Source organism: Vibrio sp. 10N.239.312.C11, from assembly GCF_041466065.1.
Classification (GTDB): Bacteria; Pseudomonadota; Gammaproteobacteria; order Enterobacterales; family Vibrionaceae; genus Vibrio; species Vibrio tasmaniensis_A.
The window spans coordinates 1-50,675 of the sequence record NZ_JBFSRZ010000003.1 but is presented as its reverse complement, the minus strand read 5'-3'; the positions used below and the strand labels follow the sequence as shown (position 1 = coordinate 50,675).

Genomic DNA, 50,675 nt, shown 5'->3' with positions numbered 1-50,675 from the left:
CGAAATTATGTAGGGTTGGCGTTTAGCGTCAACCCTTTTTGTTTCTGTGTATCTAAGAAATGTTAAGCACTTAGCTCTTGGATTTGAGCAACAATCGCTTTTAATCCATTGCCGCGAGATGGGCTTAGATGGGTAATTAAACCGATTTGTTCAAAGTATCCATCGATATCGAACGCTTGAATCTGCTCTGATGTTTTTCCATCATACGCAGCCATCACTAATGCAATCAGACCGCGAACGATACGCGCATCAGAATCAGCACAAAAGCGCCAAACACCGTCGATATTTTGAGAAACCAACCACACTTGGCTTTCACAACCAGATACGACAACCTGTTCACTTTTCAGTTCATCAGGCATGCTAGGCAGTTTCTTACCCCACTGAATCACCTGGCGATAACGATCTTCCCAGCCGCTGAAAGTCTGCATTTTTGCGACAATATCATCACTGGTAATTTCTTTGCCGAATGGAGAGCTTGGGAATGTGGTCATTTTAATATCCAGTCGATTATTAATTGAATAGAAGACGTTACTTAGTATGCTTTTGAATGATCTTTTCTACGATACGCGAAACCGCCACAAAACCAAAGGTAGCCGTGACAACCGTTGCTGCACCAAAACCCGTCGCACAATCCATTCGCTTTGGACCTTCTGCGGTTGCTTTCGCAGCACATACACTGCCGTCAGCTTGTGGGTACTTAAGTTGCTCAGTCGAGAACACACAATCGATACCAAACTTACGCGCTGGGTTCTTAGGGAAATTATGATGACGACGCAATGTGTCTTTCAATTTCTTCGCTAACGGATCTTGAATCGTTTTAGTCAGATCAGCCACTTTGATTTGAGTCGGATCGATTTGTCCACCCGCGCCACCGGTAGTGATCACTTTAATTTTGTTGCTACGGCAATACGCCAACAGCGAAGCCTTAGCTTTCATGCTATCAATCGCATCGAGCACAAAGTCGAACTCTTTCGATAGGTATTCAGCCTGATTATCAGGACCAATAAAGTCGTCGATCAGGTTCACTTTACACTCAGGGTTAATCAGCTTAATGCGCTCTGCCATCACTTCGATTTTACTCTTACCAACCGTGCCCGACATTGCGTGGATTTGACGGTTAATGTTCGTCACGCACACATCATCCATATCGATCAATGTCAGCTCACCTAAACCAGTACGAGCAAGCGCTTCAACCGCCCATGAACCGACACCGCCAATACCGATCACACACACGTGTGCTGCTCTAAGTATATCGACTTCACTATTGCCATACAGGCGACGAGTGCCACCAAATCGTTGGTCATAGTTTTCTGAAGCTGGAGTGGTCAATTCACGCATTGTTGCCGCCAATTTATTTCTGAGAAAAAGAAAAGAGTGCGTTTTATACGCACTCTTGAATTAAAAGTCTAGGGGATTAGCGATTCGCTTTCAATGCCCCATTTTATTGTTGTTTACTCGACCTTTTCAGGAGGCAAAGCCCAAGGCGCTTCGGTTGCGCTGCCATCTAGACCCAGCTTCCACACCCGACCAAAATGCTTGTAATGACCAGCTTCAGTTCCTGCTCGTGGGCCCATACCATGGTAGAGGTCCAAATGGTTTTGCTTAACCGCACCACCGGTATCTAAAACCAATAGTAGTCTTAGTTGGTGCGCGCCGCTCCAAGTACCATCAGCATTCAGTAACGGAACCTCAGCCAGGATAGGTGTTCCCATTGGTAAGATAGAGCGATCGCCCGCTACCGCCGCCATCGGTAATAAAGGAATGCCAGCACTTCCCATTACGGATAGATCATCTCTCGCGCTAAAGAAGACGAAAGATGGGTTTTGCTCAAGCAGTTCTTTTACCACTTCAGGATCGTTTGCCAAGACCCACTCTTTGATAGCTTTCAATGACATTTTTTCGCGTGGCACTAAACCTCTTTCGATCAAAACACGGCCAATACTCACGTAAGCTTTATTGTTCTTACCCGCGTATGCAAAATACTGCAGCGTGTCATCATCTCCGAAATGCACAAAGCCGCTGCCCTGTACTTCCATCATAAATGGGTCGATACGGTTTGCTGAATAACCTAACTCAAGACCTTGGCCTTCTAATGCACCGTTGTAGATCTCTTCGCGTGTTGGACACTCTTTATCACACTCTGGAAGCCCATAAACAGGGAATCGGTATTCTTCGTTTGCTTCATGTCGCAGTTCCATTACAGGAGAAAAGTAACCCGTGAATAAAACATTTCCTTGTTTATCACCACCACCTAATTGAGCAGTTTGAACGCCAAAATTCGCTAGCTCGCTTGGCTCTCCACTCAGCACCGCCCATTCATTGAGTTGCTGATAAAGCGGCTCATAGATTTTAGCCATCGAAGGGGATTTAGAAACCACCATCTCAGCTTGCTCTGCAAATGCGGTGAAGTCTCTTGGTTTATTAGATTCAACCAAATCGACCTTATTTAAGGTTCGGGGAAATTCACCGTCAAGGTGTTGTTGGGCAAGATCAGTGGGTTGAGCACAGCCAAATAAGAAAGAGGCAGCAACAAGGGGAAGCCATTTTTTAATCACAAGAGTCATCCTAAATATTCTATGCATCGAGGATGACAAAAACGATCAGATAACACAATCTTAGATTGTAAATGTTTACAATAATACCAATCACAGTAAGTAAGTGTTCAAAAATAGCGTAGGAAAAAATCTTGAGAACAAGGCAGATTTTTTTCGATAAGTAGTTATTCTACAATCAAAAATTCTAACGAAGTTATCGAGGTTTTTAACAAGCTAGGGTGACCAGTTATTTACTACGATTGGTATAAGATAACCTATCGAACTGAGTTATCGATATAACCTTTGAGGCGAAAGACTGGATTATAGTGATTATCCGATACAAGCATCATTTCTGTTTTATCAGAATTCGTTAGGCGAAAGTGATACGTTTTATTACCTGCCTTATATTCGAAGTACTTGCCATCAAAATCAAAATGAGTCGACACAACAGAGCCTCGCACTGACACACCATTTTCACTCAGCACAAACTCGTCCGCAGCATAACGAGCGACATCTTGCTCGACCCAAGTTCCATATATTTGACTATTAGGTGTTATCGCATCTTGCACTCTATAAAACACATCGGCGAACAAGGAAGCGACGGCAAACGAACCCACCAAAGCTAAAACCATTAAACTGCGTTCAATGAGCTTACGTCTCAATTTAGGTTTGTTGCGCTGCTCTGCTCCACTGTAGAGACCTTTTGCGATCTCATCAATCTTACTCTTTCTTACTGGATTTTTTTGCATTCGTTTACGACTCATAAGGATGCTGTACGCATTGTACACTGAGACAGTTTATAAAACGAAGCCTAGATGAGAATAGTTTGCGCTTCATTCCAAAAAGTTGTTGTTCAGATTTGAATTTAAATGCTAAATTATCGAATAAATAAACAAGGAAGACTTATTCTGTGAAATTAAGAAGTACAGCGCTAGTCAAAGGCTTTAGGCAATCGACCCCTTATGTAAATGCTCACCGTGGTAAAACCATGGTGATTATGTTGGGAGGTGAAGCCGTTGCCGATAGAAACTTTGGCAATATTATTAGTGATATAGCCCTGCTTCATAGCCTTGGGGTTAAGATTGTTCTCGTTCATGGGGCAAGACCACAGATCAACCAACTGTTAGAGAAGCAAGACTGCCATACGCCTTACCATAAAAATATTAGAGTCACAGATGAATATTCTTTAGGTGTTGCAATGCAGGCGGCTGGACAACTGCAACTTGCGATCACCGCTCGCCTTTCAATGAGTTTGAACAACACCCCAATGGCAGGAACTCAACTGAATGTTATGAGTGGTAACTTCATTACAGCTCAACCCTTAGGCGTCGATGATGGCACAGATTACTGCCACAGCGGACGCATTCGTCGAATAGACATCGAAGGGATCAATCGCACCCTTGACCAAGGTTCCATCGTCCTTCTTGGGCCTATTGCCAGTTCAGTCACTGGCGAAAGCTTTAATCTGCTTTCTGAAGAGGTCGCAACCCAAGTTGCTATTCGTTTAAAGGCCGACAAGCTGATTGGTTTTTGTTCAGAGCAAGGGGTGACTGACGAAAGCGGTAATGTACTCGCCGAACTCTTCCCTAAAGATGCCAAGCAAATTCTTGAACGCTTAACGGAATCCCAGAACCCCGCCGAAGACATGAGCACCGGAACACTGCGCTTCTTGAAAGGAGCGATCTCCGCTTGCCGAGCAGGCGTGCCTCGTTGTCACTTGATCAGCTACAAAGCCGATGGCGCATTGATCCAAGAGCTATTCTCTTTTGATGGTATTGGAACCCAAGTGGTCATGGCGAGTGCCGAACAAGTCAGACAAGCTCAGATTGATGACATCGGTGGTATCTTTGACCTCATTCGCCCTCTTGAAGAACAAGGCATTCTTGTTCGTCGCTCAAGAGAGCAGTTAGAACAAGAAGTCCATCGTTTTACTATCATCGAAAAAGACGGTCTGATCATTGGTTGCGCTGCGCTGTACGCTTATCCAGAAGATCACATGGCAGAGATGGCCTGCGTGGCAATTCACCCTGACTACCGAGATGGAAACCGTGGGCAGTTACTGCTTGATTACATGCGTCATCAGTCCAAATCTCGTGATATCGACCAAATCTTTGTTCTTACCACACACAGCCTTCATTGGTTCCGTGAACAGGGTTTTTATGAGATTACTGTTGATGAATTACCAATGGAAAAGCAAGGTCTGTACAACTATCAAAGGAATTCCAAGATCTTAGCGTTAAATGTGTAAATTAAATTTGGAGTAAAATCTCACTTTTATGAGGAATTCATTGCAAATGTAATCGTTTCTCATGTGATATTTATTAAATATGCACTTTCATTCACAGCTATAATTGTATAGAATTTGCACGCTTTATGAATATCGACAAGCGTTTTTATTGGAATGCCGCCGAATGTTTAACCTATGACATTTAGGTGGTCACTGCACGGATTGCTATACCCGTTAACGATCAGCATGCTAGTAGTCAGTCTGCTCGTTAATATAAACAGCAAAAGAGCAACATTGATATGAGAACCATTGTTTGTAACTCGCTGCAAAGTTTTTGGGATATGGCTGATAACCAATTCTTAGAAGGGTTAGACGTACACTGCGTGTTCCCTGTGAGCGAGAACCTAAAAGAGTTTATTTTGAATTGCCAAGCAAAGTACAAAATAAACCATATATCGTTTACTCGAGCGTTTTTAGGCACGGATTCCTAATAACGTTCAAAGCAACCACGGATGGTTGCTTTGTGTATACGATTTACCCTGCTATTTCGTAGCTTTACTTCCAGTAACACCTCCACTAAAACTACTGACTGTCAGTTAGTTAATCGACTTCCTAAACCACTCACTCGCTCTGTTTTTACCTTAATACCACGCTTCAAGACATTGGTATCACTGAACATCATCAGTCGTTTCTTAGCACGCGTGATACCCGTATAGATAAGTTCTCGCGTTAAAATAGGGCTGAAGTCTGGCGGTAAGATCATTAAGGTCAGATCAAATTCACTGCCTTGAGATTTGTGTATCGTCATTGCATACGCGGTTTCATGATCAGGCACTCGACTTGGTAGTACAGCTTTTACACTGCCATCGGGCAACTCAAAATACACCTTCAATCGAGGGGCAGAGTTATCTTCAGTTGAAGAAGAACTATTTACATCAGCTTCGAGCATACAGATGCCAATATCACCATTGTATAAACCTAAGCCATGATCATTGCGCGTTACCATTACTGGTCGCCCGTGATACCACAATTCATCGTTGTGCGGATTCACCAAGCGTCTTGCGGCAAGTGCCCTTTCGATTCTGTGGTTGAGGCCTTTAACACCAAAGTCACCTTCACGAATGGAACACAGCAACCGACACTGGCTGAACAAATCGAGTACCGATTTGGCTCTCGCTTCTTGCGTTTCTAACTCTTCCAATGGCACATTCATTCGGTTCAGATACGCACCATACTCATTGACTAAAGTACGTAGCATCAAATTATAGCTGTCACTCGACAGAGGGTGATTTTCAATATCACCAAACCCTTTGCTGAACACTTGATCTACTTGATTCGCAGAGCCGTTATTGATCGCCTTTGCCAACTGTCCGATACCTGAACGTGCATCAAAACGGTAACTCTTCTGCAGCATACACAAACTATCTGCAATCGCAGGAGGGTTAGCCGATCCTGTTTTGACCTGTCTGGGTTTAGCTATCGCATCAAAGCCTGTCATTTCCGCAATCAAGTTACCTTGCGCTGTGCTGTAGCCTGTTGAATTAAACGAGCAGATATCACCCAACACGGCACCAGCTTCTACTGAAGCGAGCTGGTCTTTATCACCAAGCAGAATCAACCTTGCGTGTTCAGGGAGTGCATCCACCAGCTTATACATCATGGATAAGTCGACCATCGATGCTTCATCCACCACCAAGATATCAAGGTGAAGTGGATTACGTCGGTTGTGTCTAAACTCCGCTCGATTAGGAATCGCGCCGAGTAACCTATGTAAAGTACTGGATTCAGTCGGTATGTTGGCCTTTACTTCAGGTGCTAATGGTAGCTGCTCAATCGCTTTACCAATCGACTCAGTTAAACGTGCCGCCGCTTTACCTGTCGGTGCCACTAGCTTGATCGTCGGTGTTTTACCTTGGCTTAGCGATTGCTCGACCATCGCCGACAGTAACTTAGTTACCGTGGTCGTTTTACCGGTGCCCGGTCCGCCAGAAATAACAGCAAAACGTCGACTTAACGCCACCGCTGCCGCCACTTTTTGCCAGTTCAAACATGCCGATAGCGGTACCAAACCGTCTAAAACATCTAAGTCCGTCACTTGCTTAGCTTGGACAATCGCTTGGTCTATCGCGCCCCAATCCAAAATATGTTCGTCGACAATATCTAGATGGTCACACACCAGTTGTTGGCGTAATACCTGAGACGTTTGTTGGTTTGCTTCAGCCTTGGCTAAGGCATTAAACAGAAAATGGTAACTGCGTGCGAATAGTTGATTGAGCGTTTCAGTCAGTGCCTTCTTCTGTTCAGTATTGAACTCTACAGGCTTACTTAAACGGTTTAGAGTTTCAGCCAACACAACTTCGTAGTTCCAATAACGCTGTAAGTAGACACGCTGTCCATCAAACATCAGCGGCTTAACACAGTCATTGGTTGAACCTACTAGGTTTGACGATTGAAGTACCGACACCCAATCAGTACCTAATAACTTTTGATTCAATTGCAGGGCAGTTTCACCATACAACCCAAGTAACTGAGCAAGATCCGCCGTTTGTTCAGGGCCTACCGTATGCTGCTGTATAAGCTGAGTACAAATATGACCCTTGCCCAACTCATGGCTCACCACCCCAGCGAGAAAACCGATCTCTTGAGAGTGACTCGTCGCTTGCTGCGCAATAAAACGGGCAAATTGATAATCCAACTGACGAATTGAGCCCTTTTCTGCAAGAAACTTGAGCACATCCATTAACTGCTCAGGGATAAGTGAAACTGGCTTAACAGAGTTCGCTGTTTCTATGCCGGTATTAGTGGTCGTTGTTGTCATTATAAAAGCCCCATCTGTCCAGTTTCATTGTCATTCAATTGTGCTGAACGCCTGTCTATCACTTTACCGTCAATCAATTGATCCATTTCATCGAGCAAAGCCAATGTAGGTTTCGCCGAGAAAATACCTTGTTGAGATTGGCCGTCCATTCCTCTTAAAAACAAGTAATAAATCCCACCAAAATGTTGTTCATAACTGTAATCTGCAACGCGGCTGCGTAAGAAGCGGTGCAGAGCCAACGCGTAGATTTGATATTGCAGATCATAGCGGTGGTCGGCCATCGCCGATTTCAATGCCTCACCATGGTAGACGGCAACATCATCACCTAAATGATTCGATTTCCAGTCGAGCACATAGTATTTACCTTGGTGCTCAAACACTAAATCGATGAAGCCTTTCAGCATGCCTTGCACGGTTTGGAAACCTAAGTCGCCCGCTTTAGCCGATAACGGATCGTGATACTGAATGGTTTGATTCAGCTCAGATGCGGCCAACACTTCGATCGGCAACAAGAACTCCATTTCGACTAAGCGTTGCGTTGAGTCTTTCTCGCTTAGCTTTAAGTTCTTACCATCCAGCGCGGTGTTCAGCACCGTATCGACCAGTTGTTGAAGCACAGGTAACCACTCTAGTTCGTATTGCTCCGACTCTAATAAGTGAGTGATTACTTGCGTGTTATGTTCGCTGGTTGCTGGCTCAGTAAATTCAACATCCTCAAACAAGGTGTGCAAGAAAGTACCAGGGCGAGCGCCACGAGGGAACGTGAATATAGAACGTTCAGGTTCAATCAATTCCGACTCGTCTTGTTCATCTGCCGAGTCAATATCGAAGCCAGACACCTCAATCGTCGCATCATGGTTTGCGCCGTGACTGCCTTGTTTTACAAGCCCCGAGTAACTGGTGATTCGCCAAGCTCGGTCAATTGAAGCTTTAAGTTCACTAGCCTGTAAGTCGTCACTCACTTGCTCTGTTTGCACAAAAACTTGTTCGTGAGCGGTAGGCGTTTCAGACAGCAATACGCTTGAATTCTTACCCTCAATCGCTGACAGAGCTTGATGTAACTCAGCGATGCCTTGCTCTTGTCCATTTTGAACCAAGTAGCCCATGGCACTTAAGTGAACGCCGGTCGGCTCTTTGGTTGAACGCCCTTTACGTAAAGGAGCCATACCAATGAAACAACCGTAAACGGCACGAGTAAGCGCCACGTAAATCAAACGTAAGTCTTCCGCCAATCGCTCTTTGTCGGCTTGCGCTAAGGCACTGTCGCTACCCGTAATATCAAGCACTGTGGTATCTGATTCATGGTCGTAGAACTTACCTTCACTCGCTTCACGATAACTCGCCACGAACGGCAGGAATACTAGGTCATATTCCAAACCTTTCGATTTATGAATAGTGACGATTTGAACTAAGTTTCTCTCTGATTCAAGGCGTTGAATGTCATCTTCACTGCCACCTAAACCATTTTGCGCATCTGATATCGCTTCTGCTAGCCAACGTAACAAACCATAGTCGCTGTCGAGCTCCTGCCTAGCTTGTTGCAACAGTTCGCCAATGTGCATCAAATCAGTGAGTGAGCGCTCACCATTTTCTTCTTCCAGTAAGCGTTCCGCGAGATGTCGTTTACTGATCACGCTGCGAAGCATTGGTAATACGCCACGTTGCAGCCACAACTTACGATATTCTCTAAACTCGTTAACGACGTTTTCCCACACCACTTCATCGTTGTTGAGTTCATCCAATGATGCGGCATCCAGAGCAAACAATTCCGACGCTAAACTGGCACGTAATGCTCGGTCATTTTCAGGTGTCAGCACCGCCTGCAACAAACGTTGAATATCTTGTGCAACCAAGCTGGTGAACACGCTATCTCGGTTAGACAAATACACACTCGCAATGCCTTGTTCCGACAACGCGTTCTTAATCAGGCGACCTTCACTACCGGTTCGAACCAAGACAGCAATATCACCCGCATTCACGGCATGTTGTTTTTTGCCGTTATCAAAATAGGCTTGTTGGTTTTGAGAAGCGGTCAGAATGGTTTGAATTTGACTCGCTGTCGCCTCGGCCATGGCTTTGTGATATTCGCCTTTCGGTAAGGGCTTATCTTCCGCTTCTTGTAGCCAAAAGGTCAGTGCATGCTGGGTTTCTCCGTTCATCACCCATTGGCGTTTGTCAGCCGATGGACTGGCAGCAACGGGTAAGAATGGAATGTCTTGGTCGTAGATAAACGGGCTGTCCGAATTCATAAACACTTGGTTTACTGCACTGACCATATCGGCACTTGAGCGCCAGTTAGTGCCTAAGGTGTAGTGAGCACTAACTTGGTTTCTCGCCTTGATATAGGTAAATATATCTGCGCCACGGAAGCCATAAATAGCCTGCTTCGGGTCACCGATCATAAACAAGCCGCACTGCGGATTATCGAGATAGATTCGGCTAAAAATACTGTATTGCAGCGGATCGGTATCTTGGAATTCATCGATCATCGCCACTGGGTATAAGGTGCGGATTCTCTCCACAAGCAGTGATTGCTCATCCACATCAATGGACGCGGATAACTGGGTCAGCAAATCATCAAATGATAACCACTGCTTCTGCTGCTTAGCCTTGGCTAGCATAGTTCGACAATGAATAATCGCATGCGCCAGCAATGGAGCTTTTAGATCTGCTGGAGAATTTAAGAAGTCCTCAATCGCTTCGAAAACGGCGTGCTGAGGTGCAGTGCCTTTTGGTGTTTTTTCGCTTAGAGTGGCTTGTGAGAACTTCTCTAATTTATCTGGGAACTGGTAATCATGGGTGTCGCTCTGCGCCCATGCCGTGACCGCTTCTAACCAAGTAGGCAAAGACTTCTTAGTGTAGCTGCGCTTGTTCACATCTGAACCTGAAATCAATGCCAAAAAGTCCGCTTCGGATTCGCACCACAACGCCTTAAGTTGCTTCACTTTATCTAGGTTTTGGTTGTGCAGAGTTTGCAGGTCGCCCGACATTGCTTCGACGGTTAGCTTTAGTGGAGAACCCGTCAGATAACCATTTACGTCAGCCAATAGAGAAGCGGGAGAACCCCAGATATTACGAACCTCACCTGCTAATTGAATTGGCAATGGGTAGAACTGTTTGCGCCAATAATCGGCAACCACTTGAGCTTTTAAGTGGCTTTCATCGGTCACAAATTCATTATCAAAGCGGCTTCCAGACTCGAAGGCATTTTGAGTCAACATTCGCTGACAGAAACCGTGAATGGTGTAGACCGCTGCTTCATCCATTTGTCTTTCAGCGTTAAGCAGAGTTTTAGCTGCGCCAGCATGATCATAGATGGCTTGTAACAAAGGAGCAATCACTGGGTCGTCACTTTGCCCACGTGCAAACGCGATACGTGCATCATGGATTCGAGCACGGATACGATCTCGTAGCTCTGCCGTTGCCGCTTCAGTAAAGGTCACAACCAAGATTTGGTCTACGGTTAGCGGCTCATGGTGTCGAGTGGCTTCAGTCAGATCACCTTGTGGAGCGGCCGTACCGTGCCCGAGCAGTAGGCGCAAATACAAGCCAGCAATGGTAAATGTTTTACCCGTACCCGCCGATGCTTCAATTAAACGCGCGCCATGAAGTGGAAACGTCATGGTATCGAGTGTTTTTGGAGCGATTACCTGAACACTGCTTGTGGTCGTCATGCCTTACTGCCTTTTGATAGATGAGTCTGTTAAAAATGTGACTATTGCTATAAATGTGACCTAGCGTGGAAAACGTCATTCAATTTACGTCCTACGCTGATTTGTTAATAGTTAGTGCGATCTCTCTCACGGATCAATTCAGATCGCCTCGCTACTATGCGCCCACGAGTTCAGGGGCGCGTACGAGTTTTGTACTTTACGGCGTTACTTTGAACCACAGAATAATGGTCCCTCTGACCTGTGGCCGTACAGCGAACGCCCTACACTAATAATGATTTACTGGCGGCCACTTTATTTCCTGTACCTTGCTTTTCTTCACCTTGATTCCCTTCATCTTGAAAGCAGGCATCCCAAATGCTTACCAACGACTCTCTTTCGTCTTTCATTAATTCAGCGCACCCGCTATTGATCTTGTCGATCACAGCCACTTACTCCTGCTCTTCCAGATCGGCAGCAGCCAACCTTGCCGCCTGTAGCACAAGCGTTGAATACATACGCGACTCAGTAGCCAGCTCATCATCCCACTTAGACCAAATACGTGAGATGTAGGTATCTCTGCCCTCGCCCGTGAAAGCGAAGCTATCATTAAAAGTATCGGCCATTTTCTTAAGTGACTTTTCTTCGTCATCGACCCATTTACCACGACTAAAGCCAGCCTCAACGCCAGCCAATGCGGTTTTCGGGAAGTAAGGTAGCGGTGCTGTCATGCCTTGATAAAACAGTCGCACTAATTCAGCCAACAAGCTCTTCGCCTGCTGCGCATCGCCGATAGGCTGTAGCGTTTGGTGAACAACGCCCTCTTTTCTGTCATAGCCAATAATATGGGTCGTTTTTCCGTGCCCCATCACAGCGCAGGATAGATGATCAATCCACGCAGCCAAGTAATCTTGAGAGCGTATTTTTCCGCTACGGAAACGAACTAGACCCGATTGATAGTTTTGAGTTAACCAACCCATCAAGCGAACAGGTTTACCTTCGCCTAACACATCAAATTCGATATTCACTTCGAGATCTTGTTGCGGCGAGCCGCTCACAAATCGAATCTCTTTAGCTAAGTCTTCCGCTTGAACACGGTTGGTTTCAAACTCGATATCACCAAAGGCGCCAACCGGTAATCGGCCCTGTGCTTTTTGCTCAGAGACAAACAGTCGCACTGCTTCGTCTGCGCCTTCAGGGTGGTCTAGCAGCACTTGCAGCAAAGCATCCTTAAGTTGGAAACTCTCTAAACCATTAAGTACAAATGGCTCATCGTCTTCCATCACAGGAAGTGGCGGCTCAAATACCACTTTTAGGCGGCGATTAAAGAAGTACTGCACTGGCAAACGCCAAAAACGCTGTAACTCAACCAAATCGAGTTCTAACGGGTACGTCGCACCCAACAAATAGTCATCCAACGCACGATTGAATTCACCACTGCGTTCACCGGTACGGTTAGCCGCTGGAAGCCACTCTTTGGCGTAACTCAGCACATGGCTCGCATCACCTTGAGTAAACGCAGCAGGGCTGAACGGTGTCATGGTGTGTTCAAAGCTGATCGCTTGAGTCAGCTTGATGCCTGAATCATCACTTGGTAAGGCTTGGTCGTCACTCAAACAGTAGTTCTGTTGGCAGTACTCTATCAATTCAGAAACCAACACCGACGGCACTCGCTCGGTATTATCTTGAATCGAACGGCCGACATAGCTGATGTATAAACACTCTTGTGCTGACAGCATTGCTTCTAGGAATAGATAACGGTCATCATCACGACGAGAACGATCGCCCGGTCGTGTGCGTCCGTTCATTAAGTCAAAACCTTCTGGCGGCATTGAGCGAGGGTAAACACCATCATTCATGCCCAACAGACAAACGGTTTTGAACGGGATGGAACGCATCGGCATCAGAGTACAAAAGTTAACTTGGCCGGCTAAGAAACGCTGGCTAATGCGCGCGCCAGATAACTTATTATTGAGGTACTGGTAGATAATGCTTGGCGACAGTTCTTGTTCGTACAAGGCATCATCAAGCTGTTCGTTCAGTTGCGAAAGTGCATCACGAATCGATTTGAGCACCACCTCGCCTTCTAGCTCCACCGCAAAGAAATCATCAATCATTTGCAGCAAGGTTTCACGCCACATATCGATAGATTGGGTTTCTGTTAAGCGTTGACGGTAATGGGCGATACGATCGATAAAGTGCGCTAACTTACCAGCAAGTTCGGCGTTAATACCCTGAACTTCGTTATAAGCGGCAATCGGAGAGTGTTCAGTTTCAAATAAACCCGCAGAATCCGACATCGCATAGCCTAAGAGCATGCGCTGAATACCGAATAACCAAGTATTTTGCTCGGTCGCAGGTAGATCAAATTCTGTTGCAGTTGAAGCATCAACCCCCCAACGAATGCCCGCCTCTTCAACCCATTGCTTGGCTTGCTCGAATTGAAACTCGTCAATACCAAAGCGTGACATCATCGCAGGAATTTCTAACAGCTCTAGCAACTCAGACGCGAGACAACGCGTATTCGGTAGCGCGACCAACTGCATGAAGGCAGTCAATATTGGGCTCTCTTGGTCGGCGGTTCTATCTGAGATCGAGTAAGGGATATAGCGATCACCCGGGGCATTACCAAATACTGCCTGAATCGCTGGGCTATAAGCATTAATGTCAGACACCATCACGATGATATCGCGTGGTTTCAGGGTCGGGTCGGCATCAAACATCGCCAATAACTGGTCATGAAGAACTTCCACCTCACGCATTGGGCTGTGACACGCATGTACCGTCAACGATCGATCGCCAAGCTCAACCACCTGTTTATGATTGCTGGAGTCTAAGATGTGGTCGTCTTGATGCTCTTCTAGCTGGAGAATATCGGCTTGCAGTTGATGCAGTAGGTTATCCCTCTCAACATCAATAAAGAACTCATGCTCTTCACTGTCTGATTGAGACAGCAAAAACAGGTTATCTCTACCCAGCTTCCCCATAGACGCAAGTAAACTATTACCCACGGCTTGGCTGGTGTGTAGTTCATCTTCAACGTTGGCTTCAATACCATCTTTCAGTGGTGAAGCTTCACCTTCCAATTCAGGTAAACCATCAACCAGAGCAAACTGTTTACGGCGCTGCGCTTCGACTCTTGCCAAGTATTTACGATCGCGAATATCGCCCCAGTAATGTTGGCAAGGATTGGTAAACATCAAGTGCACATCAATCTGCTCGCCAAGCGCTTTCAATGCATCCATGTAGCGAGGAGGCAGCGAAGAAATACCAAACACAAATAAGCGTTTAGGCAGATGTTGCAGTTGACCTTGTTGCTTGGCTAGCGCTTCAATGAAGTCGTGATACAAGTTGCCACGGTGATATTTAGATTGGCCTTGAGACAAGGTTTTCTCATAGAGTGCTTGCCACAAAATCGGTTGCCAAGGGTGCTCTTGTTGTCCCTCATCATCGATAAGTTCTGCAACGGGCTCTCCCGCTTCCCACATCGCCATCCATTCAGGTCGATACACCAAGTAACCATCGAAGATATCGGCAATTTTCTCTGCCAATTGATACAACTTCGAATCATCTTCGTCGTTTTCAAGGTAGCGTTGTAGAGGTAAAAAATCAGGGTGGTCAAGCTTAGCGGGTAGTAAACTCATCAACTTCCATGTCATCGCTTCCTTGTTAAAAGCACTGCGTTTAGGTACATCAGGAAGCACTTGGGTAAACATATCCCAAATGAAGGTTGCTGGAAGTGGGAAATCGATATTTGCTGCTACGCCAAACTCTTTGGCGAGTTCCATCTTAAGCCATTGAGACATACCTGGGCTCTGAACCAAGATCTGCTCTTTTTCGAAAGGATTGGCTAAAGGATCACTTTTGATTAAGTGAACGAGAAGGATTTTTAAAGTATCGACTTTATTGGAATGGTAAACAGTAAACAAAGTGCACTCACGCTAATCTTGCCACAATATAAAGCCAGATTAGCATAAGTGCCGTGTTTGGATTAGGAATATAAGCTTATGAAATACTGAAAACTTAAGGTCCGTTTATCTTTTGAACTATTGCTTCTTACAATCTACTGCCTACCGCACTTAGAACACGGTGAGGTTTGTAATTCATGTAATAACGAACCGCCACATAACCCACTACAAACGTTGCCACAATCAATTCTAGATACGCTAGGTTGAACACTTGATCCACATAGTGAGTTTCCACACCAACAGTTTGCATCCAAGCCGCCAATTTGAATAACGCCGTTGCACCAATCACGATTGGGAATGTAAACGCCGCATAGCCAGGGCTGAATGGCAGACGAAGTAGTTTGAAAAACGCGATATAGATAATAAACGTCATCAACACTGCGATACCAAATAGTAAACCAATAATCACTGGTGAAGGGCTAGCAGTAACGGTTAGGTAGCCGGCTAAAGATAGACTTGCTGGTGCCGCCATAATCGCAATGGTTGGTTTTGCTGCGTCAGGAACTTCATGAGAGAAGATCAAACGGTAAATCATTAGAGGTAGCATTACCGCATAAACCAATAAGCCAAAGACTAAAGTCGCGTGAGCAACGGGCTCTAAGATCGGGTTACCTGAAAAAGAAACGTCTGCCACGATAATACCGATTGGTGGCACAAACCAGCTTGGCACCATGTGGTGAATCTCAAAGTTTTTAGCTCTGTGGTATAAGAAGCTCACCAAGAATACGACATGTAACGCTACCGAAGCGAGCCACACAGCTTCTTGTAAGAATTGAGAGATTGGAGCCAACGAAGCAGACACCACCATACAACCCATCGCGAATGTGGGTACAACACTGCCGACAACAGGGTGAGCAAGGTCTTCACGTAATAAGTGGCCATGAATCAAAAATTTCACAGCTAAAACAAGAAGTAATACCGCCGCAATGCCAGCACTGATCCACTGCACCAAACCCGGTGTGTGTAAAGTACCTTGTGCGACTAAAACGCCATCCCAACACCAACCTAAGCTTGCAATTGCGAGTGCTAACCCTGCCATGGGTGTTGGAGCTCCTGTTAATCTATATTTAATACGTTGAATCATGTCAGCCTCTCTTAAACTTAATTCACTAAACTTGTGAACTCATCAGCTTGTTGAAGCCATAATACGCTTGCGCTTCGTTAAACAATATCCAATTATATATAACAAGTGTTCATTAATACTGAACGATATCTTTCCACCAGCAGCGCAAAACTAGGAACCTGATGGCTAATATTTCAATCAAACAACTCAAAGTGTTTGTCACCATTACCCAACATTCGACGCTTACCGCCGCATCGGAAGCACTGTTTTTGTCTAAGGCTGCTGTCAGCATGGCGCTGGGCGAAATGGAGAAACAATTGGGCCACTCTCTATTTGACCGGGTCAACAACCGATTAATTCTCAATCAAGAAGGACAAAAACTACTTCCTTTGGCTGACGAGATTCTTCATAGAGCCGCAGGTATCGATGTTTTGTTCCGAGATGACCAACCATTAAGTGGCAATTTAAAGGTTGGCGCGAGTGACACGATTGGTAATCAGGTCGCACCGTTTATTCTCTCTGGCTTTCGCGAACTAACTCAGCATCAAGATCAGAGCTTATTCATTTCAAACAGTGCGCTGATCTGCCAAAAGTTGGTGGATTATGAACTGGATATCGCGTTAATTGAAGGAAAAACACTCCATCCGGAGTTGATCTCTAGCCAGTTCAGTAGCGATGAAATGTGTATTATTGTTAGTAATCAACACCCTCTCAATTCAAAAGAAAAAGTGATTTTAAGCGATTTAGAAGATAGTCATTGGATTTTACGTGAGTCTGGTTCAGGCACTCGCGAGTTTTTCCTGCGTGCCGTCGCACCACGCATCGAACATTGGTATGAATCCTTTGAGCTCAACACGACTGAGGCGATCATCAATTCTGTTTCTGCCAATCTTGGATTCGCGTGTTTATCACGGCTGGCTGCGCAACGAGCAATTGACTCAGGCCGAGTGAAAGCACTCGATGTCCCACTCGACATGAAACGACGTTTCTGGATGCTAGTTCACAAAGACAAATACCAGAGCCCACTGCTGAAATCTTTCATGAGTTATTGTGAAGACTGGGCTACACATCAAGATTGAGGGCGCATTGTTAGGGCTCCAACTGGACTTTCAACATCAGAAACTGTATAAAAAGCCAGTAAAATTTTATCAAACTTAGAGGATTAACCATGGCTGTTATCGTCAAGTACGTGGTCGAACGCAACGGAGAAGAGAAAATGACTTTTACCTCTAAAGCCGAAGCTGACGCATACGACAAAATGCTGGATATGGCTGATGAGCTTTTTGAACTATTAAGCAAAAGCGATTTAGTTGAAGATGAAGGCAAGCAAGAAGAGCTTGCTATGTACCTAGCGAAGAACAAAGAAGAAGTTCTTTACGCATTAGGTGCTAAGCGTAAACCAGCTCCGAAAAAAGAAAAGAAGCTTGAAGCTGTTGAAGACGCAGAAGAAGATGCCGCTTAATTAGCTGAAGTTTTCTAAAAAACGTCAATAATGTCTCTAATCAGAGCTCGTTATTGGCGTTTTTTTTATACTTATCGAAATATAATGAACTCTGTTTATAGTCGAAATCGCTCTAAACATTCGCTTGCACAAAAGTGTGATTAAGATCTAATCTATAGCCATCAGGTGATGGGGTTCCACCTAAGCTTTTGCTTCAACCGCCCGTTCTTTTGAACCGTGCTAATGACTCCTACAGAATCGAAAACAGGTAATACTGTTGGATGTATCGCTACTCCTCCATTTTGGAATGGACTTAGTCTATTAAGACTGAGCTTCATGTCACCTTTGGATGATCGATACTCAAGATCTGTAGTGAATTAGCCGCACCTCTTCCAACACGTCCTGTTTTCTCAACGCCCTAGGTCTTAAATGGCTCTATCAGTGAGAAAACATTATGCACTACTCTTCAGAAATTCAATCAATGTGCCCTATTCAAAGGGGTGATCTTCACACTTCAGCGCCAATTCCAGTTGAAGGCGCCATGGTTAGCCCAAAAGATGTCATCGCTATTTCTGGTTTAAGCCATGGCGTAGGCACTTGTGCACCACAACAAGGTGCAGCAAAACTAACGCTGAACGTAAAAAACGGCATCATCGAAGAAGCGCTAATCGAAACGATTGGTTGTTCAGGCATGACTCAATCAGCCGCGATGGCAGCTGAAATCCTCACAGGAAGAACCATTCTTGAAGCTCTGAATACTGACTTGGTGTGTGATGCAATCAACGTAGCGATGCGTGAAATCTTTCTGCAATTCGTTTACGGTCGAACTCAATCCGCATTCTCTGAAGGCGGCCTAGAAATTGGCGCAGCATTGGAAGACTTAGGTCAAACACAACGTAGCCAAGTAGGCACCAGCTATTCAACTTCAGCGAAAGGCGTTCGTTACCTAGAGCTTGCAGAAGGCTACGTGACCAAGCTTGCACTTGATGACCATAGCGAAGTGATTGGCTACGAATATCTCAACCTCGGCAAAATGATGAAGGCGATTAATCAAGGCGTGTCAGCCAATGAAGCAGCAGACCTTGCTATGGGAACCTACGGTCGCTTCGATGAAGCCGTTACCACCATTAACCCACGCCAACACTAATTTTGCCAATTTAGAGGAAAGATATGATGAACACTCAATTTAATGAATCGGTAACTCGCGTATTGGCAGAAATGAACTTCGACTCTTTAGAGCAAGCGAACCAATACTGCAAAGCCCACAACGTTGATCCAAAAGCCTTGGTGATGGACACCCAGCCTATCGCTTTTGAAAGCGCTGCCGATGCTTATATCCTTGGTTCAGCACTGGCGCTATTTCGCAAAGCCACCAGCGCAGAACAAGCAGCGAATATCATTGGTGAAGGCCTTCAAGCATTCACCAAACCCGGCAGTGTTGCTGAGCAACGCCAGGTCGGTATTGGCCACGGTGCATTGGCTGCACGTCTTCTCAATGAAGAGAGTCACTGCTTTGCTTTCCTTGCGGGCCATGAATCTTTTGCTGCTGCAGAAGGTGCGATTAAAATCGCACTCAACGTCAACAAATCACGTCACAACCCATTGAAGGTAATACTCAATGGTCTAGGTAAAGATGCAGCTTACTTAATTTCTCGCATCAATGGTTTTACCTATGTTCGCACTCAATATGATTACCAAACAGGTGAGCTTGTTGAAACCGAACGTCGCCGCTTCTCACAAGGCCCTCGCGGAGAGATCTTGTGTTACGGCGCTGATGATGTACGTGAAGGCGTGGCAATCATGCACCGAGAAGAAGTGGATGTAAGTATTACGGGTAACTCAACGAACCCAACGCGCTTCCAACACCCTGTAGCAGGTATCTACAAAGCAGAACGTACTCGCCAAGGTTTGCCTTACTTCTCAGTTGCTTCAGGCGGCGGTACAGGTAGAACATTGCACCCAGATAACGTGGCAGCAGGCCCTGCGTCTTACGGCATGACAGATACTATGGGTAGAATGCACGCTGATGCTCAGTTCGCAGGTAGCTCTTCTGTTCCGGCTCACGTTGCAATGATGGGCTTCATCGGTATGGGTAACAATCCAATGGTCGGTGCGACGGTTGCATTGGCTGTAGCAGTAAGCGAATCTCAAAACGCATAACGACAACGTTGAGCGCCACGATCTATCCATAGAATAGAGTCAGTTAACTGAGAAACAAGCAATAACAGACGACCAAAACTCTACACCTATCACTAAAACCAAACAGCCAGCCTTATGCTGGCTGTTTTTTATTCACACTTGCTCTACTATCTATTTCTAATAATTATTTGTATCTAAGATTAAATACACAAACTATTTGTATTTAACTGCATCTTTTCAAAGGAATAATATGAAAGAGCTCATCATTCATACCATTACCGTGTTCATGGGCTTTTTTGCCATCATGAACCCAATCGCTAATACGCCAATTTTTCTTGGATTAACCGGTGACAATGACAGGGAAACCGTCAAATCGATCGCTTTCCGTTCAGTGTTTATCGCATTCATCATCGTCAGTACTTTTGCACTCTCTGGCAAACTTATCTTTGACCTCTTTGGTATCACACTTTACGCACTTCGCATCACAGGCGGCATTTTGGTCTTTTTGATTGGCTTCCACATGCTGCAAGGCGATTCAACACACGCCAAAGCAAAAGAGAAAGTGAACTCAGACGCCCAGAAAGACGCTGCTCTAAGTATCGCCGTCTCACCACTTGCAATGCCAATTCTCGCTGGCCCCGGCACCATTGCCACTGCGATGAACTTTGCCAGTACCGAGGGGGTCTATGAAACCATCATAACCATCGTCGCTTTCGGCCTACTATGTACCTTAACCTATATCTTATTTGTATTCGGCGAACGCTTCGTTAAAGCTGTCGGACCAAGTGCATTGAACGTGATAACCCGAATGATGGGTTTAATACTCGCCGTTATCGGTATGCAGATGTTGATTGAAGGGATTGAGCAGGCTTATAAAGCGCTATTTATTTAAAGAGTGTTGTTCATTTAAAGAACGTTGGTTATCTAACTTTGATATCAAATTTTGTTGAATTGCATCATTTTCTCATTGCAGAAAACTATCTCCAGAAAGACAAGCAATATCATTTTACAGACTTTATCCCGATGCGCCCTTTCATAACGAGGGCGCTCTCTTTATGATGAACGCAATTAAATTAACTTTGCTAACGGCAGCGCTTGTTATTCGAGCCGCTGCTATGAAATAGCAAAATCAAGACTCAACACATGGAGATTCAACATGGCTTACTTTTCACTAGCCTTCGGTACGGCAACCAAAAACCGCGACAATAAAATCATTGAAGCGTTCTTCCCTAACCCACTTCTAAACCCAAGCGACGCTCTTGTTGCGGCTGTTGGTGAAGTTGCAGGTTACACTGAAGGCAACCAAGCTATCGAAATCTCTGCTGCACAAAGCGCAGAACTAGCGAAAGCATTCGCAGCAAACGACGATGCAGCAAACGCATCTTTCGCAGAAAAAGCAGCAGCATCTGAGCAACCTCTTGTTCTTGTTGTTCTTGCGACTGACGAGAAGCCAGCATCAGTTGCTGAAGGCTTCCTTAAGCTGCAACTTATCTCTAACCGCCTAGTTCAACCACACGGTACGGTATTAGACGGTATCTTCGGTCTACTGCACAACATCGCATGGACTAACGAAGGCCCTATCGATCTTCCTGAGCTGGCTGAGCGTCAAATCGAAGCTCGCCTAGCGGGTCGCGCTCTGTCTGTAGATTGCGTAGACAAGTTCCCTAAAATGGTAGATTACGTGGTACCAACAGGTATTCGTATTGCTGACACTTCTCGTGTTCGTCTTGGCGCACACGTAGGCGAAGGCACAACAGTAATGCACGAAGGTTTCATCAACTTCAATGCGGGTACTACTGGCGTAAGCATGGTTGAAGGTCGTATCTCTGCGGGTGTTGTTGTGGGTAACGGTTCAGACATCGGCGGCGGCGCTTCTATCATGGGTACTCTGTCGGGTGGCGGTACTATGGTTATCTCTATCGGCGAAAACTGCCTACTAGGCGCAAATGCGGGTCTTGGCTTCCCAATGGGCGATCGTTGTACGGTTGAGTCTGGTCTTTACGTGACTGCGGGTACTAAGGTTCGCATGTTAGATAAAGAAGGCAACGAAGTAGAAATCATTAAAGCTCGTGACCTTGCTGGCGTTTCTGATCTTCTGTTCCGTCGTAACTCGATTACTGGCCAAATTGAATGTCTAGCGAACAAGTCAGCTGTTGAACTGAACAGCGAGCTACACAGCAACAACTAATCTACGCACTAGATGCTAAATTACTAGATACTAAAAAACACGAAGCCGCTGGAGGTAAATCCAGCGGCTTTTCTTTTATCTATATAAAACGGAAAGCGTTACACTTTCTCGGCAGCTAACTGCTCAAGCGCTTGAATAGAGGTTTCTGATACTAACGTACCATCCATGTAGTAACTGACCTTGTCGCCATCACGAACCCCCGTCAAAACGGCTTTCTGACCATCATTGTAGGTGATGTCCATACGAATCGTATTCTCATCGATTTGTTTCATCTCACCCCATTCGATCTGACGATTATTAAAGCCAAGTGGTGCATCTTTCAGTGAATCATCGAGGCTATCGTTCACATCAATCATAGTATCGACTTTACTATCGAATATATGAGGCGCGCCAGTCAGTGGGTTTTTTCCTGCCCAGAATTCGATCGAGTTAAATACGATGTAATCGGCTGCGAATGTTAAAGCGTAAACTGGAGCAAGCAAGAAGTTGACCCCAGCACGAGCGTAACGGTTATCTACAACCTCGACGTTGAACTTCATTAATTTCCCAGTAACGGCATTACTACCGACACACCCAGCTAACGACATGACAATCGCTGCCACTGCAACTGCTTTTGTGATTGTTGTTTTCATAGATCCCTCTTGTGCCACGATGATTGATTCGGTTTTTGCATAGCCAAACAGCAGTCTTCCTGTTCACGTACAGAAATTCATGGCCTAACAAATTGATTCCATAACATTTAGCGTAGTGGAGTTTTTTAGAACAGCAAACTGCAAACGTTAATTGTTTCGCTCTGGTTCCTAAAGAGTTGCCAATAAAAAAGCGCAGACCTTTCAGTCTGCGCTTTTATTAGTTTTTAAAACTATTCGGTTTTGTGAACCAGATTAACCCACATTCTTACGTGCGTTTTGGAACATACGCATCCAAGCGCCATTCTCGCCCCAACCTTCTGGAGACCAAGAGTTAGCAACCGTACGGAATACACGCTCTGGGTGAGGCATCATGATAGTCACACGGCCATCCGTCGTTGTTAAACCAGTGATAGCATTTGGCGAACCGTTCGGGTTGTTCGGGTATTGCTGCGTTTGGTTACCGTTGTTGTCAACGTAACGTAGGGCAACTGTACCTGAGTTTTCAATCGCGTTTAGGTGGTCGTTGTCACGCACTTCTACGCGACCTTCACCGTGAGAAACAGCGATTGGCATACGAGAGCCTTCCATGCCATTGAAGAATACAGAATCAGACTTCTGAACTTCAACTAGGCTGAAACGTGCTTCAAAACGCTCAGATTCGTTGCGAACGAAACGTGGCCAGTACTCAGCACCAGGGATTAGCTCGCGCAGGTTAGACAGCATCTGACAACCGTTACACACACCTAGAGAGAAGGTATCTTCACGCTTGAAGAAGTTTTCAAACTGGTCACGTGTAGAGTCGTTAAACAGAACCGACTTAGCCCAACCTTCACCAGCGCCTAGTACGTCACCGTAAGAGAAACCACCACAAGCCACAAGGCCGTTGTACTCTTCTAGTACCGCTTGACCCGTTAGGATGTCGCTCATGTGAATATCAGTTGCTTCGAAGCCTGCACGGTCAAATGCTGCTGCCATTTCAACGTGAGAGTTAACACCCTGCTCACGCAGAATCGCCATCTTAGGCTTAGCGCCCGTGTTGATGTAAGGAGCAGCAATGTCTTCGTTTACGTCAAAGCTTAGTTTCACGTTCAGACCTGGGTCTGAGTTGTCTTTCTTCGCTTCGTGCTCTTGGTCTGCACAGATTGGGTTATCACGTAGACCTTGCATCTTGTGCGTAGTTTCAGCCCAGATAGTACGTAGTTCAGTACGGTTACGTTGGATTACAACGTCTGCGCCTGACTTAATCACTACTTCGTCTGATGCTTCAACAGAACCAATTACGTGTGAACACGCTTCTAGGCCGTTTGCAGCAAGTGTAGAAAGTACTGCGTCTAGGTCATCGTTACGAACTTGGATTACCGCACCTAGCTCTTCGTTAAATAGTGCAGCTAGTGTGTCTTCACCTAAAGCTTCAATGTTTGCATTAACACCACAGTGACCTGCGAACGCCATTTCAGCAAGTGTTACGAATAGACCGCCATCGCCTTTATCGTGGTAAGCGACAACTTGGTCGTTTGCTACAAGTGCTTGAACGCCTTCGTAGAAACCTTTTAGTTGTGCTGCATTGTCTACGTCTGCTGGCTTGTCACCAAGCTGCTTGTAAACTTGCGCTAATGCCGTTGCGCCCATGCGGTTTTGGCCGTTACCTAGGTCGATAAGAACTAGGCTTGTATTACCCTTGTCAGTACGAAGCTGAGGAGTAATCGTCTTACGAACGTCTTCAACACGTGCAAACGCAGTGATAACAAGAGATAGCGGAGACGTTACTTCTTTCTGCTCGCCGTTCTCTTCCCACTTAGTCTTCATCGACATTGAGTCTTTACCCACAGGGATAGTAAGACCCAGTGCCGGACATAGCTCTTCACCCACGGCTTTAACCGCTTCGTAAAGACCTGCATCTTCACCAGGGTGACCTGCTGGAGACATCCAGTTAGCTGACAATTTAATGTGTTTGATATCGCCGATGTTGGTCGCTGCGATGTTAGTGATTGCTTCACCAACCGCTAGACGAGCTGACGCGCCAAAGTCTAGAAGTGCTACTGGCGTACGCTCACCAAGAGACATAGCCTCACCGTGGTAAGAGTCGTAACTTGCTGCAGTTACTGCGCAGTTAGCAACTGGAACCTGCCATGGGCCAACCATTTGGTCACGAGCTACAAGGCCTGTTACCGAGCGGTCACCGATGGTGATAAGGAATGTTTTCTCTGCCACTGTTGGTAGGCGAAGAATACGGTCAACCGCTTCGTTTAGTTCGATACCAGAACGGTCAATCGCAGGATTGTTTGCTTTTAGCGTCTTCGCGTCACGGTGCATCTTAGGTGTTTTACCTAATAGGATGTCCATTGGCATGTCGATTGGCGTATTGTCGAAGTGTGAATCTTCTAGTTTCAGATCACGTTCTTCTGTTGCTTTACCAACCACTGCGTAAGGTGCGCGTTCACGTTTACAAATCGCGTCGAATGTTGCCATGTCTTTATCAGCAACCGCCATTACGTAACGCTCTTGAGATTCGTTACACCAGATCTCAAGTGGGCTCATGCCCGGCTCATCGTTTGGCACGTCACGTAGGTTAAAGATACCGCCACGCTCACCGTCGTCGACTAGCTCAGGAAGTGCATTCGAGATACCGCCCGCGCCTACATCGTGGATGAATGCGATTGGGTTCGCATCACCAAGCTGCCAACAACGGTCGATAACTTCCTGACAACGACGCTCCATCTCTGGGTTTTCACGTTGTACAGAAGCAAAATCTAAGTCTTCAGAAGAAGAACCAGAATCCATTGAAGATGCAGCACCGCCGCCAAGGCCGATGTTCATTGCTGGACCGCCAAGAACAATTAGGCTTGCACCTACTGGGATCTCTTTCTTCTGAACATGATCATCACGGATGTTACCAAGGCCACCAGCCAGCATGATTGGCTTGTGGTAACCACGTACTTCTTCACCTGCGTGAGAGTTTACTTTCTCTTCGTAAGTACGGAAGTAACCTAATAGGTTTGGACGACCAAATTCGTTGTTGAATGCTGCGCCACCAAGAGGGCCTTCAAGCATGATATCCAAAGCAGTAACGATACGGCTCGGCTTACCAAAGTCAGTTTCCCAAGGTTGAACGAAGTTCGGAATCTTCAGGTTAGATACAGAGAAAGCAACCAGACCCGCTTTTGGCTTACCGCCAATACCAGTTGCGCCTTCATCGCGGATTTCACCGCCTGAACCTGTTGATGCACCCGGCCATGGAGAGATTGCCGTTGGGTGGTTGTGCGTTTCAACTTTCATCAAGATATGTGTTTTTTCTTGGTGGTAGTTGTACTGGCGAGTTTCTGGATCTGGGAAGAAACGACCCACTTCAGAACCTGTCATTACCGCTGCGTTATCTTTATAAGCAGACAGAACGTGCTCTGGTGTCGTTTCAAAGGTGTTCTTAATCATCTTGAACAATGATTTTTCTTGCTTAACGCCATCGATAGTCCAATCAGCGTTAAAGATCTTGTGACGACAATGCTCTGAGTTCGCTTGTGCAAACATCATTAGTTCGATGTCAGTCGGGTTACGACCTAACTTCTCGGTGAAGCTTTCAAGAAGGTAATCGATCTCATCTTCTGCAAGTGCAAGACCTAGGGTAACGTTTGCTTTTTCAAGCGCTTTACCTCCGCCAGTTAATAGGTCAACTTCCGCATAAGGAGCAGGCTCAGCCACGGTAAATAGTGCCGCCGCTGATTCGAAGTCAGTGAAAACCACTTCCATCATACGGTCGTGCAGGATTGCTTTCAGCTCAACAAGTTGAAGCTCAGAAAGTTCGGCAGAGGTTTCAATGTAGAAAGCAGTACCGCGCTCTAGACGTGACACTTTAGCCAGTCCACAGTTGTGTGCGATATCTGTTGATTTTGAAGACCAAGGCGAGATAGTGCCCGGGCGTGGCGTTGCAAGCAGCAGTAAACCTTCAGGTTCATGCTCTTCAATCGTTGGACCGTAAGTCAGTAGCTTTTCTAGCTTCTCAACTTCAGACTCATCTAGGTCTGCCGTTAGATCAGCAAAGTGGGCAAACTCAGCGTAAATACCTGTTACAGGTAAGCTTAATTCACGACAAAGCTCTAAAAGCTTGTTAACACGAAACTCAGATAGAGCTGGGGAGCCACGCAAAATTCTCATGTGCTTAGGTCTCTTATGCAGTTGATTAAGGTAGTATTGGAATAAATTCAGTGGGTTACAGGAACAACCTAACTGTTTTCTTCGAAGCTATTCCCGAAGGTTGCCAAACCTATGCCGATTCCACCTCTTCAATGCGAGCGCATTATAAAGCATTTCTTTTTGTGACGTAACACCAAAAGCAACCGTTTGCGTGATTTTTTTTATCTTTATGCGTAAATGGTACTTTTGCTGCATTTATCAGCACTTTTACAACTGTTTAAATAAACCTGCTTTGCCAGCCTTGCGGGGTTTGGTATAAAGGGGCTTCCACTTTTCGAGATTTCATTTTGATGCCTAAATTTACGCTCATCTTTTCGTCTAAGTTCCTTCTGCTTGCCATTGCCCTAGTTGGGTTGGCTGGATGCCAGATTGAGTCAGAACCTAAAAGTGTCCTTGAGCAGATACGAGAGCGAGGCGTTCTTCGCGTCGGCACCCTAAATAACCAACTCTCTTATTACATTGGTCCCGATGGCCCTGCTGGTTTGGATTACGAGTTAGCTCGTGAATTTGCGCAGGAGCTTGGTGTACAGCTTGAGATTAAACCCGCTTACCGTTTATCCGGCCTCTTTCCAGCCTTAAAGAAAGGCGAGATCGATCTTATCGCGACAGGGTTAACGCAAAACAATAACCTGACACGCGCTTATCGCGCTGCGCCCGCCTATTACTATGTAAGCCAGCAAGTGGTGTATAAAAAAGGACAGTGGCGCCCAAGAAACCTTCAACAACTGATCAAGTTCGAGAATAAGCGTCAAGCTGATTTCGTAAAAGCACAAACTGAATCAGAAGAAACGGCATCTACCGAAACATTGACGCCATCTTTGGTGGTAGTGAAGGACTCACATTTTGAGCCAACACTAAAACAGATCCAGAACAAGCACGATGACTTTATCTACGATGCAATAGGTAATGCTGACATCAATGACCTGCTAAAAGAAGTGTCGACTGGTGAACGCTTGTTTACTGTTGCGGACTCGATTGAGCTGTCACTCGCACAACGTTTATACCCAGACGTAGCCTTAGCTTTTGAACTGACAGAAGATCAACCTATCTCTTGGTATTTACAGAAATCTGAAGATGAAAGCCTTTATGCATTACTGATTGAGTTCTTTGGTAACCTAAAACAGTCTGGTGAACTGGCTTCACTAGAAGAAAAATACATCGGCCATATCGGCACTTTTGATTACGTTGATACTCGTGCATTTATCCGTGCATTGGATAGCAAGCTGCCAAAATGGTCGCCACTATTTCAGAAATATTCTCAAGAATTTGACTGGCGCTTGATTGCCGCTTTAGCATACCAAGAGTCACACTGGAATCCTGTTGCACGCTCTCCAACCGGTGTTCGAGGCATGATGATGCTGACACTGCCTACTGCGAAGAGCGTTGGTGTAACCAATCGTCTCGACCCGAAACAGTCGGTACAAGGCGGTGTTGAATATTTACGTCGTATCGTGAATCGAGTGCCCGACTCAATCACTCAGCATGAAAAGATCTGGTTTGCGCTTGCCTCATATAACGTAGGTTACGGGCACATGATGGATGCTCGTCGCTTAACCAAAGCACAAGGCGGTGATCCTGATGCTTGGGGTGATGTGAAAGACAGGCTTCCTCTGCTAAGACAGAAGAAGTACTACAGCAAAACTCGTTACGGGTATGCGCGTGGTGATGAAGCAAGGAATTACGTTGAGAACATTCGCCGTTATTATCAGAGCATTATTGGCCATGTAAATAAGCGTAATAAAGAGGAAGAAGCGAGCCTTGAAGGTTTGGTCGTTATCCCACCTCTAGAGGTATCAGATGCTGAATCAACAATCAGTGAAACTGAATCCGCAGTGAACGACGCTGAGTCTTCCAAATAAAAGAAAAAGAGCAATGCCATTTAGCATTGCTCTTTTTTATTGCATCACGATAAATGACCAAAACAAACAAAACGCCTGCGATATCCAGTGTGTCATATTGCAGTAACAATCGAACTTTATAACGTCACACCATAAGCGACATAATGCTCGGTGCATTCAGCTCTTAGCCATCACGATGGTGGTTCAGAAAGCTAGCGCTAAGTTCGTGGCGGAGCTTATAAACAAATAACCACTATAATTAAAACTGAAGTCATAATTACAAAGCCAGACGACAAATAGGAAATCGTTGAAATGATGAAGAACAAACTGAAATCGAAACGCCTTGATAAGACCGTTGCTGCCAACCGTCGTAAGCGTATGCTTTCAAATAATAAGAAGAAGATCATTTGGCGCAACCGTGCTTTCATGCAGATGATTGCTGAGTAAAAGTAATGACCAACTAAGTTTGCTTGGCACTCTTATGATTGAGAGTGCCGAAAGATCGCTGCTATTTTTTGTTACAGACCTTGTTCTTGTTACTGACCTTATTCTTATTACTTGCCTTGTCAGATTCTAAACGCTGCTCTTCCTGCAAACGCTCAAGCTTTCGCTTCTCTTTGATCTCTTTTCTACGGCGCTTAAAAAACGCCTGTAATTGTTCACGACACTCTTCCTCTAACAAACCATGCTCAACATCGGCATAGTGGTATGAGGCTTGGCTTTCAAAGAGATTCAATACCGTACCCGCCGCACCCGCTTTTAAGTCTGGAGCACCAAACACAATACGCTTTACTCGGCTGTGTAATAAGGCACCCGCGCACATTGGGCAAGGTTCTAAGGTGACATACAAGGTGGTATCAAGTAAGCGATAGTTTTCCAAGGCTTGACCTGCTTTACGCAAGGTTTCGATTTCTGCATGTGCGGTTGCATCGTGGCAGCCAATCGAGCGGTTCCATCCTTCAGAGATAACCTCCCCATCTTTCACTAGAACAGCACCAACGGGAACCTCTCCCTCTTTTTCTGCTTGCTTAGCTACCTCGATGGCGCGTCGCATGAAGATTTCATCTTGAGGGCTGAATTGATGGTCTGACAAAGGGAGCTCCAGAAAACAAAGGATAAAAACGAAAATAGGTATGCGGTGAAGCATACCTAATCTTCGTGATAATGAACAATAAAGAGAGAAGAGGCAATGAACAATCGCCGCTTACTGATTAGGCGGATCGCTAGCTATTGGCGCCTTCTATGTCATCGGCTATTTGCGTCGCTTTGATACTCACAATTCGATTGTTCTCAACAGAGATAACTTCAAACTGCCACTGCTGGTATTGAACAACTTCACCGGCATCAGGTAAGCGCCCTATTAACCAAGTCACTAGGCCATTCAACGTTTGGAAGCTCTCGCTTTCACCCTCAAAATCCGACAGCTCTAAGCGGTTTTTCAGTTCACTGATAGGAATCAATCCATCCACCAGCAATCCATCTTCCACTTGCTCTGTCCAAAGATCTTTAGGGTTGTTCGATAACTCACCAGCAATCGCCTCTAGGATATCGTAATGAGTCACAAGGCCTTGAACATCGCCATATTCATCAACAATGAATGCCATCTCTGTACCCGACTCTTTAAAATAGCCAAGCAGACGTAAAGCCTTCATCGATTCTGGAACATAGATCGGAGAGCGAGATAGCCCCATGATCACTTGAATATTTAAATTGCCCGCCTGATTCAATAAGGCTTTGGCTGACACCGTACCGACCACTTTATTGAGGTGATCTTGGCACAATGGAAACACACTATGCTTTGAACTACGCAGTTTTTTAAATATCTGCTCAACCGGTTGGCTAATATCCAGAAAGTCGACGTCTCGACGTGGCGTCATCAACGAGCTCACAAGGCGGTCATCAAGCTGCAAGATATTACGAATCATCTCTTGCTCACCACGTTCAATCACACCAGATTCCGAGCCTTCTTTCACGAGTGCATGAATATCATCTTCCGTCACACTGTCTTCTTCGCCACCACGTCCCATTAACTTGAGAATACCTTCCGTAGAAGCCGACAACGCAAACACAAACGGCGTCGCAATTTTAGATAACCAGAAGATAGGCAGCGCGACTAGCACAGCAATGTTTTCAGCTTGAGATTGAGCAAAACGTTTTGGCACTAGCTCACCTACAACAATCGCGAAGTAAGTAATACCCACAACGACTACCGTGGTAGACAGGATATTCGCTTGTGTTGGATCGAGTCCCCACAGTTCAAGTTGAACGGCCAGTGGAGCAGAAAGCGTCGCCTCCCCCACAATACCGCTGAGTAGGCCGATTACCGTAATACCGATTTGAATGGTTGAAAGGAAGCGGGTTGGATTTTCTTTGAGCTCAAGAGCAACCTGAGCGGAGCGATGTTTTTCGGCTAAGCGTTTCAGCCGACTATTCTTTGCTGCTACCAGTGCAATCTCTGACATGGCAAACAGACCATTTAAAACAATTAACCCTACTAAAAGCAGAATTTTCATGTGGCTTGGATTTCCTAAATTTACCGGCCAACAATTAGCCGTAATCCGGAGTATAAGCTGAGTGCCTTTCTTTTGGATATAGAAAGTTTTGAATATAAAAAGTTTTGGATATAGAAAGTTTGGGATATAAAAAGTCTTTGCTATAAAAATCTTGGATAAAAAAAACAGAAAAAAATAGCAAAAAAAAGCCCGCACATTTCGGTGCGGGCTTAGCAATGAATAAAGCTTAATTTTGCTTAGTTCAATCTTACATTGTGTAAGTGTAAGGAGCTTGGATACCTAGCGGGATACCAAGAGCCCAGTAACCTAGCAAGAAGATAGACCAACCGATTAGCATAGCAATCGAGAATGGCATCATTAGAGAAGCTAGAGTACCGATACCTGTCGACTTAACGTAACGTTGACAGTAAACAACAACCAGTGGGAAGAACACCATCAGTGGAGAGATGATGTTAGACACTGAATCACCTACACGGTAAGCCGCTTGAGATAGCTCAGGAGAGATACCTACAACCATTAACATAGGAACTAAGATAGGACCAATCAGTGCCCACTTAGCTGAAGCTGAACCTACAAGAAGGTTAACTGAAGCCGTTAGTAGAATCATACCAACAACCGTTGCTTCACCAGGAAGATCCATTGCTTTCAAGCCTTCAGCACCGTAAAGCGCCAGCATAGTACCGATGTTTGATTGAGCAAATGCTGATAGGAACTGAGCACAGAAGAACGACATTACAATGTATGCGCCCATCGTTGCCATCGTCTCAGACATTGCTTTGATAACATCATTACTATTCTTGAAGGTACCCGCTACACGGCCGTAGACGATACCCGGAATAATAAACAGGATGAAGATCAGAGGAACGATAGACTTCATTACTGGTGCTGAGAACGCCGTTAGTTCGCCTTCTGGTGAACGAAGTGCTGAGTTTTCAGGCATTAGAGCCGCGATAAGCAGACCAATACCGGCAACCATTGCCCAACCAGCGAATTTGAATGCTTTAGATTCAATGGCTGTAAATGTACCTAGATCAGGTGCTTGTTCTGCATCTTCATCGACAGGCGTATTAGCAAGACGAGGCTCGATGATTTTCTCTGTAACATACCAACCAATTGCCACAATTAGAATTGAAGACAAACCAGTAAAGAAGATGTTCGCTAGAGGGTTGATCACGTATGCAGGGTCAAGAACGTTTGCCGCTGTTTGAGTGAAACCTGCGAGTAGCGGATCAATACCTGAAGGAATGAAGTTCGCTGAGAAACCACCTGATACACCAGCAAACGCTGCTGCAATACCCGCTAGAGGGTGACGACCCGCTGCGTGGAAGATGATACCGCCAAGAGGGATTACTAGAACGTAACCTGCATCTGCTGCTGTGTGAGACACGATAGCAACAAGAATTAGCATTGGCGTTAGTAGCTTAGCTGGCGTGAAGTTAAGCATCTTCTTAAGGCCAGTCGTAATGAAGCCTGAAGAGTCAGCAACGCCAACACCTAGCATAGCAACAAGTACGATGCCTAGCGGTGCGAAGCCTGTGAACGTGGTAACCATATTCGCTAGGAAGCTAGCAAGCGCTTCACCAGTAAGTAGGTTGTTTACTTCAAGAGCAGCACCCGTTTGAGGGTTGATTAAGTCGAATGAAAGATTCGATAAAAGTGCAGATGCTACCCATACAATAACTAGAGCCCAGAAGAACAGAATTGCTGGATCTGGAATTTTGTTGCCGGCGCGTTCAATGAAGTTTAGAAAGCGGTCCATACCACTGATCTTCTCAGTCGATGGTGCTTTTTTTACGGCTTGGTTACTCATTGTAACTCCATATGTGATGTTGTTTGTTTAGGCCTAATATAAGTTTTGACCATGGCCTATTGGTACAGCACATATTCTATTAAAGTCGCTGTTAAAAAGCACAAGGTTCCACATCATTTTCCATAAATGGAGACATATTTTGCAAAAATACTGTACAACAGCAACAATATAAAAACACAAAAAACACCATTCCATATACAGAGTTTTAACTGGCACGTAAACAATGTCCGAGGAGTGAAAACTATCAGTAAAGGAGAAGCGTAGGGCTTGGCATGCAGTAAACGTTTGCTTAATAGATCAATCAAACTCACTGTATTTGGAGAGCATAGTTTCGAGGCGAATGCTTTGCGCACGGTTCATGCGATCTCGCCATGCAACAGTCACCGTAATGTTTTTCAAAGCGTGAGACAAGGCACCACTGGCATTTGTCACCTCACAGCTCATCGTATACCCAGAGCCCGACAAACCAGATAAAGGATCCGAACTTGTCGCATTGCGACAGTAGTCCGCTTGATTGAGATCCGTAAAAAGGATTAACCCTACAGCTCCCCCCACATCCGATACACGAGTTCGATAATACTCCATCTGCCTTTCAGCAAAATGAAGCGCTTCTACACTGTGCAACGCGTAATCCGATTTTTGTTCTGCATAGACCTGTAGCTTAACCAACCCTAGCGAAGCGATACCGATCAATAGAAAAGAGATCAGGACCTCTATCAAGCTAAAACCGGAATGTTTATAAGTCATTCCATGATCCCTTTTTCCATTTGGCTTTCAAAGGAACACTATGGGGGTTGTATTCGCCTGTGTAATCTAAGTTAATCGAACCTTGAATTGTCGATAACCCGCCAACTGAATCAAAGAACATCCCTCCCTTGGGAAAAAAAGAAGCAAATCCAATATAAACCGAATTGTTCTGCACTAAGCCGGCGATAGGTATCGTATTTGGAACTTTGGCCCATAAGCCGCTCAATAGGTCCGTATCAACATCAGGGGAGGCTGGTTCGTCGTATATGCTCATATCATTTAGGTGATAAAAGGAACCATCAAACACACTTGCATTACCGTTCGCAACGATGCCATCTTGAATCACTAATGAACGTGGAGTAATAACACCGGGGATAGGTTCTACCACATTAATTGGTGGGTGATAGACCACGCAATCACCGATCACCCACACCTTATCTTTGCCACTAGTAAAGGCGTTATTAATCGCTTGGCTACACTTATTACCTTGATACTTCCCGTTGAATAAATCAATGTGCTTGGGGGGAGATACAGTCCTGTCAATGAGGTCAATCACATGATAATCACGCTTAATCTGGTCAATATTTTCTGGCGTTTTAGATACCCCAAAGTAATTAGAGAAAGTATCGATGGCTGGGTCAAATTTGAAATCTGATTGAAAAGCATTTGAAGGCAATGACCCAACTGAATCAATGGTTGCATTGCGGTTAATATCGGTTGTCGGTTGGCAAGACTCAAAGGTAGGAAAAGGAGGGATACCGCCCGTAGGTGTGATTGTCTTCAAACGCCCGCCGCCTTGGTTTTTATAGATCACACTATCTAAGAACCGAACAGACACACATTCGTTAATACCACCGACCGCAGTAAGACTAATATCTGGGGTAATATCGATATTGTGATCAGAAATAAACTCCAAACTCGAATTGGTTTGCATCGCCCCTAGCCCCGACGAATTGTTAAAACTTATCTCTTTGTTCAGAGATAAATAGTGAGCACTCGACACCAATATATTCGGTGTTAGGTTATCTGATTTCAACGTAAGGACTTTCGACTGCTGACAGTGATTCATTAAATCATTGGGAATTGCCGTGAGATCATTTTCAGCTATATAGGTAAAACCACACTCCAACCCAGCCTCGGCGTTCCAATGAGCTTTGCGGACTTGAACTTCATTCTGCGCGACCTTAATTTGATGAAAAACGCTGCGATAGGTGCCCAAAGTAACAATTAAAGCACTCAACACTAAAACAGATGTGATTAACAACGTAGCCACTCCAGCTTGCTGCTTTACCGAGGTCATTGCCAATTCCTTTGCTTAACGGTTATAGCGACGCCTTTAGAGATCCCAGCACTCGGAATTGACGCAACAATATTCAAATCAGTGAGCGTAGTGCTCACCCCATTTTTGCTCAACACTTGTGAGGATATTGATAAATCGTCGACGGAAATAATGCTATCGTCGAAAAGTGAGTAGCATGAGGTAACTTGATCATGGGCTAAAATGTTCCCTGGAGTAAGAACGCCCTTTTCACAAACTTTCAATCGAGTCCCCTCCTTTTTATACACGATATTCCTGTAATTTTTTCCGTCAGTTGATCTCTCTTTCAAATAGACGAACCCCACCTCAACACCACCGCTAACATGAATCGTATTAACGGCATCTAATAGCTTCAGGGATTCACCATTTGAACCATCGTAGCCTGCTCGTTGAATATCTTCTTTCATTACCTGCATCGTGCTCGTAAGGTTTTGCAGCAGCAATAGCTCAATGCCTTTATCTTTGGCTATTCTGTGCCCCGTCATAAATACGCTGCCGATAATAGCAATCGCGAATACACCAATAACGGAGGTGACCATCAGTTCAATGAGAGATGCGCCCTTTTGCTTTCGCAAGCTTCTACTGCGGGCCTTAGCAAGCATAGTAACCATACTGATCGCCTGATTCGCCGCACACTTTAATTCGCCCCGGAGGGCTAGATAGTTTAATCAAAAGCCGGTCGGTTGAAGCACTTTTAGGAGCCAAGTAAATCGTACCTCTGGCAGGCCTTCCTCTTACACTTTCAAAGCTGATTTTTGAGCCTGTATAGTTATGAGAAAACGATAAATCTCGAAACGGTTCTCCCGACAACATCAGCAATGTATCACCAGACAGATCTTCCGTAGGCTTCAACCATACTGTCCACTCCCCCGTAGATTGCTCTTCATTTTTAGCCGTCGAGAAATGTACCCAGAGTTTTTGATTTCTTTTCACAGACTCAGACTTTGCCTGTACTAAGAAACCATTCAACTCCCCAGCAACGCGCTGTATCTTGACTGTTTGGGTGACTGAACTAAAACTCGGAGCAGCCGTCGCTACCAATATCGACAGTATCGACACCGTTATTAACAGCTCTAATAAAGTAAACCCGCGAGTCATTTCCCAAATTCCTATGTAATCAGGTGCGTAAGCATATTTAATCTTGCACCGATGCTACCACCCGAGAAAAATGGACAGGGTTATGAAAGGAAACTACTCGTGAAGATTCGAATAAAAAGATGTAACAACAACAATTTAAGTATGAAAGGAATGACACTGATCGAAGTATTGATCGCTGTTGCCATTGTAGGAGTACTCAGTGCAATAGCTTATCCAAGCTACACAAACCATGTTTTAAAATCGCATCGAATGACAGCGATAGGAGATATGGCAAAAATTCAACTTGAACTTGAGAGTGCTTACGCCGGAAATTATGCCACGGCTGCTGGAAACATAGTTTCTGGAGGAACCTGCTCGTTTTGCGATACCGATACAAGCAGGTACACACTAACAATTTCGGCTAGCAGTACCTCATACTCCATTCAAGCAGAACCACACGCACCACAGACAAATGATGACTGCTTAGACTCACCGACTGATATTCTGGAGTTACATCACTCAGGTGTTTCAGAGCCTCAAGCGTGTTGGAAGTAACAAGAGGAGACACTAAAGCCTCTAGGGGGTGATCTGAAAAATTTCGATTATTTTTGCTATGAGCTTCTTTTATACCAATCAAAAAACACAAATCTATAGACACAAAAAAACCTGCTACATGAGCAGGCTTTTCTACTTTTATCATTAAATTGAAGTATCAATAATTTAAAGATCAACAACTTAACGTGTCAATAACCTATTTATCTAATCAGTTGATTACTTAGTTAGGTCATCAAAGAAGTTTTTCACGCCGCTGAAGAAACCTTCAGATTTTGGCTTGTGCTTGCTTGCAGCTTCACCACAACATGTTTCTTCAAATTCACGCAGTAGTTCTTTTTGACGAGAGCTTAGCTTAACCGGTGTTTCAACCACTAGCTTAACGATTAGGTCACCCACACCGCCGCCACGAACGCCTTTCACACCTTTGCCACGCATACGGAACATACGGCCCGTTTGTGTCTCTTCAGGTACTTTAAGGTTTACACGGCCATCTAATGTAGGAACTTCAACTTCACCGCCTAGCGCTGCCATTGTGAAGCTAACTGGCACTTCACAGTAAAGGTTGTTGCCGTCACGCTCAAAGATGTTGTGCTCTTTTACGTGTACTTGTACGTACAAGTCGCCAGCTGGAGCGCCGTGCTCTCCTGCTTCGCCTTCGCCAGATAGACGAATGCGATCACCAGTATCAACACCTGCTGGGATCTTAACGTTAAGCGTTTTCGTCTTCTGTTTGCGACCTTGACCATGACATGAGTTACATGGGTCTTTGATGATCTTGCCTTTACCGTTACAAGTAGGACAAGTCTGTTGAACCGCAAAGAAACCTTGGCGCATTTGTACCTGGCCGTGGCCATGACAAGTACCACACGTTTGTGCAGAAGAACCCGCTTTCGCGCCGCTACCATCACAAATGTCACATTCAACAAGTGTTGGTACTTCAATCTCTTTAGATACACCACGAACGGCTTCTTCTAGAGAAAGCTCCATGTTGTAACGCAAATCAGAACCACGTTGAGCACGCGCTTGACCGCCGCCACGACGACCGCCGCCGAAGATATCGCCAAATACGTCACCGAAGATATCGCCGAAGTCACCTTGGCCACCGCCGCCGTAACCGCCGCCACCCATGCCACCTTGTTCAAAAGCTGCGTGGCCGTATTGGTCGTAAGCTGCTTTCTTTTGAGCATCGGTTAGGATCTCGTACGCTACTTTTACTTCTTTAAATTTATCTGCTGCGCTTTCATCACCCTGATTACGGTCCGGGTGGAATTTCATCGCTAAGCGTTTGTACGCTTTTTTAATATCGCGCTCTGATGCATCGCGGCTTACGCCTAATACTTCGTAAAAATCACGTTTTGACATGTTCTAGGTCACCAAAATAATTGCTACTGCCGAATGATCACTTCAGCAGTCTGTGTATCAATCTAGATAAAAGTTCTGTCGGCTGAAACGCCGAATAAAGCTATTATCTAGATCGACAAGTCTAAATACAAATTTACGGGCGTGAGAGTTACCTCTGACGCCCGCAATAATAAGTCTTTGAGACAATGAATTTCTAAGCAAGTAGCTTGAGTTCTAGGAGGAAGCGCGGAGCCTACGCTAGTAGGTGAGCACTTCCGACAACGAAATCAGGCTACTCTGCGACGAAATTATTTTTTGTCTTCTTTTACTTCTTCGAACTCAGCGTCTACCACATCGTCGTCTTGCTTAGGTTGTTCACCAGCGTCAGCACCAGCTTGTTCAGCTTGAGCTTTCTGTTGAGCAATTTCCATTAGCTTTTGAGCTGCTTGCATAAGTTCTTGAACTTTAGCGTCGATAGCTTCTTTGTCGTCACCAGACTTAACTGATTCTAGAGCTTCGATAGCTGCTTCAATTTTAGCTTTCTCGTCTGAAGGTAGAGCTTCACCAGCTTCTTCTACTTGCTTCTTAGTGCCGTGAATCATTTGGTCAGCTTGGTTACGTGCAGTTACTAGCTCTTCGAACTTCTTGTCAGCTTCTTTGTTAGCTTCTGCTTCTTGAACCATTGCTTCGATCTCTTCCTCAGACAAACCGCCTGATGCTTGGATAGTGATCTTCTGCTCTTTACCTGTCGCTTTATCTTTAGCAGATACGTTCAGGATACCATCAGCATCTAGGTCGAATGTTACTTCAACTTGTGGCATGCCACGTGGTGCTGGTTGGATACCTTCTAGGTTGAACTGACCAAGAGACTTGTTGTAAGTCGCTTGCTTACGCTCACCTTGAAGAACGTGGATAGTTACTGCGCTTTGGTTGTCTTCAGCTGTAGAGAACACTTGATCCGCTTTAGTAGGGATAGTTGTGTTTTTCTCGATAAGCTTAGTCATTACGCCGCCCATCGTTTCGATACCGAAAGATAGAGGAGTAACGTCTAGAAGAAGAACGTCTTTAACTTCACCAGCTAGTACACCACCTTGAACAGCAGCACCCATTGCAACAGCTTCGTCAGGGTTCACGTCTTTACGTGGCTCTTTACCGAAGAATTCAGTTACTTTAGCTTGAACCATAGGCATACGAGTCTGACCACCAACTAGGATAACGTCAGTGATTTCGCCTACAGATAGGTCAGCATCTGCTAGAGCAACTTTTAGTGGCTCAAGAGAACGTTGAACTAGGTCTTCAACTAGAGACTCAAGCTTCGCGCGAGTCACTTTGATGTTCATGTGCTTAGGACCAGTCGCATCTGCAGTAACGTAAGGTAGGTTTACGTCAGTTTGAGTAGTAGAAGAAAGCTCGATTTTCGCTTTTTCTGCTGCTTCTTTAACACGCTGCATTGCTAGTGGATCAGCTTTAAGGTCGATACCTTGCTCTTTCTTGAACTCATCTACTAGGTAGTTGATCATGCGGTTATCGAAATCTTCACCACCAAGGTGAGTATCACCGTTAGTTGAAAGAACTTCGAAAGTCTTCTCGCCTTCTACTTCATCGATTTCGATGATAGAGATATCGAATGTACCACCACCAAGGTCGTATACAGCGATAGTGCGGTCACCACCTTGCTTGTCTAGGCCGTAAGCCAGAGCAGCAGCAGTAGGTTCGTTGATAATACGTTTAACATCTAGACCAGCGATACGGCCAGCATCTTTCGTTGCTTGACGTTGAGCATCGTTGAAGTAAGCAGGAACAGTTACTACTGCGCCAGTTACTTCTTCGCCTAGGAAGTCTTCAGCTGTTTTCTTCATTTTCTTAAGAACTTCAGCAGATACTTGAGGAGCAGCCATTTTTTGGCCTTGCGCTTCAACCCATGCATCACCGTTATCAGCTTTAACAATGTTAAAAGGCATGATTTCGATATCGCGTTGAACTTCTTCATCTTCAAAACGACGGCCGATTAGACGCTTAATCGCGTATAGCGTGTTTTGAGGGTTAGTAACAGCTTGACGTTTCGCAGGTTGACCAACTAGCGTCTCGCCTTCAGTGTATGCGATTACCGATGCTGTTGTGCGTTCGCCTTCAGCATTTTCTAATACGCGTGGTTTGTCACCGTCAAGAACAGCAACACAAGAGTTAGTAGTACCTAAATCAATACCAATGATTCGACCCATCAGGCTTTCTCCGAATAAATTCTATTTAGTTTTTTGCTATACCCACTATGTGGGGGGTAGTAATCAGGGATTCAACCCTAATACACAAATTTAAGTGCAAATGTAATTTGCTTTCGTATGCACCATAGATAAGGGCTCACGAATCCTTTTCAAGGGGGATACTGGATTTTTTCACATTTATTTTGATAAAAGGAATGGTTAGACACGAATACATATCATTACCTTCACATAAGCCTAGTAACTGGGTTTATCACCCAATAAAAAACGGAGCCACTTAGGCTCCGTTTGTCTATTCAGGCTTTCCACTTAGATTTCATCTATTAGATAGAGGAAAATCTCTGATTACGCTTCTGCTTTCTTTAGCTCAGCTTCTTCGTTTGTTTCAACGCCGATTTCGCCTTCAGACTTAGCAACGATAGTGTTAACCGCTGTATCACCTACTACGTTAGAAGAAGTACAGAACATATCGTTGATACGGTCTACCGCAGCAATGATAGCTAGACCTTCTGGTGGTAAACCTAGTTGGTGCAATAGAACACCTACCATTACAACACCACCACCAGGAACACCACCAGCACCGATAGACAGTAGCAAGATAGTTAGACCCAGAGTAAAGATGTCAGCCGTGTTGATTGGTTGACCGAATGCGTTTGCTACGAACATTGTCGCTAGTGCGATGTAGATAGAAACACCAGACATGTTCATTGTCGCACCCAGTGGTACACCGAAGCCTGCCACAGATCTTGATACACCAAGCTTTTCAGTTAGAGTGCGCATTGTTACTGGGATAGTCGCATTCGAACTTGCCGTCGATAGTGAGAAAAGGATTTGCTCGCGAGTTGCACGTAGGAATTGCTTAGGCGTAATACCTGTCGCGATACCAACCATCATTGGGTAGAAGAAGAAAATCCAGAACACTAGCATCGCAACAACAAGCGCTACATAGCCAGCTACAGACATAAGTGTCTCAGCGTTCAGTGTCGCACCTAGTTGAATCATCAGAGCGAATACACCAAATGGCGCCAAGCTCATTACTAGGCCGATAAGCTTCATCATGATTTCGTTAGCCATCTTGAACGTTTTGATCGCTGGACCGCCACGTGAATCAAGAGCCTGAATAGCAAGACCAGTCAAAATTGCCATGAAGATGATCTGTAGCATGTCGCCGCTTGCAAACGCCTGAACTGGGTTGCTAGGAACGATGTTCACAACAAGAGAGAAGATATCTGGAGTTTCAGTTGTTGTTAGTTGAACTGTCTCAGAGATCGTTCCGGCTAAATCTGCACCAGCACCCGGTTGGAAAATAAGGCCAACAGTTAGGGCTGCAGAAATCGCGATGATGGTGTTGATAATGTAAAGAGCAAAAGTTTTACCACCTAGGCGACCGAAAGAACGGATGTCTTTCAATTCAACAATTCCGCAAACGATAGATACGTATACCAGTGGAACAACCAATAGTTTGATCAAAGAGACAAACATACCACCGACACCTTCTGCTAGACCTAGCAGGTAAGTATCAAATACTGCAATACCGTTGAATAGGTACTGAATAGCAGTACCAATAAGTAGGCCGGCAAACAAGCCTACAAAAATCTTACTTGAGAGCGATTTATCCATCGTTCTTCTCCAGTTTGTTGTGTTTGAAATTTGTACTTTTATAGTTATATATGCGAGTTAAATCGCTATATCGCAGTGGATTTTACATACAAAGATAACAATTAAAAGCATTTATTTACAAAAACATTACAAGTGTGACGTCAAAACATTTCTTCATTAACAACTGGTTTCATAATATAAAACTCTAAATCATTGTTCTGGGTAATATAAAAGGAACAACATTCTTAATGCGTTTTTGGTGACTATTTACGTGGGGTCTCAAGTTATAGGCACAAAAAAAGAGAGGCATATGCCTCTCTTTCCATTTTACGTAAACCAGTGATTTATTTTGTCGCCGCGACTACTCAGTCAATGCGCGACTCAATCACTTGGCAGCGTAACACGTCATTACTTAGCAACCATAACCATCGCAGGGCGAACCACACGACCGTTTAACTCGTAACCTTTTTGCATTACGAACATAACCGTGTTTGATTCGTGATCTGGACTTTCTTGGATAGACATCGCTTGGTGGAATTCAGGGTTGAACACTTCACCTTCAGGGTTGATCTCTTTAAGACCAAACTTAGCAACTGTGTCTACGAACGTTTTGTGCGTTAGCTCAACACCTTCAAACAGTGGCTTAACCACTTCGTTTTCAGCATCTGCCGCTTGCATTGCACGCTCTAGGTTGTCGATGACAGGAAGTAGACCTTCAGCAAACTTGTTCAAAGCGAATTTACGCGCCTTATCAATTTCTTGCTCGCTACGGCGACGCATGTTTTCAACTTCAGCTTTTGCGCGAAGAACAGAATCTTGCTGCTCTTTCACTTTAGATTCGCTAGAAAGTAGTGCAGCTTCTAGTTGAGCGATTTTTGCTTCTTGCTCATCAACAGACTCTTCATTTAGCTCAGCTTCTTCAACTTTCTCAGCTTCAGCAATGATTTGATCTAGCTCTTCTTCCGTTACTTTGTTTTCTTCGTTGCTCATGATCTCTCCAGAATTCGTTTTCAATGCAAGTGACAGGTGTGTTTGCACCCCAAATTGATATAAAACACTCGCATAGACGTTCAACTTGCCTTTATTATGGGGATGAAGAATTTTGATTCAAGCCTAATTCGTTTGGAAACGTTATGAAAAAGCCATTTGAAGTCATCGCCATTATTGGTAAACCTCGAGATCAGCAAGCAATTCAGACTCATAGAGAGCTCTATCAGTGGTTAAGTACTGAGGGTTATCAAGTGTTTGTGGATGACAGACTCGCTACAATTTTAGACGATATCCCACAAGAACATTTTTCTAGCCTAATTGAATTAGGTAAACGCGCCGATCTCGCCATTGTGGTGGGTGGTGACGGAAATATGCTCGGTGCCGCTAGAATCTTGTCACGTTTCGATATTTCAGTGATTGGCGTAAACCGAGGTAACCTAGGTTTCCTTACCGATCTTAATCCTGAAAACTTCCAGAGTGCGCTTACTGATGTACTCAAGGGTGAATTCATGGAAGAAGAGCGCTTCTTACTTGAAACTGAAATTCATCGTCATGGCCAAATAAAAAGCCACAACGCCGCACTCAACGAAGCAGTACTTCACCCCGGTCAAGTCGCACATATGATCGAGTTCGAAGTGTATATCGATGACAGCTTCGCCTTCTCACAGCGTTCTGATGGCTTGATCGTCTCAACACCGACAGGTTCTACCGCTTATTCGCTTTCTGGCGGTGGTCCTATCCTGTCATCAAGCTTAAATGCAATTTCATTAGTACCAATGTTCCCACACACCCTTTCAAGCCGACCACTTGTGGTGGATGGAAAGCGTCGTATCAAGCTGATCGTATCGCCAGATAACCGCGGTACACAGGAAGTGAGCTGCGATGGTCAAATCTCGCTACCAGTTTCTCCTGGCGATGAGATCCACATTTACCAAAGTCCGAATGTGCTCAAGCTGATCCACCCTAAAGACTACAACTACTACCATGTTCTGCGTAACAAACTAGGCTGGTCGAGTAAGTTGTTCTAAAAGAATAAAAGCTCCAGAAGTAACCGAATTATGAAAGGCTGACGACGTTCGTCAGCCTTTTTTATTGCCCATAGAAAGCCCGTCGGCTCTCGCTTCTCTGCAATTCCTTATACCTCCACTCCCGACAGGGAGGAACAACTGAATTGGGAATCTACTGCGGTTTCAGTGATCTACGGACGCGCTCAATTCTGAGATCGGTCACAAAAAATTTTTACCTGTCGACTTTACTGTATAAAGAAACAGTATATACTGAGCTTATATACAGTATTGTTCAGTTATACAGGTAAATAAAAATGCTGGCTCATCTAAGTGTTAATAATTTCGCTATTGTTAAGTCTTTACAGCTAGAACTCTCTAAAGGCATGACAACAATCACCGGAGAAACTGGTGCGGGTAAATCTATCGCTATCGACGCTTTAGGCTTGTGTCTTGGAGGAAGATCTGATGCAGGAATGGTTCGACAAGGTGAAGAAAAAACCGAAGTCAGTGCCGCTTTTTTACTTGAGAACAATCTGCATGCTACCCGCTGGTTAGAAGACAATGAACTGCTTGATGGCGGTGAATGCATCCTACGCAGAACCATCTCTAAAGAAGGTCGTTCTCGCGCATTCATCAACGGCAGTCCCGTGCCTCTTTCACAATTAAAATCGCTTGGACAGCTGTTGATCAACATTCATGGTCAACACGCGCACCATCAGTTGATGAAAAGCGATTACCAAATGGCCATGCTTGATCAATACGCAGGTCACTTGAACCTATTGAAATCGACACGTAATGCTTACCAAGCCTGGCGACAAGCCGATAACCACTTGAAAGAGTTACGTGAAAATAGCCAGCAAAACCAAGCTCAAAAACAACTTCTTGAATACCAAATCAAAGAGTTAAATGAGCTGTCTATTGGGGAGGAAGAATATGAAGACCTCGAACAAGAGCATAAGCGCCTCTCCAATAGCGGAGAACTGGCCACAACCTGCCAACAAGCTATCGAGCTTATTTATGAAGGTGAAGAAGTTAATGCGCTTGGTATTCTGCAATCGGCCAATAACTCCTTAATTCAGTTAGCGGAGCTAGATGAAAGATTGGCTGAGTTACCAAACTTATTGTCTGAAGCCATTATTCAGATTGAAGAAACCAACAACGAGTTAAGAACATACCTAGACAGCATTGATGTTGATCCCGGTCGTATGGCTTACGTTGAGGAGCGTTTCTCTAAAGTGATGTCGATGTCTCGTAAACACCACGTATTACCTGAAGAACTGTATAAGCACCATCAAGACTTACTACAACAAGTTGAAGCGCTTGATTGCTCTGATGAAAAATTGGAAGAATTGGCAAACGAGGTAGAAAACCAATACCAGTCGTTCGTGGCTAAATCAGAGAAGCTTCATAAATCTCGAACTCGTTACGCAAAAGAACTCAACAAGCTGATCACGCAAAGCATGCATGAACTGAGCATGGAAAAAGCGCAGTTTGCCATTGAAGTAAACAACACCAACACACACCCTTCTCCATTAGGTATGGATAACGTGACCTTCATTGTTTCGACCAACCCAGGTCAACCAATGCAGCCCATTGCTAAAGTGGCTTCTGGGGGCGAGTTATCACGAATCTCACTAGCGATTCAGGTGATCACAGCGCAAAAAGTGGATACACCAAGCCTGATTTTCGATGAAGTCGATGTGGGTATCAGTGGACCAACCGCTGCGGTTGTCGGAAAAATGCTACGTAAGCTGGGCGAATCTACGCAAGTTATGTGTGTAACGCACTTACCTCAAGTGGCAGGTTGTGGACATCAACAACTGTTCGTTGCAAAGAACACGAAATCAGGTAAAACCGAGACTCAAATGCACACGCTTGATGAACAACAACGCGTTTCAGAGCTTGCTCGACTGCTTGGTGGCAGCCAAATTACCGAATCGACGCTTGCCAATGCAAAAGAGTTATTAATCGCAGCATAGGTTACATATTCAGCAACTTTCTGATAATTTACCGAAAATTCTTGGCAATTTTGCAACTTAATTCAAAATTGCCAGTCATAACAAGCTCAAAGCGCAAGGAGCTTTTTACTTCTTGCTGGAGCTTGTTTATTATCAGGCAGTATTTTAGCGAAGAAAGATCTCAAACTATGCGAATTAAAAAGTGGTTAGTTGCAGTTCCACTTGCACTAACAATGTTGACCGGTTGCTCTCTACTAGAGAAGTTGGTTTATCGAATTGACATCAATCAGGGTAACTATGTTGAACAAGAAGCTGTCGATCAGCTCAAGTTTGGCATGACAAAAACACAAGTTCGTTACGTTATGGGCTCACCTATGCTTATCGAAAATGGCTACCCAGATACGTGGTACTACATTTACCACCACCAAAAAGGCCATAACGACCCTATCCAGAAAAACCTTGTCGTGAACTTTGATGCCACTGGCACTCTAGTAACGATCAATGGTGATTTTGAAGCCAGTGATGAGTTCTTCGAAAGCCTTCGCTAGCTTTCAGTCAACAAAGCTCTCAGCTGATAAAGCTTTCCGGTCGACAAAACTATCAGTCGACAAGGTATGAATCGCAAAAGCCTGCTCACATGAGCAGGCTTTTTAATATCTGCTAACAAATTAGCTGCGTGTCTAACCAACAGGCACAAAAAAGCTCGCCAACATTGCGAGCTCTCTTCTTAGTCGAATTTTTTTAGCACTACGATTTAGCTGCGGCTGCTTTCGCTTGCTCAGCACGCTTACGGCGGATCTCTTTTGGATCGGCTAACAGTGCTCGGTAGATTTCGATACGATCTTTATCGCGAACCGTCGCATCTAGCTTAACGTTGCGGCTGAATACGCCAACCTTGTTTTTTGCTAAGTCGATCTCTGGGTACAATTCCAAAACGCCAGACTGCGCAATGATCTCTTCAACGGTCGCGTGCTTGTTTACTACTAAAGTAAACACACGCTGTTCATGCGGAAGTGCAAACACAACCTCTACGTGGATCATATCCGATTCAATAGTCATGGCTTAGTAGACCTGTTTCGCGCGTTGAGTAAAAGCACTGACCATATTACTCGTCAGCTCATTGAAAACCTTACCAAATGCCATTTCAATCATTCGGCTAGAGAATTCAAACTCTAACTTAAGCTCAACCTTACACGCTTGCTCATCGAGCGGAGTAAAATACCAACCACCCTGCAGCTTTTTAAACGGGCCGTCCACCAGCTCCATCAAGATCTCAGCGCCATCCGCTAAGCGGTTCGATGTGGTAAATGTTTTGCTGATACCCGCTTTAGAGACATCAACTGAAGCTACCATCGTTGAATCTGAAGATTCGATCACACGTGAACCAGAACACCCTGGCAAAAACTCGTGATAACGAGCAACATCATTGACCAAGCTGAACATCTGGTCGGCACTAAACGACACTAATGCTGAACGAGTAACCTTTGGCATATAGACTCCTGTTAAAGACAGCGTTACATTAACACAAACTGCAATTTTAATTGTATTGGGCCAGAGCGCAAATAAAAAGGATTCCCCAACTAGGGTGCAATCCGTATAATGAGGCCATTATGGCAAAGAATAAATCAAAATCAAAAGCCGGTAGTAATACCATTGCGCTTAATAAGAAAGCTCGCCACGAATATTTCATCGATGATGAGATAGAAGCGGGGCTTGAGCTACAAGGCTGGGAAGTAAAATCCCTACGTGAAGGCAAAACCAATATCGCAGAAAGCTACGTCTACATCAGAGACGGCGAAGCATTCATCAGTGGTATGACGATCACTCCGCTCACTCAAGCGAGTACTCATATCGTGGCGAACCCAACACGCATCCGTAAACTACTAATGTCGAGAAAAGAACTCGACAACCTTATCGGTCGTATTAACCGTGAAGGCATGACACTTGTCGCAACCGCGCTTTACTGGTCTCGCTCTTGGGCGAAGATTAAAGTTGGCGTAGCTAAAGGTAAAAAGCTGCACGATAAACGTACTGATATGAAAGAAAAAGATTGGGCGAGAGATAAAGCACGAATTATGAAGAGTAATTTGCGTTAATTTTAAGCACTTAAACGCACAGTGCTAGACAGGCAAAGCTTTTCTGGTACTATGCAAATAACACTTGGGGCTGATTTAGGATTCGACAGGAATTTTGAAGTCTGAGGTGCATGCCGTGGGGCGGTTGGCCACGTTAAAAGCCGCAAAAAAATAGTCGCAAACGACGAAAACTACGCACTAGCAGCTTAATAACCTGCTCAGAGCTCTCTTACCCTAGCTTCCGCTCGTAAGACGGGGACCAATAAGAGATCAAACCCAAACTAGCTAGCGCGGATTCTCCCACCTGAGAGGAAAAGCGCGAATAACAATTCAGGTTAGCCTTTAACTAGCGTGTCGGTTCGCAGGTTGCTGGTGAAATTAAAGATCGACTAAGCATGTAGTACCAATGATGAATGATTTTTGGACGCGGGTTCAACTCCCGCCAGCTCCACCAAACGTTTGGAACGGGACATCTCAGGATGTCCCGTTTTTATTTTTAAAGCCTTATATATCAACGCATTAGCTGTATCGTAGCATTTCATTACATATCAACACCTCTCATACCTTTAGTATTCCAGTTAGTATTCCAAGTAAGAACTCGTATTTTTGGAATACTAAACAGCGTATCTGAGGGGATAACATGGCTCGCAAGACTACTCGTTTAACAGATAAAGAACTTAAAGCAGCAAAACCAAAAGACAAAGACTATGTGCTGTCTGATGGTGAAGGCTTGCAATTCCGAGTCAGAAAAAATGGGACGACTCAATGGAATCTCAATTACTACCACCCCATCACCAAGAAACGCATTAACCTTGGTTTAGGCACATACCCTAACCTTACCCTAGCCAACGCCCGAAAATTGGCTCTACAAGCTAAAGAGCAACTTGCACTAGGCAAAGACCCTAAAGAATCACGCGAGCAATCAAATAAAGAACAAGCAGCCATCATCGAGCACACACTTTTCAACGTAGCTTCTGAATGGTTTGAAGTGAAGCGTAACGACGTTACTGAAAACTACGCTAAAGATATTTGGCGATCTCTAGAACTGTATGTATTTCCTGCCCTATCCAATACTCCAATATCTAAAATCACCGCACCAATGGTTATTGAGCTCCTTCGACCCGTAGAAGCTAAAGGTAGCCTAGAAACGGTTAAACGAGTGACTCAACGTTTAAATGAAGTTATGGATCACTCGGTAAACTGCGGACTAGCACCAGCTAATCCTCTCTCAGGTATTAGAGCCGCTTTTAAGAAGCCAAAAAAAGAGAACATGAAAGCTTTAGCACCAGCCGAGCTACCTGAACTTATGGCCGCGATTGCTAACGCCAGCATTAAACGCACTACGCGATCACTTATCGAATGGCAATTACATACCATGACCCGCCCCAATGAAGCCGCTGGTGCTAAGTGGAACGAAATTGACCTTGAAAACAACCAGTGGTTGATTCCAGCTGAACGAATGAAAAAACGAAAAGAACACTCTATTCCACTTACCCCTCAAATGATCGCTATCTTGGAATCAATGAAGCCAATAAGCGGACACCGTGAATTTGTATTCCCTGCTGATCGTGACCCAAAGAAACCGACCAATAGCCAAACTGCAAATGCAGCTCTTAAGCGAATGGGCTTTGCTGGTCGTTTAGTTAGTCATGGTTTGCGTTCGATTGCTAGTACCACTCTAAATGAACAAGGCTTCGATTCTGACTTAATTGAAGCCGCACTCGCTCACGTAGATAAAAACGAAGTAAGACGAGCATACAACCGTACAGACTACCTAGAACGTAGACGCCCAATGATGAAATGGTGGAGCGAACATATTGAACAAGCTTCTCAAGGCTCGCTATCTGTAACTGGTTACAAGACTTTAAGAGTTGTTGGCGATGAGTAAAGAAAGCGTAGACCTTAGAGAAGTATCTTTAGCTGAGCTAGAAATTAACGCTGGTTTAAGAGCGAATAAAGCAGGCGCTAAGCAAAAGAACATGAGTTTTAGCTTATACCTAGCTGGATTATGTATTCTTCTAGGCAGTAAATCCCAAGTGCATATTTTTACGGGTATGGGTAGAAAAGAGATTTCAGATCATATTGAGCGTTTAGATAAATACGAACTCGCTATTGAAGGCGCTGAACAGTTACCAATAAATGGAAAGTTCAGTGAGTATGTTGCCGCCCCTCAGGAATGCCCATTAACTATTAAGTTCTGGCTTTCACAAATAGTGACTAGTTTTGAAAACCAGCTTACAGGAAGTGGGAAGTATAGAATAACTTCCAATGAAGTTGGGACGACGCTACACGAAGAGGTAGCAATTGAATCATGCATACTGGGTGAACCAGAGACACTATCGTTAACTGAATTGAGAAAAAAACACAAAACCACGCCCCGAACAAACGGTCTAGAAAGAGCAAAAAGCGACCAATGTTCAAACCGTTACAGTGAGTTACTTAGAAGCCTAGTGAAAGTAAAAAAACAATCGCACTCTTTATAACCAATTACCCCCCACCCTAAAAAATAGCTCCTGCATTAACTTAAAAGCTCAAGAAGTTAATAAGCACTAAAGGAGCTCTTAATGTCTCAGCAACTAATACCAATCAGCATCATTCGTTTACCTGAAGTGATGCGTATTACTGGTCTTTCACGCCCAACAATCTATCGTCGAATCGCAGAAGGAACATTCCCAAAAAGAGTGTCACTCGGAGAACGTGCCGTTGGATTTGATCCGCACCAGCAGTTTTGGACACTGAGTTAAGTGAGTACAATCACTAATGAGGTGAACCATGACAAG

General features: G+C 44.8%; 42 protein-coding genes, 1 other RNA gene and 1 riboswitch. Of the genes, 19 read left to right on the top strand and 24 right to left on the bottom strand.

Annotation, left to right across the window (positions count from 1 at the left end; all coding sequences use genetic code 11):
- Positions 1–62 precede the first annotated feature (62 nt).
- From csdE to AB6D07_RS02240, 4 genes are all read right to left on the bottom strand, one after another.
- Positions 63–491 carry a cysteine desulfurase sulfur acceptor subunit CsdE gene (csdE, locus tag AB6D07_RS02255; RefSeq protein ID WP_017103943.1) on the bottom strand — a complete coding sequence of 143 codons (429 nt, stop codon included), beginning with the start codon at positions 489–491 and terminating at the stop codon, positions 63–65.
- 37 nt (positions 492–528) lie between these two features.
- Complete coding sequence (tcdA, locus tag AB6D07_RS02250) at positions 529–1,338, bottom strand: tRNA cyclic N6-threonylcarbamoyladenosine(37) synthase TcdA (protein WP_017103942.1); 810 nt, start codon at positions 1,336–1,338, stop codon at positions 529–531.
- Between the two features lie 113 nt (positions 1,339–1,451).
- Entirely contained in the window at positions 1,452–2,564 is a 1,113-nt protein-coding gene (gene mltA / locus AB6D07_RS02245) for a murein transglycosylase A (RefSeq protein ID WP_009848359.1), read from the bottom strand.
- A 245-nt stretch (positions 2,565–2,809) separates the two neighbouring features.
- On the bottom strand, positions 2,810–3,283 hold the full coding sequence (locus AB6D07_RS02240; protein ID WP_009848358.1) for a DUF2850 domain-containing protein: 474 nt from the start codon (positions 3,281–3,283) through the stop codon (positions 2,810–2,812).
- A 161-nt stretch (positions 3,284–3,444) separates the two neighbouring features.
- Between AB6D07_RS02240 and argA the strand changes: the two genes are divergently transcribed.
- A complete protein-coding gene (argA, locus tag AB6D07_RS02235; protein ID WP_009848357.1) occupies positions 3,445–4,782 on the top strand; it encodes an amino-acid N-acetyltransferase in 1,338 nt (445 codons plus the stop codon).
- Between the two features lie 278 nt (positions 4,783–5,060).
- On the top strand, positions 5,061–5,252 hold the full coding sequence (locus tag AB6D07_RS02230) for a hypothetical protein (RefSeq protein ID WP_008223046.1): 192 nt from the start codon (positions 5,061–5,063) through the stop codon (positions 5,250–5,252).
- 101 nt (positions 5,253–5,353) lie between these two features.
- On the opposite strand, the gene recD is transcribed toward AB6D07_RS02230, so the two are convergent.
- From recD to AB6D07_RS02205, 5 genes are all read right to left on the bottom strand, one after another.
- Complete coding sequence (gene recD, locus AB6D07_RS02225) at positions 5,354–7,579, bottom strand: exodeoxyribonuclease V subunit alpha (protein WP_017103941.1); 2,226 nt, start codon at positions 7,577–7,579, stop codon at positions 5,354–5,356.
- Complete coding sequence (recB, locus tag AB6D07_RS02220; protein ID WP_017103940.1) at positions 7,579–11,253, bottom strand: exodeoxyribonuclease V subunit beta; 3,675 nt, start codon at positions 11,251–11,253, stop codon at positions 7,579–7,581. Before recB ends, recD begins: the two co-directional genes overlap by 1 nt.
- A gap of 260 nt (positions 11,254–11,513) precedes the next feature.
- The gene (locus tag AB6D07_RS02215) at positions 11,514–11,675 is read right to left on the bottom strand and encodes a hypothetical protein (RefSeq protein ID WP_198926214.1); all 162 of its coding nucleotides are present in this window, start codon (positions 11,673–11,675) and stop codon (positions 11,514–11,516) included.
- Between the two features lie 6 nt (positions 11,676–11,681).
- Positions 11,682–15,158: an exodeoxyribonuclease V subunit gamma gene (gene recC / locus AB6D07_RS02210; protein WP_017103939.1), complete on the bottom strand. Its 3,477-nt coding sequence runs from the start codon at positions 15,156–15,158 to the stop codon at positions 11,682–11,684.
- Positions 15,159–15,285: 127 nt separating this feature from the next.
- Positions 15,286–16,281 carry a TDT family transporter gene (locus tag AB6D07_RS02205; protein WP_017103938.1) on the bottom strand — a complete coding sequence of 332 codons (996 nt, stop codon included), beginning with the start codon at positions 16,279–16,281 and terminating at the stop codon, positions 15,286–15,288.
- A gap of 161 nt (positions 16,282–16,442) precedes the next feature.
- On the opposite strand from AB6D07_RS02205, the gene AB6D07_RS02200 reads away from it, so the two are divergent.
- The 6 genes from AB6D07_RS02200 (at position 16,443) to dapD (ending at position 22,028) form a co-directional block, all read left to right on the top strand.
- Positions 16,443–17,339, top strand: a complete 897-nt coding sequence (locus AB6D07_RS02200) for a LysR family transcriptional regulator (protein WP_009848350.1) — start codon at positions 16,443–16,445, stop codon at positions 17,337–17,339.
- 89 nt (positions 17,340–17,428) lie between these two features.
- A complete protein-coding gene (locus AB6D07_RS02195) occupies positions 17,429–17,722 on the top strand; it encodes a YebG family protein (protein WP_004735185.1) in 294 nt (97 codons plus the stop codon).
- Between the two features lie 155 nt (positions 17,723–17,877).
- A riboswitch (Fluoride riboswitch) is annotated at positions 17,878–17,961 on the top strand.
- A 194-nt stretch (positions 17,962–18,155) separates the two neighbouring features.
- Positions 18,156–18,848 (top strand): iron-sulfur cluster assembly scaffold protein, encoded by a 693-nt coding sequence (locus tag AB6D07_RS02190; RefSeq protein ID WP_017103937.1) that lies wholly within the window; start codon positions 18,156–18,158, stop codon positions 18,846–18,848.
- 23 nt (positions 18,849–18,871) lie between these two features.
- Entirely contained in the window at positions 18,872–19,861 is a 990-nt protein-coding gene (locus tag AB6D07_RS02185; protein WP_017098031.1) for a GGGtGRT protein, read from the top strand.
- 229 nt (positions 19,862–20,090) lie between these two features.
- The gene (locus tag AB6D07_RS02180) at positions 20,091–20,732 is read left to right on the top strand and encodes a MarC family protein (RefSeq protein WP_017101891.1); all 642 of its coding nucleotides are present in this window, start codon (positions 20,091–20,093) and stop codon (positions 20,730–20,732) included.
- A 264-nt stretch (positions 20,733–20,996) separates the two neighbouring features.
- On the top strand, positions 20,997–22,028 hold the full coding sequence (gene dapD, locus AB6D07_RS02175; protein WP_009848346.1) for a 2,3,4,5-tetrahydropyridine-2,6-dicarboxylate N-succinyltransferase: 1,032 nt from the start codon (positions 20,997–20,999) through the stop codon (positions 22,026–22,028).
- Between the two features lie 98 nt (positions 22,029–22,126).
- Here dapD and AB6D07_RS02170 read toward each other — a convergent pair whose 3' ends face one another.
- Together AB6D07_RS02170 and purL are read right to left on the bottom strand one after the other, a co-directional pair.
- A complete protein-coding gene (locus AB6D07_RS02170; protein WP_009848345.1) occupies positions 22,127–22,660 on the bottom strand; it encodes a DUF3332 domain-containing protein in 534 nt (177 codons plus the stop codon).
- Positions 22,661–22,912: 252 nt separating this feature from the next.
- A complete protein-coding gene (gene purL, locus AB6D07_RS02165; protein ID WP_372091416.1) occupies positions 22,913–26,809 on the bottom strand; it encodes a phosphoribosylformylglycinamidine synthase in 3,897 nt (1,298 codons plus the stop codon).
- 329 nt (positions 26,810–27,138) lie between these two features.
- Between purL and mltF the strand changes: the two genes are divergently transcribed.
- Both mltF and AB6D07_RS02155 read left to right on the top strand, forming a co-directional pair.
- A complete protein-coding gene (gene mltF / locus AB6D07_RS02160) occupies positions 27,139–28,707 on the top strand; it encodes a membrane-bound lytic murein transglycosylase MltF (RefSeq protein WP_032499857.1) in 1,569 nt (522 codons plus the stop codon).
- A 291-nt stretch (positions 28,708–28,998) separates the two neighbouring features.
- Positions 28,999–29,133, top strand: a complete 135-nt coding sequence (locus tag AB6D07_RS02155) for a hypothetical protein (RefSeq protein WP_010438952.1) — start codon at positions 28,999–29,001, stop codon at positions 29,131–29,133.
- Between the two features lie 61 nt (positions 29,134–29,194).
- Here the strand turns inward: AB6D07_RS02155 and tadA are convergent, their stop codons facing one another.
- The 7 genes from tadA to AB6D07_RS02120 all read right to left on the bottom strand — a co-directional run bounded on the left by tadA (position 29,195) and on the right by AB6D07_RS02120 (position 36,172).
- Entirely contained in the window at positions 29,195–29,833 is a 639-nt protein-coding gene (gene tadA / locus AB6D07_RS02150) for a tRNA adenosine(34) deaminase TadA (protein WP_017103935.1), read from the bottom strand.
- 76 nt (positions 29,834–29,909) lie between these two features.
- Positions 29,910–31,199 (bottom strand): hemolysin family protein, encoded by a 1,290-nt coding sequence (locus tag AB6D07_RS02145; protein ID WP_012603343.1) that lies wholly within the window; start codon positions 31,197–31,199, stop codon positions 29,910–29,912.
- A 247-nt stretch (positions 31,200–31,446) separates the two neighbouring features.
- Positions 31,447–33,009, bottom strand: a complete 1,563-nt coding sequence (locus tag AB6D07_RS02140; RefSeq protein ID WP_012603342.1) for an AbgT family transporter — start codon at positions 33,007–33,009, stop codon at positions 31,447–31,449.
- 297 nt (positions 33,010–33,306) lie between these two features.
- Positions 33,307–33,756: a prepilin-type N-terminal cleavage/methylation domain-containing protein gene (locus tag AB6D07_RS02135; RefSeq protein ID WP_017101927.1), complete on the bottom strand. Its 450-nt coding sequence runs from the start codon at positions 33,754–33,756 to the stop codon at positions 33,307–33,309.
- Positions 33,746–35,056 carry a hypothetical protein gene (locus AB6D07_RS02130; protein ID WP_017103934.1) on the bottom strand — a complete coding sequence of 437 codons (1,311 nt, stop codon included), beginning with the start codon at positions 35,054–35,056 and terminating at the stop codon, positions 33,746–33,748. The genes AB6D07_RS02135 and AB6D07_RS02130 overlap by 11 nt, the downstream gene beginning before the upstream one ends.
- Positions 35,053–35,685, bottom strand: a complete 633-nt coding sequence (locus tag AB6D07_RS02125; RefSeq protein ID WP_017103933.1) for a PilW family protein — start codon at positions 35,683–35,685, stop codon at positions 35,053–35,055. Before AB6D07_RS02125 ends, AB6D07_RS02130 begins: the two co-directional genes overlap by 4 nt.
- Positions 35,666–36,172 (bottom strand): GspH/FimT family pseudopilin, encoded by a 507-nt coding sequence (locus AB6D07_RS02120; protein ID WP_017103932.1) that lies wholly within the window; start codon positions 36,170–36,172, stop codon positions 35,666–35,668. Before AB6D07_RS02120 ends, AB6D07_RS02125 begins: the two co-directional genes overlap by 20 nt.
- Before the next feature lie 51 nt (positions 36,173–36,223).
- Here AB6D07_RS02120 and AB6D07_RS02115 point away from each other — a divergent pair, with 51 nt between their 5' ends.
- On the top strand, positions 36,224–36,706 hold the full coding sequence (locus AB6D07_RS02115) for a type IV pilin protein (RefSeq protein WP_017103931.1): 483 nt from the start codon (positions 36,224–36,226) through the stop codon (positions 36,704–36,706).
- Between the two features lie 216 nt (positions 36,707–36,922).
- On the opposite strand, the gene dnaJ is transcribed toward AB6D07_RS02115, so the two are convergent.
- The 4 genes from dnaJ to grpE all read right to left on the bottom strand — a co-directional run bounded on the left by dnaJ (position 36,923) and on the right by grpE (position 42,855).
- Positions 36,923–38,068: a molecular chaperone DnaJ gene (gene dnaJ, locus AB6D07_RS02110; protein WP_017103930.1), complete on the bottom strand. Its 1,146-nt coding sequence runs from the start codon at positions 38,066–38,068 to the stop codon at positions 36,923–36,925.
- Between the two features lie 287 nt (positions 38,069–38,355).
- Positions 38,356–40,269 carry a molecular chaperone DnaK gene (dnaK, locus tag AB6D07_RS02105; RefSeq protein ID WP_372091414.1) on the bottom strand — a complete coding sequence of 638 codons (1,914 nt, stop codon included), beginning with the start codon at positions 40,267–40,269 and terminating at the stop codon, positions 38,356–38,358.
- Between the two features lie 342 nt (positions 40,270–40,611).
- On the bottom strand, positions 40,612–41,886 hold the full coding sequence (locus AB6D07_RS02100) for a dicarboxylate/amino acid:cation symporter (protein ID WP_009848330.1): 1,275 nt from the start codon (positions 41,884–41,886) through the stop codon (positions 40,612–40,614).
- Positions 41,887–42,273: 387 nt separating this feature from the next.
- The gene (gene grpE, locus AB6D07_RS02095; protein ID WP_009848329.1) at positions 42,274–42,855 is read right to left on the bottom strand and encodes a nucleotide exchange factor GrpE; all 582 of its coding nucleotides are present in this window, start codon (positions 42,853–42,855) and stop codon (positions 42,274–42,276) included.
- Between the two features lie 143 nt (positions 42,856–42,998).
- On the opposite strand from grpE, the gene nadK reads away from it, so the two are divergent.
- The 3 genes from nadK (at position 42,999) to bamE (ending at position 46,368) form a co-directional block, all read left to right on the top strand.
- On the top strand, positions 42,999–43,883 hold the full coding sequence (gene nadK / locus AB6D07_RS02090; RefSeq protein ID WP_009848328.1) for an NAD(+) kinase: 885 nt from the start codon (positions 42,999–43,001) through the stop codon (positions 43,881–43,883).
- A gap of 293 nt (positions 43,884–44,176) precedes the next feature.
- The gene (recN, locus tag AB6D07_RS02085; protein ID WP_017098044.1) at positions 44,177–45,841 is read left to right on the top strand and encodes a DNA repair protein RecN; all 1,665 of its coding nucleotides are present in this window, start codon (positions 44,177–44,179) and stop codon (positions 45,839–45,841) included.
- Between the two features lie 167 nt (positions 45,842–46,008).
- Positions 46,009–46,368, top strand: coding sequence for an outer membrane protein assembly factor BamE (gene bamE / locus AB6D07_RS02080; RefSeq protein ID WP_009848326.1), 360 nt, complete (start codon positions 46,009–46,011; stop codon positions 46,366–46,368).
- Between the two features lie 199 nt (positions 46,369–46,567).
- Here the strand turns inward: bamE and AB6D07_RS02075 are convergent, their stop codons facing one another.
- On the bottom strand, positions 46,568–46,879 hold the full coding sequence (locus tag AB6D07_RS02075; RefSeq protein ID WP_009848325.1) for an RnfH family protein: 312 nt from the start codon (positions 46,877–46,879) through the stop codon (positions 46,568–46,570).
- 3 nt (positions 46,880–46,882) lie between these two features.
- Positions 46,883–47,311: an SRPBCC family protein gene (locus AB6D07_RS02070; protein ID WP_004735157.1), complete on the bottom strand. Its 429-nt coding sequence runs from the start codon at positions 47,309–47,311 to the stop codon at positions 46,883–46,885.
- Positions 47,312–47,430: 119 nt separating this feature from the next.
- Here AB6D07_RS02070 and smpB point away from each other — a divergent pair, with 119 nt between their 5' ends.
- From smpB to AB6D07_RS02045, 5 genes are all read left to right on the top strand, one after another.
- Positions 47,431–47,916, top strand: coding sequence for an SsrA-binding protein SmpB (smpB, locus tag AB6D07_RS02065; RefSeq protein ID WP_004735156.1), 486 nt, complete (start codon positions 47,431–47,433; stop codon positions 47,914–47,916).
- Between the two features lie 66 nt (positions 47,917–47,982).
- Positions 47,983–48,349, top strand: a transfer-messenger RNA (tmRNA) gene (gene ssrA / locus AB6D07_RS02060).
- Positions 48,350–48,535: 186 nt separating this feature from the next.
- On the top strand, positions 48,536–49,783 hold the full coding sequence (locus AB6D07_RS02055) for an integrase domain-containing protein (protein ID WP_017103928.1): 1,248 nt from the start codon (positions 48,536–48,538) through the stop codon (positions 49,781–49,783).
- On the top strand, positions 49,776–50,378 hold the full coding sequence (locus AB6D07_RS02050; RefSeq protein WP_017103927.1) for a hypothetical protein: 603 nt from the start codon (positions 49,776–49,778) through the stop codon (positions 50,376–50,378). Before AB6D07_RS02055 ends, AB6D07_RS02050 begins: the two co-directional genes overlap by 8 nt.
- A gap of 81 nt (positions 50,379–50,459) precedes the next feature.
- Entirely contained in the window at positions 50,460–50,639 is a 180-nt protein-coding gene (locus tag AB6D07_RS02045) for a helix-turn-helix transcriptional regulator (RefSeq protein ID WP_372124990.1), read from the top strand.
- The last annotated feature ends 36 nt before the right edge of the window (positions 50,640–50,675 follow it).

What these genes read in the sequence shown, in the direction of transcription:
- csdE (WP_017103943.1), bottom strand. Translation starts at nt 491, where the DNA reads ATGACCACATTCCCAAGCTCTCCATTCGGCAAAGAAATTACCAGTGAT.
- tcdA (WP_017103942.1), bottom strand. Translation starts at nt 1,338, where the DNA reads ATGCGTGAATTGACCACTCCAGCTTCAGAAAACTATGACCAACGATTT.
- mltA (WP_009848359.1), bottom strand. Translation starts at nt 2,564, where the DNA reads ATGACTCTTGTGATTAAAAAATGGCTTCCCCTTGTTGCTGCCTCTTTC.
- AB6D07_RS02240 (WP_009848358.1), bottom strand. Translation starts at nt 3,283, where the DNA reads ATGCAAAAAAATCCAGTAAGAAAGAGTAAGATTGATGAGATCGCAAAA.
- AB6D07_RS02230 (WP_008223046.1), top strand. Translation starts at nt 5,061, where the DNA reads ATGAGAACCATTGTTTGTAACTCGCTGCAAAGTTTTTGGGATATGGCT.
- recD (WP_017103941.1), bottom strand. Translation starts at nt 7,579, where the DNA reads ATGACAACAACGACCACTAATACCGGCATAGAAACAGCGAACTCTGTT.
- recB (WP_017103940.1), bottom strand. Translation starts at nt 11,253, where the DNA reads ATGACGACCACAAGCAGTGTTCAGGTAATCGCTCCAAAAACACTCGAT.
- AB6D07_RS02205 (WP_017103938.1), bottom strand. Translation starts at nt 16,281, where the DNA reads ATGATTCAACGTATTAAATATAGATTAACAGGAGCTCCAACACCCATG.
- AB6D07_RS02200 (WP_009848350.1), top strand. Translation starts at nt 16,443, where the DNA reads ATGGCTAATATTTCAATCAAACAACTCAAAGTGTTTGTCACCATTACC.
- AB6D07_RS02195 (WP_004735185.1), top strand. Translation starts at nt 17,429, where the DNA reads ATGGCTGTTATCGTCAAGTACGTGGTCGAACGCAACGGAGAAGAGAAA.
- AB6D07_RS02190 (WP_017103937.1), top strand. Translation starts at nt 18,156, where the DNA reads ATGCACTACTCTTCAGAAATTCAATCAATGTGCCCTATTCAAAGGGGT.
- AB6D07_RS02185 (WP_017098031.1), top strand. Translation starts at nt 18,872, where the DNA reads ATGATGAACACTCAATTTAATGAATCGGTAACTCGCGTATTGGCAGAA.
- AB6D07_RS02180 (WP_017101891.1), top strand. Translation starts at nt 20,091, where the DNA reads ATGAAAGAGCTCATCATTCATACCATTACCGTGTTCATGGGCTTTTTT.
- dapD (WP_009848346.1), top strand. Translation starts at nt 20,997, where the DNA reads ATGGCTTACTTTTCACTAGCCTTCGGTACGGCAACCAAAAACCGCGAC.
- AB6D07_RS02170 (WP_009848345.1), bottom strand. Translation starts at nt 22,660, where the DNA reads ATGAAAACAACAATCACAAAAGCAGTTGCAGTGGCAGCGATTGTCATG.
- purL (WP_372091416.1), bottom strand. Translation starts at nt 26,809, where the DNA reads ATGAGAATTTTGCGTGGCTCCCCAGCTCTATCTGAGTTTCGTGTTAAC.
- mltF (WP_032499857.1), top strand. Translation starts at nt 27,139, where the DNA reads ATGCCTAAATTTACGCTCATCTTTTCGTCTAAGTTCCTTCTGCTTGCC.
- AB6D07_RS02155 (WP_010438952.1), top strand. Translation starts at nt 28,999, where the DNA reads ATGATGAAGAACAAACTGAAATCGAAACGCCTTGATAAGACCGTTGCT.
- tadA (WP_017103935.1), bottom strand. Translation starts at nt 29,833, where the DNA reads ATGCTTCACCGCATACCTATTTTCGTTTTTATCCTTTGTTTTCTGGAG.
- AB6D07_RS02145 (WP_012603343.1), bottom strand. Translation starts at nt 31,199, where the DNA reads ATGAAAATTCTGCTTTTAGTAGGGTTAATTGTTTTAAATGGTCTGTTT.
- AB6D07_RS02140 (WP_012603342.1), bottom strand. Translation starts at nt 33,009, where the DNA reads ATGAGTAACCAAGCCGTAAAAAAAGCACCATCGACTGAGAAGATCAGT.
- AB6D07_RS02135 (WP_017101927.1), bottom strand. Translation starts at nt 33,756, where the DNA reads ATGACTTATAAACATTCCGGTTTTAGCTTGATAGAGGTCCTGATCTCT.
- AB6D07_RS02130 (WP_017103934.1), bottom strand. Translation starts at nt 35,056, where the DNA reads ATGACCTCGGTAAAGCAGCAAGCTGGAGTGGCTACGTTGTTAATCACA.
- AB6D07_RS02125 (WP_017103933.1), bottom strand. Translation starts at nt 35,685, where the DNA reads ATGGTTACTATGCTTGCTAAGGCCCGCAGTAGAAGCTTGCGAAAGCAA.
- AB6D07_RS02120 (WP_017103932.1), bottom strand. Translation starts at nt 36,172, where the DNA reads ATGACTCGCGGGTTTACTTTATTAGAGCTGTTAATAACGGTGTCGATA.
- AB6D07_RS02115 (WP_017103931.1), top strand. Translation starts at nt 36,224, where the DNA reads ATGCTACCACCCGAGAAAAATGGACAGGGTTATGAAAGGAAACTACTC.
- dnaJ (WP_017103930.1), bottom strand. Translation starts at nt 38,068, where the DNA reads ATGTCAAAACGTGATTTTTACGAAGTATTAGGCGTAAGCCGCGATGCA.
- dnaK (WP_372091414.1), bottom strand. Translation starts at nt 40,269, where the DNA reads ATGGGTCGAATCATTGGTATTGATTTAGGTACTACTAACTCTTGTGTT.
- AB6D07_RS02100 (WP_009848330.1), bottom strand. Translation starts at nt 41,886, where the DNA reads ATGGATAAATCGCTCTCAAGTAAGATTTTTGTAGGCTTGTTTGCCGGC.
- grpE (WP_009848329.1), bottom strand. Translation starts at nt 42,855, where the DNA reads ATGAGCAACGAAGAAAACAAAGTAACGGAAGAAGAGCTAGATCAAATC.
- nadK (WP_009848328.1), top strand. Translation starts at nt 42,999, where the DNA reads ATGAAAAAGCCATTTGAAGTCATCGCCATTATTGGTAAACCTCGAGAT.
- recN (WP_017098044.1), top strand. Translation starts at nt 44,177, where the DNA reads ATGCTGGCTCATCTAAGTGTTAATAATTTCGCTATTGTTAAGTCTTTA.
- bamE (WP_009848326.1), top strand. Translation starts at nt 46,009, where the DNA reads ATGCGAATTAAAAAGTGGTTAGTTGCAGTTCCACTTGCACTAACAATG.
- AB6D07_RS02075 (WP_009848325.1), bottom strand. Translation starts at nt 46,879, where the DNA reads ATGACTATTGAATCGGATATGATCCACGTAGAGGTTGTGTTTGCACTT.
- AB6D07_RS02070 (WP_004735157.1), bottom strand. Translation starts at nt 47,311, where the DNA reads ATGCCAAAGGTTACTCGTTCAGCATTAGTGTCGTTTAGTGCCGACCAG.
- smpB (WP_004735156.1), top strand. Translation starts at nt 47,431, where the DNA reads ATGGCAAAGAATAAATCAAAATCAAAAGCCGGTAGTAATACCATTGCG.
- AB6D07_RS02055 (WP_017103928.1), top strand. Translation starts at nt 48,536, where the DNA reads ATGGCTCGCAAGACTACTCGTTTAACAGATAAAGAACTTAAAGCAGCA.
- AB6D07_RS02050 (WP_017103927.1), top strand. Translation starts at nt 49,776, where the DNA reads ATGAGTAAAGAAAGCGTAGACCTTAGAGAAGTATCTTTAGCTGAGCTA.
- AB6D07_RS02045 (WP_372124990.1), top strand. Translation starts at nt 50,460, where the DNA reads ATGTCTCAGCAACTAATACCAATCAGCATCATTCGTTTACCTGAAGTG.